Source organism: Micromonospora sp. LZ34, assembly GCF_052981855.1.
The window spans coordinates 1-57671 of sequence record NZ_JBRIQN010000034.1; the positions used below are offsets into that span (position 1 = coordinate 1).

The following is a 57671-nucleotide window of genomic DNA, read 5'->3' on the forward strand; positions in this document are numbered from 1 at the left end:
CTGGACTCGCTCTCACTGCTGATGAAGGGCGAACACCTCACCCCCGGGACCCGATGGCGCGGGATCCCCGCCCAAGGCGTGCTCACCCGCGACCCCGTCGACCAACAGGCGGCCTGATACCGCACGCACGGCCGGGGCTCGCACTGAACTCTTCACGGCTGACCGGAGCGGGCCGCCCGCTGCGCTCCAGCAAGATCCCGTCCATTCTCCACTCACCGAGAGGAAAAACCGCTCAATGAACAAGGCACTGCTGGTTTCCGACGCCGCTCACTTCCGGGTCGACTACGAAATCAACCCCTACATGCACACCGACGTGCAGCCCGACCAGGCAGCAGCGGTGGCCGAGCACGAGACAATCATCGTCGCGCACCTCACGGCGGGCCGCCGCATCGAGTACCTGCCGTCCGCACCCGAGTGCCCGGACATGGTCTTCACCGCGAACGCCGCAGTGGTACGGGGCGACCGGGCCGTCCTCGGCGCACCCCCGCCGGAGCGCAAGGCCGAAATGCCGTACTTCCAGGAGTGGCTGATCAACCACGACTACGAGGTCCTGGAAGCGCCCTACCCCTTCAGCGGCCAAGGCGACGCCCTGGCCTGCGGCGACCTGCTCCTCGCCGGCTACGGACAGCGGACCGACCGGCGGATCCACGCCGTACTCGCCCGGGAGTTGGACTACCAGGTGGTGCCGCTGCGGACGGTCAGCCCGCGGTGGTACGACCTCGACCTGGCAGTCGGGGTCGTCCAGCCCGGGCGGACCCTCGCCTACTGCCCCGAAGCCCTCGACGACCCCAGCCGCCACCGGCTGCGCGGACTCGGCATGGACCTCATCGAGGTCGACGTCGAGGAGGCCGCCCGCTTCGCGCTCAACCTCATCAGCGACGGCACCACCGTGACCATGACCAAAGGCGCCCCCCGGCTGGCCGCCGTGCTGCGCGCCCGCGGCCTGCAGGTCGTCGAACTCGACACCACCGAACTCGCCAAGGGCGGGGGCGGGGTGCGCTGCACCGCGCTGACCCTCGACAACCCACTGCCGGCCGCGGCCTGACGGTCCGCTCGCCACTAACCCAGTCGGTGACGCTGGTCTACCGGGGGCCGCGGCTCTACCGGGGGCCGCGGCGCTGCCCGCCCGCCCCGCCCGCCGCCGAACGGCTAGGCACCGATCTCCGCTCCAACCTTTCTTGATTGACACTGCGATGAGGCCATGACATCGACCATTTACCGCAGCCGTAAAGCCCTCGAAGGGGCCGGCGACCCTCCCGCCGCGACGACGACGAGCCTGCCGGCACAGCGATCCCGGCTGCTCGGCGTGGACGCAGCCCGGGGAGTCGCGCTGTTCGGCATGATCGCCGTGCACTCGCTGTACGTAGCTGACGAGGCGGGACGACCGACCTGGTCGTTCACGATCTTCCAGGGCCGGGCGGCTGCCCTGTTCGCGGTGCTGGCCGGGGTCGGTATCGCGTTCATCACCGGTCGACGCCGGGTCCGCCGGACCGATGGGTTGGGCCCCATTGCTGGGCTCGTCGTCCGGGCCCTGGTCATCGGCGCGATCGGCTTGGCACTGGGTTACACCGACGCGTCCATGGCGTCGGTGATCCTGCCCTACTACGCGGTGATGTTCCTGATGGCGGTCCCGCTGGTGTTCCTGCCAACCTGGCTGGTGGCGTTCACCGGCCTGGCCGTGGCCGCCGGCGCTCCCGCGCTCCGCCAGATCCTGCTGCCGCATTTGCCGGAACCGACCTACCAGAACCCGGCATTCCCACATCTCATCCAAGACCCCGGCTCGCTCATCATCGAGCTCTCGATGACGGGGATATACCCGGCGGTGGCGTGGCTGGCGTACCTGTGTGCCGGCTTGGTGATCGGACGACTGGCCCTCACCAGGATCAAAGTGGTCCTCTCGCTGCTGGTGACCGGAGTGGCATTCGCCGTCGCGGCGCCGGTGGCGTCGTGGGTCCTGCTCAACCGGTACGAGGGCCTGCGGCAGATTTGGTTCACCCAGCCGAAGAGCGGGCTCAACGCGGCCGAGACAACGGCACTCCTCACGTTCGGTGGGGACGGCAGCACGCCCACCTCGACGTGGTGGTGGCTCGCGGTCGACGCGCCGCACACCAGCACGCCACTCGACCTACTCGGCACCACCGGAAGCGCCATGGCCCTGCTCGCCGTCCTGCTGCTCACCGGCCACGTCGCACGGCCCTTCCCGCGACGGGCCATCTCCGTGCTGCTGGTGCCCCTGGCCGCGGCCGGCAGCATGACGCTGACGCTCTACACCGCGCACATCATGTTCATCAACTCCGAACTCGACACCTTCGAGGCCATGACCGGATACCTCTGGCAGATCCTGGCCATCCTGCTGGTCGCGATCCCATGGTGGGCCTACGCGGGTCGTGGCCCGCTGGAAGCGCTCGTGGCGATGCTGTCCCGCGGCGCCCGCCGACTGGCCACCGGACAGGCCCGGACAACGCATGTCGGTCTATCGATGTATCCCCGAGCGGCACCGCGCTCACGCGGCTACTCGGCTCACCCGCATACCACCAACTGGCGTGGCTGGCGGGCGGAGGAGTGACGCTGTGACGGTCATGTCTAGCAGCCGCCCCACCTGTGTCGCCACCGCTGCCCGCCTTCAGGGCGCGGACCTGCTGATCCGCGCCAAGGCCAACCGCCGGCTGCCGATACTGCGCCGCCTGAGCGACGGCTCATGGCTGACCCGAATCGGCGCCCTGACGATCAGGGTCGTCGAAGCCCGGATCAGCATCACCACCACCGCCGGCACCCGCACCGGCGACTACCGGCTGCTGACCACATTGCTCGACCCACACGCTCACCCGACCGCCGACCTGATCCGGCTCTACCACGAACGCTGGGAAATCGAGACCGCCCTACCTCGAACTCAAATCCTCAATCCTGGCCGGACGGGTGCTGCGCGCCCGAACCCCCGACGGCGTCGACCAGGAAATCCACGCCCTGCTCATCGTCTACCAACTGCTGCTCACCGCCATGGTCGACGCCACCGACAGCCAGCCCGACATCGATCCCGACCAGGCCAGCTTCACCACCGCCCTGACCACCGCCCGTGACCAGGTCGTCCACGCCGCCGGCGTCATCGCCGACACCGACATCGACCTGGTCGGCGTCATCGGCAGCCACGTCCTGAACAACCTCCTACCCGAACGCAGGGTCCGAGTAAAAGCCCGCATGATCAAACGCTCGAAAGCAAGTACCAGGCCCGCGGCCCAAACATCGACCGGCGCAGCTACAAAGCCACCACCAGCATCGACATATCAGCGCTCACCCTTGACAACCACCACCCGCGCCTAACGCGACACGCCAGCCGCACCGTCGCGCTGCCAAAGGATCTGACAAACCCCATCCACGGGAGGCGTGGTGGTCGTAGCCGGCGCTCGCCGGGTACGAGTGTGGTTACACGTCACGTGGTTGGACTCGACGCCACCGCCGGTCACCCAATGGTCTGGGCCATCGTCGGAGTAGCACAGGGTGCTGTCGGAGGCACGGCCGTCACCGCCGTCCCAAAACTGCCCAGCCCGGCCGCCTGAATCTCAGGTCACCTGGCGGCGTGTGCGGGCGTGGGTCGGTGCTGGTGTGTCTGGTGGTCGCCTCGGTCGGGCTGATCTGCGTGGTCGGCGTGGAACAGCGCCTCGGCGAGCAGTGCCCGTACGTGGGGGTCGGCCGCCGAGTAGTGAACGAAGGTGCCTTCCCGTCGCCCCTTGACGAGACCGGCGAGGCGCAGCTTGGCCAAGTGCTGACTCACGGCGGTCGGGGCGGCTCCGACCAGTTCCGCCAGGCAGGCAACCGATGACTCACCCTGGAGCAGGGCCCAGAGGATCTTGATCCGCGTCGGGTCGGCGAGCAGCCGGAACCCTTCGGCGGCCAAATGGACCTGCTCCTCGTTGGGCATCTGGAAGTCGGACAGTGAGGTGTGCACGGAGCCCACCATAACGCTGAACCACAGCAGTCGTCTGCCTAGCTGATTGCTTACCTTCGCGACTACGCAGGTATGGTGGTTCCTCGTGACCACCTCGACGCTGTCCTCGGCCCCTGCCATCGCCGGACGCGCTCCCCCGCCGGGTCTCGTGGCCCGGTTCCGGGCGCTTGCCGAGGTGCGGTGGGCCCTCATCGCCACCGTGTTGTTCGCAGTCGGCGGTGTCGCCCAGCTGCTGGGTGCGCCCGCCCTGGTGTGGTGGGCGCTGTACCTGGCCTGCTACGCCGCCGGCGGCTGGGAACCGGCGCTCACCGCCCTGCGGGCGCTGCGCGAACGCACCCTGGACGTCGATCTGCTGATGATCGTGGCAGCGATCGGCGCGGCGAGCATCGGGCAGGTGTTCGACGGGGCGCTGCTGATCGTCATCTTCGCCACCTCCGGCGCGTTGGAAGCGGTCGCAACCGCCCGTACCGCCGACTCGGTCCGGGCCCTGCTCGACCTGGCTCCCGAACGCGCGACCAGGCTGCTGCCCGAGGGCGGTGAGGAGATCGTCGACACGGCGGACTTGGCCGTGGACGACCTGATCCGCGTCCGGCCCGGGGAACGGATCGGCGCTGACGCGCTCGTGCTGGACGGAGCCAGCGACGTCGACCAGGCCACCATCACCGGCGAGCCGCTGCCGGTGGCGAAGACGGCCGGAGATGAAGTGTTCGCCGGCACCCTCAACGGGACCGGATCACTCGTCGCCCGCGTGCACCGGCCCGCCGGCGAGTCGGTGATCGCCCGCATCGTCGCGCTGGTCGAGGAAGCCTCGGCCACCAAGGCGAAGACGCAACTGTTCATCGAGAAGGTCGAGCAGCGCTACTCCGTGGCGGTGGTGGTGGCGACGCTGGCCCTGTTCGGTATCCCGCTCGCCTTCGGCGCCGAATTGCAGCCAACCCTGCTGCGCGCCATGACCTTCATGATCGTCGCCTCGCCCAGCGCGGTGGTACTAGCGACGATGCCGCCGCTGTTGTCCGCCATCGCGCTCGCCGGTCGTCGCGGGGTGTTGGTCAAGTCCGCCGTGGTCATGGAACAACTGGCCGACACGAACCTGGTGGCCTTCGACAAGACCGGCACCCTCACCAAGGGAACCCCACGTGTCATCGAGATCCACACCGCCGCCGGCGTCGACGCCACGCAGCTGCTTCGGCTCGCTGCCGGGGCGGAGAACCCCAGCGAACATCCCCTCGCGGCCGCCGTCGTGACCGCCGCACGAGATCGGGGACTGTTGATCCCGGAAGCCCACGACTTCAGCTCCGCCCCGGGCCACGGCGTGTCCGCCCTCGTCGATGGCAAGCGGGTCACCGTCGGCAGCCCCACCCTGCTCGACCAGCTCCGCGAGTATGAGCACGCTGCCGAGGTTCGACGGGCTGTGGCCCAGGCCCAGGCCGACGGCTGCACCGCCGTGGTCGTAGCCGTCGACAACCGCCCGTGCGGCGTCCTTGCCCTCGCTGACGACATCCGCCCCCGGGCCGCCGCCACCGTCGAATCCCTCACGGCCCTCACCAGCAGACGACCCGTCCTACTCACCGGCGACAACGCTGGAGCAGCACAACGACTCGCGGCCGAAGCAGGCATCACCGACACCCACGCGGGCCTGCTGCCGGCCGGCAAGGTCGACCTGGTCCGCGACCTCCAAGCCCAAGGACATCGGGTACTGCTCGTCGGCGACGGGGTCAACGACGCCCCTGCCCTGGCCACCGCCGACCTGGGCGTTGCAATGGGCCGGCACGGCTCCGACCTCGCCCTGCAAACCGCTGACGCTGTCCTCGTCCGCGACGACCTCGCCACCCTGCCCGCCGTTATCGCCCTATCCCGGCGAGCCCGCCGCGTGGTCAAGGCCAACCTCGCGATCGCAGCCACCTTCATCGTCGTACTGGTGACCTGGGACCTCGTGGGCCACCTGCCCCTACCCCTGGGCGTCGCCGGCCACGAGGGCTCCACCATCATCGTGGCCCTCAACGGCCTGCGACTCCTGCGGCAATCCACGTGGCAGCAAGGAACAACTGCGACGACCGCGCACCCCTTGCCAGTCCTCGACAACGGCACCGCCCCGAGGGACTGACGATGGCCTGGCTTGCGCTGCTGCTCTAGCTGCTGGGACTGCTGCTCGCTTTCGGCTGGCGTACCGTCACCCAATGGATCGCGCAGGCGAACCGGCCTACGCCTCGACGCAGGCCGGCCCGGCACCTTGCCCGGTGGGCCAGCTGCTGTTCATCGCGGCCGTTGTGCTCGGCTTCGCGAGGCCGGCCGCTGCCCCCGCCGGCCTGCCACCACTGCACCGGCCTCAACCACGACACCCTGCACATGGTCGGCCTGATCCTCACCGCCGTCGGCATCCCCGCCACGCTCGCCGCCCAGCTGGCCATGGGCACCTCCTGGCGCGTCGGCGTAGACCCGGGCGAACACACCGCCCTGATAACCAACGGCCCATTCGCACTCGCCCGCAACCCCATCTTCACCGCCATGGCGGCAACCACCCTCGGCCTGACCCTCATGGTGCCCAGCACTGTGGCACTGGCGGGGTGGCTCATCCTGGCCCTGGCGCTGCAACTGCAAGTCCGAGCCGTAGAGGAGCCATACCTGATCGCTGCCCAGGTGACGCCTACCGGCGCTCTGCGGCCAACATCAGACGCTTCCTCCCCGAGCTGAGCCGGCCACCCCGCCAGACTCAGACGGTCAGACGTTACGACACCGGCTCTCTCCTACCGGCAACCCGCAGATCAACCGGGTGCTACAAATCATGGCCACAGTCCAGCTACGCAACCCCACGGAGGGACGCGCCTCCTGCGACCCGGCTGGTGTCCCTGGGGGTGTTCCACCCGAGTTCGGTCGGCTGGGCGTCGGTGGCGCGCCCATCGCCCGAGGCAGAGGAACCGTTCCACCAGGCCGCGGTCGTCAAGTCGTCGCACCACTTGCGAAAGCCGTGGGAGAGTGGCGTTGGCGCACGGGGGGCAGCGCGGTCATCCCCAGCGTCCGCTCGGGCGCTTTGGACAGCATCGCGAGTACGCAGTATTACTCGACATGGGTCAGGTCCGCGTCGCGGGGCAGCTGGGAGTCCAGCACGCCCTGTCAACCACTGCGTGCTCAGCTTCTTACTTGAAGCGTCAAACAATCGTGAAAGGAAGAGCCTCATGGCACGCATCTCGATCATCGGCACCGGGAACATGGGCCAGGCCATCTCCGCCGTTGTCACCAAGGGCGACAACACCGTCGAGTTGTTCGGCAAGAACGACACCGACAAGCCGGTCACCGGCGACATCGTCGTGCTCGCCGTGCCTTACCCCGCCGTGGACCAGGTGCTGGCCCAGCGCGCCGGCCAGCTCGACAACAAGATTGTCATCGACATCACCAACCCACTGAACTTCGAGACCTTCGACTCCCTGACCGTTCCCGCCGACTCCTCGGCCGCCGCGGAGATCGCCGCGAAGCTCCCAACCTCGCGGGTACTCAAGGCGTTCAACACCACCTTCGCCGGCACCCTCGCCGCAGGAACCGTCGGCCCGCTCACCACCACCGTGCTGATCGCCGGCGACGACGCCGACGCCAAGGCCAGCCTCGCCGGCGTGGTCACAGCCGGCGGGCTGAAGGCGATCGACGTTGGCTCCCTCAAGCGCGCCCGGGAGATGGAGGCCCTCGGCTTTCTGCAAATCAGCCTCGCCGCGAACGAGAAGGTCACCTGGACCGGGGGCTTCGGCATCGTCAACTGACCCTCCCCCTACACACCGTAGTGCCGAGCCTGCTGGTTGGCGCTCGTGTTGGAATGACCATTATGGCTACGACCAGCCCGCCCATAGTGACAATTATTGGTACACCCGTGACGACCGTTGGCTCCGCCAACGGCGAAGGCCCCCCGGCAGGTCTGGGCCATCGCGTCCTTCGTACTGGGGGTACTGCGTCTTCTTGTGGCACCACAACCACTCGGGCATGTCACATGCATCAACCGGCGACACCGGCTACGGAGCATCAGACGCCCTTGCGCTGAATAGCTACTCAGTCACCAGCACGTTTCTGAAGGCAGCGGCCGCGGGCAGCTTGCGCTGGTCAATGCGTCCGGCGAGTTCCTCGGAGCGGGGTGCCCACAGGTTGGCATGAACGCGCATGTTCAGGTGGGGGATCGGGGTTGGGTCCCAGCCGACGCGCTCATGGACCACCCTGCCGTCTACCAGCCACGTCACCCGGTCTGCGCGCCAGTCGATAGCGTATCGATGGAAGTCCTCGGTGGCGTCGAAGCCGAGATCGATTCGGCAGGGCGAGCCGCGGTAGCCGAAGTCCATGGCGGTACCGTCGTCGCCCGGATTGAAGTACACGTTGACCAGCATTCGCCGGGGATCGGCGCCCACGAACTCGATGTCGATCTCCTGCCGTGGTGTGTCGCGATGCAGGAAGAATCCGGTGATGAGGCCCGCGCCTGGTGCCGCCCTTATTTCTGCCTCAAAGCGCCCATGCAGGAACGAGCGTACGGATGCGAACGCCCCAGAGCGGTACCGTCGCGGTCCACTTTCGATAGCGTCAATCACTAGATGCGCGCCCTCGTCGCTGTGCTGGAGACCTTCCCGCGCGAACGACGCTAGGTTGCCCGGGAAAGTCTCAGTGAGACCAGGGAACGATGTCGACGCCTCTGTCATGGAGGCCTCCGCAATGGAGGGGCCTGCCGTGGGAACGGAACGGCGCGGGACCTGCGTCGGCCGCCATCCGCTCGACGCTGGAAGGACCCAGGGCGAATCGTCCATCGCGAGGTTGTCCTGCCGTAGCCGCGCCCTGGGCACGAGTCGCGCGGTCGGGCGTTGGTCTCGGAACAGGCGGAAGGCTCTTGGAGTTCCGGTGGGGAAGGGTTCGACGGGCTCGACAAGGCCCAGCACGCCACAGAGGGCCGCCCACGATCCGCCTGAGGAATCACGAGGTGCCAGAACCGCCGAGCGGGACGGGGGCAGCCGGTCTAGCTCCAAACCCGCTGGTATCGGCGCGTTCGCCTCAAGGAGAATGACTGAACGCTCGTTCGCTACGGTAGCGGCAAGCGCGCTAGGAACGAGCGGAACGTTGACAAGAGCGTCGAAGATTTTCCATGCGTCGGCCAGTTCTCGCTCGTGCATCGGTTGCTCGTCGCCGTCGAACGCGCGAACGCGCAACCCGAGTATCGACAGCGCCATGGCGAGGCTTTCCCGCTCCCCGCCCCCGGTCCACGCCAGCACTGGGCCGAGGCTCGATGGGGCGGGAGGCTTGGCTGCGTGACCCGAATCGACGATCCCAGCGCGGGCCAGGTACGGCAGGACCGAGTAGGCATTGTCCGACGCTCCGTCATGCCTCTGCGCTATCGCGGGCGAAGAGAGTGCCAGCGCACCGATTTCTGCAAACCGATAGTTCATCCATAGGTCGACGGGTCCGACCACGGGCATTGCGCGAAGGAGGGCTGTCGCTCCCTCGCGCGAAAGCACGTAACCCGAGAGGAACCAGAGTCCGCGCGCAGGTCGAAAGAGGATGTCGCAAGCATCGTCGCGTGCCGCGGTTCCGCCGGCGTCTGAGTAGGATAGGTAGAGCAGCTTCGGTCCGCCTTCGGCTGTGCACCGCTCGAGGGCGGCGCGCCAGCCGCGATCAATAGCGGCTGGGGCACCAGGTTTGAACCAAACGTCGTCCTCTAGGACGAGCACGTAGTCCTCGTTCCCCGTCGCGACGGCTTTCCAGACCTCCACGTGCGACCGCGCCACCGCAACTTCCTGCCGCGACATCCGCACCGGCTCGTCCTCGCCGAAGCACTCTGCAAGTCGGGCGTCGGGTTGCACGTACAACTGATCGCCGATTCGGTACATCGCGTCCACGTCAACGGTCGCCGCTACGGCGCGTCCGTCCCGCGCATCGACTGCTGCGAGCCGCCGTGTGATCGATGTCAAGGGAACGCCTTCGGATGTCCGGAACCGGCCTAGCTCTTTGGTCACGCGCCGCCATCGTCCCGGCTGCCTGTCCAGGTTGACGACGATGATGGCCTTAATTTGGTCTGTGTTCCCACCAAAAGCCCGAACTCTGCCACCCGGTACAAGCGCGGCCACAGAGCGCCACGTGCGGAACGCTAGCTTTCGCATTGGACTGGTGAATTTGTTGATGTTCATTGAGGGGCCTTCAGCACTCCATGTTGCGCCAGTTGCGGGTGTCGCCGCGGTATGCGAGGTCCCAGCGCGGCTCCGCGACTTCCTCCCAGTGCAGGAGCAACTCGAAGTCCGGCGTGGCGCCCCTGATCTGTGATTCGCGGGCGTGCGCGGCTAGGACAGCGGTGAGGTTCCCGGGGCCAGTCGTCGCCTGGATCTCCGGCGTTGGCTCGTCTCCAAGCAGCGAATCGGTCGCACGCGCGAGCGCACGCCGGAGGACCGGATGACCGGCGGGTGCGGCGATCGGGTTGTTGTTGACATAAAAGATGCGGCCGGCGGTCGGCATGTCGGTTCGTCGCAGTTCAGACCCCGACACCATTCCGCCGGCAGTTATGTCATAGCACAGTGGGTGGACCTTTAGCGTGCCATCGCGGAAGAGGTCGTTCCAGCCATCGCCAAGCAGTACGTCGTCGGCATCGACGTAAAGGCCGCCCTCCGCGAGCACGAAACACATGCGTAGGTAGTCGCTGCGCATTGCGGGATGCCTGCATCGTGCAAACGCGGCAAGCTCCCGGGGGCCATACCACTCCTCGATGTAGGCCGCTGCCGAGGCGTCGTCGAACATTCGAAACGAGAAACCTTCGTCGCGCAGCGCGTCCCAACTCTTCAAGCACTCACGGACGTCCGGTGGCACGTCACACGGATCGTGCCAAAACCGCACCAGAGTTCTGGGTATCCACCCCGCGCGATTGGGACGTCCGCATCTCGATGGGTCTCGAACGCTTCGTAGTTGACGCAACGTCAATTGTCGAATGAAGTCAGAACGCAGACCGTCGTCCTCTTCGAAGCCTGGCGGGTAGGAATCCGTTGCCGAGGCTTCTAGCCGAGGGCGGTCTGCCGCGGGAGCGTCATCGGGTGCTGGCGAGTTCAAAGGCTTCGCTGGATCGCGCCTCGTCGGTTTCACCTACCGCCATCTTTCCGATATGCCATGTAACGCTCGGAACTCCGGAGGAGATACGCACGCCCCTCGACTACAAACCCGTCCAGTCCGTGATCCGCGGTGTAGGTATCGAGGTCCGACAGATTGTTGATGAATCCCTTCCCGTTGAAGTTGAGAGACGTGTTGCACAGGACTCCGTATCCGGTACGCGCCTTGAAGGCATGGAGCAGCTCGTAGAGTTCTGGGTTCGTGCTCGGGCTTACAGTTTGGAGTCGGGCCGTGCCGTTCACGTGCGTTACTGCGGCAAGCGCATCCGTGTTGGCTCGGAAGGTGTATAGCATGAACGGGCTTTCGCGATCACAGCCGAACCATCTCGCCGCATCATCTTCTAGACAGACAGGGGCAATTGGCCGGAACTGCTCGCGTTGCTTGATCTCGTTCAGGCGCACCCTCGTGCTGTCTTCGAAAGGCGCGGCGAGAATGGACCTGTTGCCGAGGGCACGAGGTCCGATCTCGTACCTGCCGTTGACCCAACCGAGGATCAGGCCGCTACTGAGCATGTGGGCGACCTCCTCGTGACTCGCGTCTCGGACGTCGTAGCGACCGGGGATGACGGACGAATCCATCCTGAAAGGCAGCCCGGAATATACGTCCCATTTGATCTTTGCGTTCCCGGTGAAGTGGAGTTGAGCGTCGATCGCGGTCCCGATTGCCGAGCCGGAGTCGTTGGCAACGGGTGGCACGAAGACCTCAGGGAAAATGTCCGCCTCCCTCCACTTCGAGTTCCAGTCACAGTTCAGGCCGCAACCTCCAGCGATGACCAAAGGCAGATTCCTGCGCAAGTTCACCTTCGCGAAGCGGTAGAAGGTGTCGAAGATTCTGTCGCTAAAAATGCCCGCAAAGTTGCGGAACTCTATGTCATCCGTGCCTACGTTGTAGTACGCGGAAGACTCCAGCCGGTCATAGAGATCAAGCTGAACGTGCTCCGAAGATAGGAGGAAGGCCATCAGGTCTTCCTCCTCAGCGGTGGGCGTGTCCCTTCTTGAAAAAGAGGCGAGCGCCATCAGCTTTCCCGCATCGGAGAAGCGGGAGAAAGACGCGTTCTTTGGAAAGGTTGGATCTGCCAATCCGTAGATCGAGGCGTATCGGTCCCCCGGTTCGCTCATCACGTCGGCGATCAACGTTATGTTCATCTCTGAATCGATCTCATAGAATGCGCCGATCGTCCCCTCCCACACCAGGGCATAGCAAGGTGAGCCCTGGGGGAAGGGTGACATGCCAAATCCGCAGAGCAGGTGCGACCTTTCATGAGAAGAGGAGAAGAACGGAACCGTTTTCCCGAGTAAGCGGCGATGTTCCACGGTGATTCCGTCTTTAACGATGCCGCGATATCCAACATGCGACATTGACCCGGTCGGGCGCGCCTCGCGCGGCCACCAACCTCCAGTGCACACCACGTCGGGCGCTTGCTCCAGTCGTCCGAAAGCGTCGAGCATGTCGCGACTCGAGACTGGCGTGTACCGGTAGTTGGAGTCCTTCTCTGCTTCGACAGAAGAGACGAGGTAGCCGTCGCGAAGGTGGACGACGGCTCCGTCATGACCCGGGTTGTACGACATGATCTCCACGCTTACGTGGCCCTTCTCGTTCGGCATGCCTGACGACGCCCGGGACGAGGTCCGCCGCTGGCGCATCCCAACTTCTCGCGCGGCGGTGGCTACGCAATCTGTCAGTGACTCTCTCCCGAAGCAGCCTCGTGCTCGTGATCAAATGCAACTTACCCGGTTCTCCGCCCCGCAGCAGACCCGCGTTCCAGCGAGGCGAAGCCGACGACCCGACGGAGTCGCTACCGCCTTCGAAACCCTGCTCACCGATCGGTTGCGGATGCTTGATTCCAACGACCCTCACATCTAAGGCGGCCCGCAGAGATCAACTTGCTAGCGCGTCCTGCGTCGACGACGACTGTCACATGCACGGCCGAGTTGCTGGCCCGCGGCCACGGGTCATTGGGCGGGCACTGCACCATGCCGAGATCAGCGGACTGGAGGTCGCCGTCACGATCGCTCACCTGTCCGCCGCGCGAATCCCACCCGATGCGGTGGTAATCGATATCGGCTGCTCAATCCTGAGGCCGAGGAGAGGGCGTACCAGCAGGCAGGGCAGTTATTCAAGACGCTGCATGCCGCCGGACCGCCCCGCATCGAACCGGATGCGCCGACCTGCGCTGCACACACGAGGCGTACCCATGCCCGCCAGCACGCGACGCCCACCGCGCCCGCGAGACCGCCACCCGACCGGCCCTGCCCGCTCACCGCCGAGCTCAGGTCACCGCACCGGCCACCGCCGCACCGTCCTCCGGCTGGTTTCGGACCTCCCGGTCAGCGATATCGCCGCAGCAGCCCCTGCCATCACCGCAAGCCGCCTGCGTCCGACCAGCCACCCAGCCAACCGGCGGCCAGTCTTTCACTGCCACCTACCTGCGGCGAGAACGGCTGGGCAAGCGCCGAGCTCACCACCCACAACCCGACGTGTCACAGGGGGCGGCGGCGCCCGATGGCGACGCTCCCTGCCGCTTTCCGAAGGCAGACATCATGAGCCCTGTCATCGACCCCTGTGACGAACCCGTCGAAGCAGGTCCTGGCCACGCTCTCAGCGTCGGGGACCCGGTCCTACATGAACAACCCACCCACGACCACCACCAGCAGGACGAGGCCCACCCTTGCACTTCGAGATGGGGTCCCTGAGGGCACGGCTGGTACCAGTGAGGGCTCTACGGCCGACAATCCATCGGGTCCAGGCGACTGTTGCGCTGAGGGCTCAGGCGGACCGGGCATCTGCGGCACGGCATCTCCAGTGAGAGGGCGTACCGCGATTGTCGCCGCCGCTGCGGCCCCGCGCGCTCCGTCGAACAGCGGAACCATCAGCCCCACAACGGCACGCGCGTCCGTCGAACGCCTACTGCGGCGGGCCAGCCGAGTCCATGAACTCGATATGGCTATTGATCCACCTCAGCGGTAAGGGTTGGATCGCCGTCCTGCCATGCCACTGGCGCCGGTGACCGGTCGTGCTGTGCCGGCATTCGCCCGGGCTGGCTCAACCCAGGGCGAAACAGCTCAGGCGACCAGGAATCGGGTCGGCTCGCCCAGCACCATGGCGGCCCGGTCCAGGTCCGCCAGTCGGGCCGCCAGGGTCGCCGTGGCAAGCCGTGTCGGCACGGCGGCGTTGAATTTGAGGCCGACCAGCGCCTTCTCGTCGACCTCCGGCAGGCACAGCCGATCAGCGGCGTCCGCCGTCAGCGACCGCCAGGCTCGTCGGGTCACGTCTTCCCGGAGTCGGATGCTGCAGTCGTCGAACCTCTCCACCGGGTCGACGACCTCGCCGAGGGTCGCGGTCAGGGTGGCGTTCGCCCGGAAGCCGGCCCAGGTCCACCAGCGCAGGTCGCCGTCCTTCTCCCGCACGATGATCGTTCCGCCCGGATGCACGAGGTGCGCTTTGTCGGCACGTACCTCGGCGAGTCGGGCCGCCGCCCGGCGGGTGATGGCGACGGGCGGGTCCGTACCGAGCAGGACATCCCGCATGGCACGGTTCAGCTCGAAGCCCAGGTAGGCCCAGCCGCTGCCCCGCCAGCGGGCTCGTCCGCCCCCGTCCGCGGGCTCCACGAAGCACCGCCGCCGACGCCAGTCGATGTAGGTGACGCGCCAGCTACGGCCGCCCAGGAGCAGCCGGCGGTCACCTCGGACCTCCTCGGTGAGCAGGCTCGGGTCGATCCGGCCGAGCTCGTTCCGGCCGGTCATCACGGTGAATTCCGGGGGCCCGGTGAAGACCGCGGTCAGGTCCATGAAGTGCCGGCGACCGAAGCGCTGCTCTGCGGCGGGGCCGATGAACAGCATCCCGCCGTCCTGGTCGAGGTAGCCGTGCTCCACGAGGTGACGGACGATCGGACGGGCACTCTCCCCAAAGGGCGGCAGCCCGTTCCACGCCTGCGTCCACAGTTGGTCGCCGACCCGATGCTCTTGCAAACAGAGCGCGAGCACCTGCTGAGCCACGATGTGCCGCGGCTCGGGCGGCGCGCTCACCGGCTCCACCCAGCCCCGGCTCCAGAGCAGCAGAAGCGCCGCCGCCTCCGTCAGCGCTTCGCCGTCGAGGGTCAGGAAGAGGCAGTTGCGGCTGCCCCCCGGGCGCCGGCCGGTGCGGCCGAGGCGTTGGAGGAACGACGCCACCGTGGCCGGCGCGTCAATCTGGATCACCCGGTCCAGGTCGCCCACGTCGATGCCCAGCTCGAGGGTGCTGGTGGAGACGATGACGCAGTCCCGGGCTTCGCTGAATGCCTGCTCGGCGCGGCGGCGCTCGTCGGCGGAGAGCGACGCGTGGGAGAGGAAGGTGGTGACTCCTTTCTCCCGCAGCAGTTGACCGAGTTCTTCGACGGTCTGCCGGGACTCGCAAAAGACAAGGCGCTTCTCGCCGCCGTGTAACCCGGCGATCACCGTCGCGGCATTCGCCAACGAGCCGACGTAGTCCAGCTCGATGTCGCCGGGCGGCGGGCGATCGACCACCGCGACCGCATCGGGGGCCACCACCTGCGCCAGCCGGCTGCCCGCGCCCGATCCCTGCAGCCACGTGAGCAGTTGCCCGGGGTTGCCGACGGTGGCGGACAGTCCGATCCGCTGTAGGGGTCGGCCCGCCACCCGGGTCAGCCTTTCCAGCACGGCCAGCAGATGCCAGCCTCGATCGTCACCGGCGAAGGCGTGCACCTCGTCAACGACGACGGCCTGCAGGTCCGCGAAGAACAGCCGGTGGTCGACCTTCGTGCTGACCAGCATGGATTCCAACGACTCGGGGGTGGTGAGCAGGATGTCGGGCCGTTCGAAGAGCACCGCCCGGCGGCGGGAGGCGCTGACGTCGCCGTGCCAGACGGCGGCGCGTCGTCCGAGCCAGCCGGCGTACCGCTCGATCCGGGGCTGGAGGTTGTTGAGCAACGCCTTCAGCGGGGCGAGGTAGAGCACCGAGGCACCCGTCCACCGCTGTTCCGCCATCCGGCTCAGCAGCGGAAAGAGCGCCGCCTCCGTCTTGCCCCCGGCGGTCGGGGCGAGGAGCAGGGCATCCAGACCGCCGCGTACCGGCGCGACAGCGGCTCGCTGCATCGGGCGCAGATCGCGCCAGCCCAGGGTGTTGACCACGTGATACAGCACGACCGGGTCGAGGTCGGGCGGCATGTCAGATCGGCAGTTCGATGTCGTCGGCCGAGGCGGCGGCATTGCGTTCGAGCTCGGTCAACTCGTCGGCCCGCAGGGTCAGCTCGTAATGCTGCCGTGGGTCCCAGTCCGCGAACTGATCGACCCGGTCGAACACGTCCGCGACCAGCTTCTTCAGGTAGATGCGGGGGGCGACGCCGACCTGACCGCCGAGCGCGCCGGTGACGGCTCGGGCCAGCGTTGCGAGGTAGTCGTCGTCCACCCGGGACTCGACCGCGGGGCTCGCGTAGATCGCGCGCACCCGCTGACCGAGTTCGACGAGCGCGTCCGTCGTGAAGCCCGGCAGCCGCAGCTGCGTGGCGCGTGGGTTGTCCCAGCGGGTCTCCGGTCCGAAGTCGGTGGCGAGCCGCTGGGCGAGCGGCGCGAGCCGTTGCACTCCCTGCGGCCCGTCGAAGAAGGCCGGTGTGCCAGTGATCAGAACCATGAGCCCCGGGAAGCGGTCCGCGTGCACCTCGTCGATGAGTTGACGCAGCGAGTTGAGCGCCTTGTCCCGCGCGTCGGAGCGCACCCGTTGCAGCGTCTCGACCTCGTCGAGCACGAGCAGCAGCCCCTGGTGCCCGCTGTCGCGCAGGACGGTCAGCAGTCCGCGCACGAAGCTCAGCGCCGCGTAGTGGTCGAGGTCCCCCTTCACCCCGGCGACCCGACGCGCGGAGGCGGCGACGTGTGGCTGACCGCCCAGCCAGGCGGCGAGGCCGTCGGCGGTGCGGTGGTCCCCGCCGGCGGTGGCGGCCCGGTAGCCGCGGAGCGCCGCCGCGAAGCCGGGAGTGCTGCGGGAAATCTCGCCGAGCCGGCGCTCCAGCAGGTCGCCGACCGCCCGGTCGAGCGCCTCCGCGTCGTCCTCGGCGATCGCACCGTCGGCGAGGGCGTCCTCTTCCAAGGCGAAGATCCAGCCGTCGAGTACGGGCCGGAACGCGCTGGGCGCGAACTGCTCGGTGCTGAGGTGCTCGACCAGCCGTCGGTAGACGCTCTCCATCCGGTGCAGGGGGGTCTCCAGCTCGGAGATTTGCACCTCGGCGGCGGCGAACCCGCGTCGCTTGGCCCGCTCGGCCAGCCAGCGGGTGAAGAAGGTCTTGCCGGCGCCGTACTCGCCGCGGACGGCCTTGAACACGCTGCCTCCGCCAGCGACCCGGTCGAGGTCGTCGTCGAGAGCGACGGCGAACCGGTCCAGCCCGACCGCGAGCGCGTCGAGCCCGTTGCTCGGGACGACGCCACGGCGCAGCGCGTCGACGATGTCTCGTCGGCGGCGGGCGGAAATCTCGACGGTCACCGCGGCTCCAGCTCGAACTGCTCGATCAGCAACGCCCGGTTGAGGTGGACGGTACGCCCGTCGGGGTCGAGGGTGATGACGGGATAGCCCTCGACCTGGAGCAGTCGACGCAGCGCGGCGACCGTGCCGGTGATGCGGTGCGCCGGTACCCCGGCCCGGGCGGCGAGGGTGTCGAGGGTCGCCCGGTTGCCGCCGGCGAGCAGGGTGCCCAACAGTGCGGCGACCCGCTCGTCGGCCAGCGGCACCCGGGGGTCACGCCTTTGGGCGTAGCGTTCGCTGGCGAGCAGGGCCGTCACCAGGTCCGGGACAGCCGGGGCGGGCGGCGGTGCCGCCGACGGCACAGCGGTCACCGGCGCAAGGTCGAACAGGCTCTCGGCCTGCGGCTCGGCCGGGCGCCGGGGTCGGTGGCGCGTCGGCGGAGCCGAGTCGGACGGCGCTGCTGGAGTCTCCGTCAGCGGCTCCCGCCACCAGTCCGGGCTGGCCACCGGCGCGCCCGTCCATCCTGGTACGGCCTGGTCGTCACCGGCGGTCAAAACGAGTAGCGGGATGACGGCCTCCGCCGGTGCGGCGCCGCCGTGGTAGCCGGCCTTGCGCGGCCCGTACCGCACCTCTTCCCGCCAGGGCAGGATGACGGAGCCGCCGCCGAGCGCCACCCGGCTGCCGCTCACCGCGATCTCGGCGTCACCGGCCGGGCCGCTGGCCGGCCGCCAGCGGTTCTCACTGCTGTCGCTGGGCAGGACAAGGGAATCCGGCCCCCGATCGACGACGTGGCCATGGTCGGAGACCAGGATGACGATCCGGTCGGCTGCCGAGCCCAACAGGTCACCGACGGCGGTGATGGTGTCCTCGCCCCAGACCGTGGTGCCCGGGTCGCTCCGGTCGAGGGCGTCGTCGATCGTGTTGACCACGGCGGCGACCACGGGGATCGAAGGGTCGCCGAGCGCGGCCAGCACCTCGGGGTCCAGCGAAGCGCCGGCGCCGGCTCGCAGCGCCTTCTTGTGCAGCAGCCGCGCGGTGGGCCACCGCTTCGTGAACGCCTTCAGTTCGGGCTGCTGGCCCCCGGTGGTGATCCGTCCGCTGAGCAGGCTGCACCGGCTGGCCTCGGTGACCGTGGGCAGGGCGGCCAGTACGCCGGTGCGAGGTCCGCCGTTGGGAGTGACTTCCAGCCAGGTGCCGTTTCGGGTGACCGATTCGGCCAGTTCGGTGGCCGCGGCAACACCCATCCCGTCGAGCACGAGCAGCAGCACCCGGCGACCGTGGTCGAGGATCGGCTGGACCACCCGGTCGAGCACGTCCTCGACCCGCAGCAGCGCACCCGGCTCGGCCTCGGCGCTGGTCGCGGCGGCGAGCAGGCTGGCGAACTGCTGGTCGTGCCGGGACCGGCGGACGTCCACGGCCCGGTGCAGCAGCTGGTACGCCTCGGCGACCTGCGGATCGGGATCGCCGGTGAAGACGTCGAGCCGGGCGCGGTCGACCCACCCGTCCTGTCGGACCTGCCAGTGCAGCGCGTCGAGCAGGGTCGCCGGTGCGGGGCCGTCAGTGGTGTGCAGCCAGCGCAGCAGCCGGACGGCCATCCGCGCGGTCTCCACCCGGCGCGGTTCGGCGGCCCGGTGCGCTTCCACGGTGGCGAGCGCCGACTGCGCCCGGGTCACCGCGGCCGGCGGCACCGACCCGCCGGCCGGCACGGCGAGCCGCACGGCGTCGGCGAAGGTTCGCAGCCGCTGGACGAATCCGCTGGGCAGGACGGTGGAGGCAACGAGCAGGCCGGTGATGCCGATTTCGGCGGCGATCGCCTCGGCCCGCCGCAGCATCCGCATCGCCTCGGCCCGGCCGTCGTGGCCGGAGTCAACGGTCCGGTAGACCCACGCTTCGGCGGCCTGGTGCAGCGCCTCCGCCTGTTGGGGGGAGATCCGCAGCCCACCGAACCTGGGCTCCAGCCGCGTACGGCCCACGACGGCCTCCACCTCGGCCGCGCCGCCGGTGGGCCAAAGTAGCCCGGCCAGCAGCCCGAGCGGGATGACGTCCACCCCGTGCCCGGCCCGGACGGCTGCCATGATCGGGACAGCGGCCGGGCCTGCGGTGCTCGTCAGGTATGCCGTGATCCCCTCGGCCTCAGCGTCGGGCAGGGTGGTGAACCGGAGTTGGCGGCGGGCTTCGGTGCTCCACTGCACCAGGCCGCTGTCGTCCAGCTCGGCCGGTGGCAGGCCGAGCAGCTCCGCGGCGAGGCTGCGCAGCGCATGGTCCCGGGTGAGGATTGCGCCCGGCGGTGCCGGCCAGCCATCCGACGGAGCGTGATCGGTCAGCGCGTTCGCGACCCAACGCCCGACCCGGACCAGCGTGGGATCGAGGTCCCTCACCCCGCCGAACACCTGCCGGACCAGGTCCCACGGGTCGATCTTGCGGACTCTCTGCATGCTGAGGTGGGCGAGGAGCCCGTCACCCAGCTCGCTGTCGGTCAGCTCGGTCAGCAGCACCAGCCGTTCGCCGTCGGCCCGGTCGTGCAGGGCGGCGCGGGCGGCGAGCGGCGTGGGGCACGGCACCACTCGGACTTGGGTGCCGTCGACGGTGAGCACCGGCTCGGCCGGCCACTCGGGGCGGGCCGTCAACGCGATCGCGTCGGCCCGGTCGCCCTCGGCCAGCCACGCCTCGACCTTGCGGCGGACCGCGTCGGGCTGCGCGGCGCTGACCGGCGCGCTCACGATTCCACCCGAGAAGGCACGGTCTTGTCACGGAAGAGGGTCGGGTCAGTCACCGGATCTCCCAGGTGACGGTGACATGCCGACCGGCGGCCACCGCCGACCCGATCTCGGCGGCGATCTTCTGCCAGCTCGCGGCATCGACAACCTCGTGGTTCCGCGTGACGACCGTCCCGTCGCCCGCGGGCACCCTGGCCGGCACTTCGCCCGGTCGAGGTTCGGTGTGGTCGCCCGAGGGCAGCTCGGCCGGATCGTCGTCGGCCGGTGTCCTGACCGGCGGTACGACCGGGGGATCCGTCGCGACAGGTTTGTCCGAGGGCAGCGCAACGACCGGGGGCGTCACGGGCGGATCGACCGGCTCGGGCTTGGGCTGTTCGGCGGCGAGCAGCGCCGCCGAGGCCGCGACCGCCGTCCGGAGTGCGTCGATGAGGTCCTGCCCGTGCTGTTCACGCCGGGCGACGTCCCGGAGCTGCCCGATGACTGCTCGGGCTTGCTCGTCGTGGCCGGCTCGCGCCGAGACGGCCTGGAGCAGCGGCCACTGGTGGTCTCGGGCCAACTCATCGCTGATCTTGCCTGCCTGGCTGAGCACCTCACCGACGGCTTGGTCGTCGACGTCGCCCAGGTCGGCACGGGCCACCGTCTCGACCAGCACCACGTCGTCCCGCTCGGCGGCCAGTTCGGTCACGAACTGGTACGCCCGCCGGGCGGTGGCGAGCCGGCCGGTCGACGCCCTGATGTCCAGGCCCAGCACGTCGGCGTGCGCAGTCAGCGCGTCAACCAGGCTGCCGGCGCCCTTCTTCCGGTCACGCGCTCCGTCGCGAAGGTTGCCTGCGAGTTCGCCGAGGTTGGCCGGCGTACGCCAGGCGGGCAGCACCCCGCCGAAGATCGCCAGCCCCCGGCTGACCGCGTCCGACCAGGACTGCTCATCGGGCATCGGTGGGTGCCGCAGCTCCAACTCGTCCCGCACGGCGACGAGGCTGGTCATGTCGACCTTGACGCCGTGCTGGTACCAGGCGAGCTGCTGGTCCAGCCCGAAGACCATGATGATCAGGTTCTGCAGTTCGCGGTCGAAGCCGAAGGCGGCGGGCTCGTCGATGAGCCGGCGCAGCACATGGACCGGGAAGTGGTCGGTGTAGCCCTCGTTGGCGGCGGCTTGGAGCAGGTGCTGGCTCCACCGGGAAGTGGAAGTGGTAAGCACGTACCGGCCGTCGACAAGCTCGCCGAGGCGCAGGTTGTTGCAGACCCGCCGGAGGGTGCGCTGGTCGGCCGGGTTGGGGACGGTCACGCCGCGGGTGGGTTCAGCGGCGGCCTGCTTGGCGTACTCCAGGATCTTGTTGAGTTCGCTGCGGGTGACGGGCTTCTCGTCGTCGGGCATGGCCGGCCGGCCCGGGTAGGACCAGGCGAGGAGTTCCCCGGTGAGGTTGTTGAATGCCTCGGCAAGGGTGCCGCCGCGTGGGTCGCCGATGTGCAGGCCGTCGGCGAGGGTGTGGAACACCGCGATGCTGTCGTCCTGCACGTCCGACCCGTGGGAGGTGGTCGACCCGTACGCCTGCATGAGCGCACCGAGCAGGGTGCTCCGGAGCTGCGACTGGCGCTGCTGGAGGTATACCTTGCCCTGCTGCCGGTCGGCGAGCGGCCAGTCGGCCGCCAACGAGTTCAGCCGCTCGCCCGTTCCGCTGAGGAGATAGTTGATCTTCGCGAGCTGGCCGACCTTGCCCATCATCTCGTCGGTCAGGAAGTAGGGCAGCCAGAAGACGGTGCGCGAGCCGCGTTCCAGCCGCTCGATCCGGGCGCGGTCGGCGCTGCGCTCGTAGCCGGGCAGGTCGAACGGGTAGTCGATGACCACCCGCCACGCCTCCCCGCTGGCGAGCAACGCGGAGGCGGGCATGGTGTCGGGGTCACGGACGTTGCCGAACTTGACCTGGATGGTGTGCGAGCGGCCCCGCCACGGCCGGGCGACCAGCAGCTCGCCAAGCTGGCCGCTAGCCCCGGTGATGTTCAGCTCTGCGGTGACCAGGTCGCGGATGAGCTGCTGCCGGACACCGGTGGTGGTGGCCTCGTCCTCGGGGACCAGGTCGAGCAGCTTGTCGTAGTCGACGGTGTGCAGCTTGAGGCTGACCACGGGGTCGGGTGTCTTGGTCAGGTGCAGTTCGCCGGCGCCGTCGGCGACCCGGTTGAGCCGGTTGAGCACGATCTGACGCTCGTAGCCGGGGATCGGCGAGGTGATCGAGCCGAAGTTGAGCGCGTGCAGCTTGGCGGCGGTGAGGTTGTGCAGGGCCGGCACCTCGGGCACCAGCGCACCGAGCAGCACCGTCTTGATCAGCTTGTCGTCGAGCTGGAACTGCTGGTGCCCGGCCGCCTGCTCCTCGGTGATGCCGTTGAGGTTGAGCAGGATCGGCCGCAGCTTCTGGGTGTACAAACTCCGGGCGGACTGGAAGAGCTGCTTGAGCTTAGGCCGGTCGGGCAGCTCGCCGTGCAGTACGAGCGGGTCGAAGAGCGCGGCCACCCCGATCAGGTCGTTGACCCGGAGGGTGTCCCGGCGGTCGACGAGCAGCTCGGTCATCACCTTCAGCGCGGTGCGCTCGCGCTGCAACGCCTGGGACAGCGCCACCAGGGTGGCGACCAGCGCCGGGGAGAACGGGTAGAGCTTGCGGAAGGCGGCGGCGTCGGAGCCGATGCCGGCGTCGCCGTACTGGGCGCCGAGCAGCAGCGCGTCCCACACCTCGCGGTTACCCCGCACCGCGGCGAAGGCGTTGTCGATGATCGCGCGGCCCTCGTCGGTTAGCGGCTTGAGCAGCCGCTTCTCGGTGATCTCCGGCAGGTTGGTGTCGGCGAGGGCGATCTCCCCGAACCTGCCCTGGACGCTGCGCATGACGTGCGCCAGGGCCTCCCGCTCGGTGCCACCGACCTGGGGGCCGAGGAAGTCCTCCAAGTTGCGCTGCCGGGCGACGAACGAGATCAGCGGCAGCGGCCGGGTGGCGTCGGCCGACTCGACGAGCTTGTTGAGCTTGGCGCCCTCCGTGTTGACGAAGGTGTGGTCGCTGATCTTCGTGGAGAGCCAGAGGATCAGCTCGTCGAGGAAAAGCACCAGCGCGTCGTACCCGAGCGACTTGGCGTGCCGGGTGATCACGGCGAGGCCGGTGTCCAGGTCGAGGTATTCCCCGCTGCGGACCGCGCCGGTAAAGAACGTGCTGGTCAACGCGCTGACCAGCCCATCCCGCTGTTCGCTGCCGGGCGGTGCTGCCGCCGCGGCGGCGTAACTGTTCGGGGTGAAGCCGGCGGCTCGGGTGACCAGCGAGGCAAGCCCGGCGCCGGTTGCAGCGGGGGCGCGGCCGCCGTCGTGCAGCGCGGCGAAGAAGGCCTCGTCGCCCATCCGCTCTCGCAGCCGCGCGGCGTCGTCGAGCAGCGCGTCCGACCGGTGCACGGCGGGGACGGGCGCCTCCGGGTGAAGCCGGGTGATCTGATTGAGGTAGCCCTCCAGGACCGCCTGCTCGACCGACCGCGCGTCGAGCATGTGGAAGGTCAGGGTGAGCAGATTCCGGCCGCGCAGCCAGGAGTCGGCGGCGAGGACGGGCTCGGCCAGGCCGCGCACCTCCCGGGCCTCCGGGTTGTGCTGGAGGACCTCCCGCAGCACGGCCATGAAGTGCGACTTACCGGAGCCGAACGAGCCGTGCAGGAACACCGCCTGGGAGCGGCCAGTGGTCACGGCGTGACCGATCCGGCGCAGCGCGTCCGCGAAGTTGTCCCGGAGCTGGTCGGTGACGACGTACCGGCGCAGGTCCGCGCCCTCGGCGGCACGGACGACGAAGTCGCCGTCCCCGACCGAGGTCGGAATCTCGATCACGTCCCGCAACAGCGTCATCGCCGCTCCTCGCCCCCACTGCGCCCCGTGACGCCGGCAGCACCGGCGACCCGACGATCCTAAGGGCTGGTCGCCGCACGTCCCAGCCCGCCGGTCCGGCGTCGCGTCACCGCGGCCGGAACCGCCGGGAGCATTCTCCGTCGTGGTCGGGCCGGAGCAGGCACCGCTGCCCGCCGGGTAGCAGCCGGTCGCAGAAGACCCAGTGGCGTACGTTCTGCTCGTCCTCGGGCGAGACGGTGGTGCCGCCCGGTTCGGTCTGCGGCAGGACATGCGTCCAGTGCGCCACCACCCGGGCTAGCCGCTGCGCGGAGAGCAGGTCGGTGACGACCACGGGCAGGTGGATGACCCAGCGCTCGCTCACCGGTGGTGTCCCCCTTCGTTGCGGGCCCGGACCTGCTCGGGCTGCCAGCGGCGCAGCGCGTTCTTGATTCGGTCGGTCTCCCGCCGGCTCTCGGCGAGCGCGTCGTAGACGGTGGCCAGGTCACCGGCGACCCGGTCGAGGAACTCCCGCACCTCCTGCGGGTCGAGCCCGCGCTGGCCCAGCGATGTGGGCCGGAACCACCGCTCGCGCACCTGCCAGGGGCGCAGCGGATGGTAGGCAGCCGAGCGGTAGCAGGTCGACCCGAGGACCGACCGTTGGGGACGCCCGGCACGCCGGAGGAACACGCGCATGACAGGACCTGCCTCTCACCGTCGAGATCGAACCGTGGATGGGGCGAGCCCACCGGCCCGCCGCGCACCGGCGGACCCACCCCGGCACCTGCCACCGCAGCCTCCGATCAGCAGTACGCCAGCAGGGCACATGGCCGCTGAGCAGCAGGATCTCCACAGTGGCCGCAGAGGCAGTGAAGCATTGAGCAAACACAATTGCAACATCGCAACAGCGTGGTTATTCGGGCGACCTTGCTATAGAGAAACACCGGCTGTGACATGTCTATTGATTGTGAGACAACCCGGCGCTTCAATTGGACGGGCGCTTGTTGAGGAACCACCACAGTCGGAGGCAGAGGGTGTCACAGGGAGTGACGGGCTCGACCATGCTGCGGCGTCAGATCGGCCGCAAGTTCGAGGCGCTGCGCAAGGCAGCAGGCTTGACGATGGAACAGGCCGCCGAGCGCCTGGACCGAGCACGTGCCACGCTACATCGGATCGAGAACGGCGCCGAACACGTCCGCTTCCGACAGGCAGACGTGCAACAGATGCTCGATCTCTACGAAGCATCCGCCGATGACCGCGAGCTGCTCCTCGCCCTGACCGCCGCAACCAGAGAGAACAAGAACTGGTGGCATGACTACGTCGGCTCGGGTCTGCCGCGCTGGTTCCAGCTCTACATCGGGCTCGAAGCTGCTGCGTCTGGCGTCCGTCAGTACGAGGCCGAACTGGTTCCCGGACTGCTTCAGACCCGCGCTTACGCAGAGCAGGTCTTCAAGATGCCCGGTGGATCGATCGACGCCAGGGACAACGGTGAGCAACAGCGCGCCATCCAGCTCCGGGTCGAGCGTCAGGGCCTCCTTAATCGGTTCTCCCCTCCGCAACTGAGCGTGATAATCAACGAGGCTGTGTTGCGTCGTCCGGTCGGCAGCGCCACGATCATGGTCGAGCAACTACAGCAGATCTTGAAAGCAGCAAAGCTACCCAACGTAACCGTGCAGGTGCTGCCTTTTTCTGCCGGCCTGCATGCTGGAGCGATGGCCGGGGCCTTCTCGATCCTGGAGTTCCCGCGGGACAGCAGCGGCAAGGAGGTGGAACCGCCGGTGACCTACATGGAAGCGGCTACGGGCGCAATCTACCTCGACAAGCCGCACGAGACAGCCGCCTACAACATCATCTGGGCCGACATGACGGCCCGGGCCCTGAACGAGTCCCACTCGAAGGGCCTGATCCAGGAAGTCGCAGAGGAGTACGCCCGTGCCTGACCTGACCGGTGCCGTATGGCGCAAGTCAAGCCGTAGCAACAACGGCGGCAACTGCGTCGAGGTCGCCGACAACGTTCCCGACATTGTCGGACTACGCGATAGCAAAGACCCCACGGGTCCCGTCCTCCGGTTCGCACCAAGGGCGTGGTCCTCGTTTGTGGCGAGCGTCAAAGGCGGGAGCCGCGGCCGTTAAGGGCACCGCAAGATTCCTGACATGAGCCTCGACGACGGCCGCCCGTAAGCCGAGAATGTCTCGGGACTCTGGCTCACCCTCGACCCCTCCTTGGAGTTGCCATGGGCAAGAAGCAGCAGATCCATGAGGCGGGCCGACACCTTGCAGTGGGTCACGCTCTACTCAGCGGGCGCAGCGCGAGCATAGTGGGGCGCCGAACCCACATTGAGGTGAACGGCCAGCGCGCCGCCGTCATGGTGGCCAGCAAGGGCGCTTGGATGATCAACAACATCGAGAGATTCATGGCCAGTTCGCCCGCCGCGTACGTCCTCGTCAATGTCACAGGGCCCGTGTACAAGTTCTTCGTCGTGCCAGGCGACGAGTTGCGACGTGACGTTCGACAGCGACACGAACGTTTCATGGCGCGGGTCGTCACCCGGCCGCGCAACAGCAAGAGCCTTCACAGCAAGATCAAGCCGCAGGACGTGACCCGGTGGGCCGACAACTGGTCGCTCTTTGACCGCGTGCAACTCGACTCGAACCCCGGCTGAAGGATGGCGTCCATACGGCCGACAGCCAAGCGAGCGCGAAAGCGAGCAGGAGTGCTTGACATCGATGGCCTGATCAGGCAGATGGACGAGCTGGCCGAACTCACATGGGAACGGGTTGCATTTGCGGACCAGGGCTTTTCGTTCCGTGAGGATTCCATCACCGAGCACAACCTCTTCGAACTCGCTCGCCGCCATCCGCAGCTGCTGGTGCAACGCTTCAACGGCACTGAGGAAGCCGCGAACGGTGCGGACTGGGAGTGGTGGGTCGGTGGGCCAGGGCAAGGTTGGGTCGGCCTCCGCGTCCAGGCGAAAAAGCTGGCGATCGACGGCACCTACCACGAGATCGCCCACACCACGGCGCGTCGCCAGCGGCAGTACGATCTGCTTATCGAAGCCTGCCTCGATGACGAGGCAAAGTTCGCAGCACCCATCTTGCCCCTGTACTGCTTCTACAACGGTTGGAACGTGCCAGGCGGTAAGGCCCCGGTGTGGCCGGAGGACACGAAGAACGCGGCGTGCCCGAACGAGATTCTTCCGCCCGAGTGCAGCCACCTGCTGAACATCCGCCACATCGGATGCGCCATTACTACTGCGCTCGATGTTGCGGCAGTTCACCAAGGGCCGCACGGCCGACGTACCACCTTGAACGGCCACTTGTCCAGAAGCCGCCCGTGGTCTCATCTTTTCCACCAAGGCAGACCGCTGGCCGCCCCGACCGCCGCCAGCTCGCGGCCGGCGACCGTTGCAGCGCAAGTGTTGTGGCGGGCATCGGAGTGGTTCCGCGAGGGATACCAAGATGCCAGCACGACCGGAAATCCGAATTATGGTCGGCTCTTTGAAACTGTCCTACGACCACCCGCGCGCGAGCTGCCTCCCTACGCCAACGCACTACTCAGCGGGCAGCTGCCGCGAGCCGCCGAGTGGCCGCAGGCGACATTCGTCGCGGTCCTCAATGTCGAGGCCGCCGGGTAGCACCCGCTAGCCCAGCGGCCTCGCCTCGTCACCGCTACGGCCGCTCTGGCACCCCTCGCAACAACGCCAACGCCGACCGATCGGAGCTGAGCTGGGACAGCTCGGCGTTGATGAAGTCGGTGAAGAACTCGGCGGGCGACCCGGGGAATCTGGGTTCCTCGCCGGAGTGCCACTGGTGCAGCCACGGCTCGATCTCCACCAGCCCGGCGAGCAGCGGCAGCAGCCGTTCCGCCGGCCACGCCTCCTGTGTCTTCCGATCGAGATAGACGGTGGCGAGCGCCTGCGCCTGCTTCAGGTGATCCCATCCGGCCCAGCCGAGCAGTTCACTGCCATCGCTGTCCCGCCCCGCCTGCGGGTACGAGATGAACCGCTCCTTCGGCACGTCGAGCTTGCCGCGCGCCCGCCAGTACGACGGCCGGGCGAAGTCCGCCGAGGTGTACTTCGGCGGCACCTCGATCTCGACCTTCTCCCCCGCGTCCTCCCGGCGCTGCAACGTCCAGGTCCGCTCCCACTGCGCCCGCTTGCGCAGCCCGGACGGCTTGTACCGCTGCGCCGGCAGGTACGGCACATGCTCGTCGGCGATCAGCAGGCCCAGTGTCCTGGTCAGGTCGTAGTTGTCGTGCCCGACCCACAGGTCCAGCACCGCCCGGAAGTCCTGGTCGCCGCCGACCCGGTCGGCGAGCTGCGCCACCGACAGCGGCGTCGGCTGCACGCGCCACAGCTCCGGCGCCTCCAATCGGTCGAGCAGCCAGTCCCGCAACGCGGCCGACTGCATCTTGTCCCACCCGTCGGTGGACCAGCGCCGCTTGCACTCCGGCCGCTCGATCAACCCGATGTGCCGGTTGGCAGTGATAGTCGCGATCCGCCGCTCGACCAGGGATCGGTACTCCGCCGGCCAGTGTGGCTGCGGCCGGTCGATTGGCTTGGACCCGTGCCGGTTGAACCACTCAGTCTGCGCCCCGCTGGCGTGCAGCACGATCTCGAAGGCCCGCTCCCCCAACGCCAACTCAGGCGGGTTGGCGCAGGTCAGGTCCTCGTCGATCAGCCCGTAGAGCCGGTAGACCTCCCAGTCCAACTCCTCCTGAAGCGCGATCATCCGCGCCCGCACCGAGTGGTACTCCGCCTCGGCCTCCACAAGCCGCTGCCGGGTAGGCACCCCCGAGTCAGCAACCGCCGCCGGGGTCAAACTCGACAGCCGCTGCGCCAGCCCGTCCAACTCCCGCGCTCTCTCCAACGGGTACGCCGAAGGCAGCGGAAACTCCTGGAGCTTGGTTCCGGTGAACTCGAAGAACCGTTCCCAGTCGTCACTGGTGAATCCGCCGCCCTCACCACGAATACCCTTGTCGTGGCTAACCTGCTTCAGCCAGAAGCAGGCGGTAGAACTGTTCAGAAGCCCGACCAGCCGCAGGTGATCGTCCTCCGTCGCCCCCTCCGGCAACTTGATCACCGGCGCCGACTGCTTGAAGACCTTCCCGCCCCGATCCAACACAAAGTGGTTATGCGTCGCCACAAACGCAAACGAAATTGACAGCGGCACCCGATACCGCTTGGCGAAAAACATGGAGTATTCGAACCACGTAAGGCCACGCTCGATCTGCGTTTCCCCGTAGGCAACCCGTTGAGCAAGCGTTGACTTCATCGGCCAAAGCAGCTTCCGCACCGATGGGACACCAAACGAGTCAAGGGTTTCTTCGTGATAGGGCCACAGAGACATCACAGGTGCTGTGATCGCCCAGTCTCGGCTCACCTCGCCCTCCACGAGCGGGCGCTGCTGAGCTACGGGCACCCCGGCGCGCCGTAGCGTTCCGGCACCGACCATGTACGCGCCATCCTCGCGGGTCACCGCGCCGAAGCCGATCTCGTTGATCACCTCCGACATGCGACTAGAGACACGCATTAGGTACTGCATCAACCCCACCGCACCTCCACCGGAAAGACTCCACGGGTGGGCGGTGAGCTGGGACCGGTCGAGATCAGCAGCGGTGATCCATTCCGACTCCGACTCCGGGAGATCGATCTGGCGGAGAATGGCCTGCCACACTTTGCCGTTGGCAGGAATCTCAGGTGCTGCGGGCTCGCCTCTGACACCGAGAACTGTGCGCAGCGTCGCCGCTCGGCGGCGCTTGTTTGTACGGCCGACCAAGATCACGGTGGGCGTCCCGTGTCCGGGGATGAAGGCACCGGACGTGTCGATGACCTCGCTCAACTCCACCTCGTGAGCAAAGTAGTCCTCGATGAGCTTCTTTCCGAACTCGCGTTTCATGAAGGCGTTGCCGGTGATCTGACCGACGTACCCGGCCCCCTCACCGTGCTCGTCGGACCGCTTAGCCAGGTCGAAGAAGCGCTTCGCGAACGGCACGGTGAGCGCGTACTGCCGGTGGCAGACAGTCGGATAGATGCTGCGGTAGAGCTTGTTGCGGGCGCTGTCGGAGACGTTGATATAGGGCGGGTTGCCGACCACCACTGTGTACTGGTTCTCGGCCAGGTAGTCCTTGAGCAGGTCGGCGTCTTCGCTCTCGTACGCGAAGACCTCCTTGCCCTCGATGGCGGCCAGCAGGTCGCCCTGGGCGCGCGACCGGAACCCGTCCCACGGCAGCAGCGAGTCGCCGGTCGCCACCCGAGCCGGGAAGCCCGGCGTGCGTTCGAGCTTGGTCAGCCCGCAGACCTTCATGGCGGCGATCAGCAGCCGGAAGCGGGCGATCGCCACCGCGAACGGGTTGATGTCGACGCCGGTCACCTGGCCGAGCGCGCGCTCGGCAAGCACCTTGACGTCGGTGGCCGGCTCGCGGTCCCGCCACTGGCGCACGAGCCGGTGGAACGCGCCGAGCAGGAAGTGGCCGGAGCCGCAGGTGGGGTCGATGACGCTGGTCGCGGCGAGGCCGAACTCCTTGACCGCCGGTTCGAACGTGCGGTCGAGGATGAACTCCTCAACGAACTCCGGCGTCTGCAACAGCGCATACGTCTTCTTCGCGTGCGTCGACAGGTCCTGGTAAAGGTCGCCCAGGAAGCGGGTGTTCAGGTCGTCGCGGCGCAGCGACTCTCGGCCCGGCCCGCGCCGGAAGAACTCGCTCAGCTCCTCCGCGGCCAAGCCGGAGACGTCGAACCGCCAGGCCGGGTTGTGCTCGTCGAAGATCTTGCCGGTGGCCTTGAGGCCGCGCAGGTAGCCGAACGCCTCCCGCAGCCAGTGCCGGTCGTTGTGCCGGGGGTTGGCGATCAGGTACGCCTGCCGGTGCTGCACCGCCCGCTCGGCCGGCGCGGTCGGGTCGGCGCCGCCGATCCACAGCCTGTCGACCAGCCCGTTGTCCTCGCAGAACCGGACGAACACGCAGCCGAGCACCCAGGCCACCGCCGCCTGGTCGAGCACATCTTCCAGCCAGGTTTCGAAGCTCGCGCCGACCCGCTCGGCGGCCTTCGCCCGGTTGTGCTCCTGGCGCAGCTCCGCGCGGAGCGCCGGCGCCTCCGCAACCTGCCGGCGCAGATCGTCCACCAGGGTCTTGACCTGCGCCTGCAATGCCTTCAGCTCGATCACCGGGAGAGTCTACGGCCGGCCTGCTCATCCTCGCGGACCGGTGACGCCTGGCGTGGTAGGGGCTGCCGCGCCGGCTCGGCCAGCGTTCGCCACAGGAACTCACACGTCAGCGCCCAGTTGAAGGCGCACTGTTCGTTGTTCGCCGCCGCGCCGTGCCCGCCTTCGACGTTCTCGTAATACGCCACCTCATGGCCGTGCTCGCGCAGCCGGGCGGCCATCTTCCGGGCGTGCCCCGGATGGACCCGGTCGTCCCGCGTCGAGGTGATCAACAGGACCGGCGGGTACCGCCGGTCGCCGCGAACATTGTGGTACGGCGAGTACTCGCGCAAGTAGGCCCAGTCCTCCGTCCGGTCCGGGTCGCCGTACTCGGCCATCCACGAGGCGCCGGCCAGCAGCCGGTGGTAGCGCCGCATGTCCAGTACCGGCACCTGCGCGATGACCGCTCCGAACAGCTCCGGGTAACGGGTCAGCATCACCCCCGCCAGCAGCCCACCGTTGCTGCCGCCCTCGACGCCCAACTGCTCGGGCGTGGTGGTCCTGCGCGTCACCAGGTCGGCGGCCACCGCCGCGAAGTCCTCGTACGCCCGGGGCCGCTTCTCCTGGATCGCCGCGCGGTGCCACTCCGGGCCGTACTCGCCGCCGCCGCGGATGTTCGCCACCACGTAGGTGCCGCCCCGGGCCAACCAGCCGCGACCGATAGCCCCGTCGTAGCCCGGGGTCATCGAGTGCTCGTAGCCGCCGTACCCGGTGAGCAGCGCCGGCCCGGCAGGCGCGTCCGGATCCCCGACCAGGAAGTACGGCACCCGGGTGCCGTCGGCCGAGGTGGCGAAGAACTGGCGGACCGTCAGGCCGGCCGCGTCGAAGTACGCCGGCTCCCGCTTGAGCGTCTCCGTCGTGCCGCCAACCTGCCCGAGCCGCAGCGTCGCCGGCTGCAGGAACCCCTCCGCGGCGAGCAGATAGTCGTCGCCGTGGTCCGGGTCGGTCTCCACGATCCGACTGTGCTCGGACTCCGGCACCCCGGCGAGCGGCTCGCGCCGCCAACCCGTGCCGTCGGGCGTGAGCACTTCCAGCCGGCTCCGCACGTCGACGAGCGTGGCCAGGATCAGATGGTGCCGCGTCCAGACGTGGTAGCTCAGCGTCGTCCGGGTGTCCGGCCGGAACAGCACCGTCAGCTCCCGCCCGCCAGCGAGGAACGCGTCGAACCGGGTCGCCAGCAATGCACCCGCCGGGTGCGTCATCCCGTCGACCGTCCACGGCGAGCACAGCCTCACCAGCAGCCACTCCCGGTGCACGTCCCACCGGGCGTCCTCGGGCACGTCGATCCGGGTTCGCCCGCCGGCGCCGGTGAGCAGGTAATTCTCGGTACGGTAGAAGTCCAGGCTGCGGCCCACGAAGTCGCGCTCGAACCCGGGGGTCGGGTCGTGCGAGGCGTAGACGCCGATGTCGCCCGGGTGCCCCTCGTGAACGACGGCGGCCTTGGTCAGCGGGGTTCCTCGCCGCCAGCGCTTGACGATGCGCGGATACCCGGAGGTGGTGAGCGACCCGGGCCCGAAGTCGGTGGCGACGTAGATGTGGTCGAGGCCGATCCAGCAAACGTGGCTCTTCGCCTCGGGCAGGGTGAACCCGTCTTCGACGAAGGCGCGGCGGGCCAGGTCGAACTCCCGCACCACGACCGCGTCGGCGCCTCCGCGGGACAGGCTGATCAGGCAGCGCTGGTAGCCGGGGCGCAGCACCGTCACCTGCTGCCAGACCCAGTTCTCGCCCTCCTCGGCGGCCACCGCGTCCAGGTCGAGCAGCACGTCCCACTCCGGCTCCGGCCGGCGGTACTGGTCGAGAGTGGTGCGCCGCCACAGCCCACGCGGATGGGCCGCGTCGGTCCAAAAGTCGTAGTAGAAATGGTCGCCGCGCCAGCGGGGGTAGGGAATGCGATCGTCGGCATCCAGCACCTGCCGGATCTCCGTCCGCAGGGCGGCGAACCGCTCGCTCCCGGTCAGCGCGGCGAGGGTCTCCGCGTTGCAGTCCCGCACCCACCCGACGGAGTCCGCACCATCGAGGTCCTCCAGCCAGAGGTACGGATCATCACCCTCGTCGACAAGCCTCGCCACCCTCGCAACTATCCCGACGAGCGGCCCACACTCACATCCAGGTGTCGGCTTGGCGACTGAGCCGGAGAGACAGTGCGCTACTCGCCCTCGTTCTGGTCGCTTGCCGGACCGGTGTAGCCCAGCGCCAGAAGATGGCCTTCGAGGACCGTGAGCACTACTCTCGTCCACGTAGAGGCGTGCCTCTCCACCACCGGCTTTGGGCGCCCATGTAGTGAATGCGCCCGGGTTTCGCCGCGCTGCCGCCAGGCACGCAGAATGACGCGATCCGTGATGGGTGGCATGGCAGTCCTCCCACCTCGGTAGCTCGGCTCAATGTGAAAATGCTTTAGTCGTCGGGCGGATCCGGGAGAGCGAGCTTCAACAGCCCTGCCGCCTCGAGTGCCTTCATCGTCACCAGCACCGGATTATTCCGGTACTGCTTCTTGGCGGCTGCTTGGACGACCTTGGCGACGACATCACTGACGCCAAGCACTTGGATGGGCCCCGCGCCGACGTGCTGCGTCGCGCACCAGTCCCGGATCTTCGCCTCGTGGGTCCCGGTGGTCGGTGCCGCAAACCGGCCGACGTACAGGCGAAGCTCGACGTGATCGACGCGGTAACCGAAGCGCTGAGCTGCGCCCAGGACGACGGCATCCCGTACGGTCTGGTTGTTCAACAGGGCGTAGAGCTTCTTCGCCCGGATGTTCTCCGTTGTACCACTGACATGCTCGGCGACGACGCCCCGCGAACCGAAAGCCGATTTGACGGTAGCGAGAACGAGGCGATCACCGCGGGCGGCGACGAGATCGACCTCAAAGCCATGTGTCTGTGTCTCCACGTACGCGGACTTGGCGGTCGGCTGTGTCACTGGGAACTTCACCGCTTCGGAGACCACGAAGCCCTCGTCCTCTAAGGCGATGGCGACGAAGGACTCGAAGGCTTCCACGCTCGCAGACTACTGCGGCCATTCCACAGTGGCAGCACGACCATGCGCGAGGCTGCGACGGCGGTGTCGGGCTAGACCCCGCTGGCGCTTCGGGTGCCGGCCTGGTCGATCCAATCGTTGGCGAGCCAGAGCGACTGGCTGGCCGGCGAGGTCAGCGGCAACTGCACCGCGTCCAGCACGGCCAGCTCGGGTCGCCGGGCCGGCACCAGCAGCAGCCGGGCCGCCGGCCGGGGCCGGGTCGGGTCGGCCAACTCCTGCAGCAGCCCGAGCTGCCCGTAGCGGGCCAGCGGCGCCGCCTCGGTGATCAGCACCGGCCCGTCGGCGGCGGCGATGGCCCCACCGATCGCCGGTACTACCTGGTGTCGCACCAGGTCCACCAGGCTGCGGAAGTCGGCGTCCAGCGCCGAGCCGTTGTCGGCCGCCACGATCGCCTCCCACGGGAAGCCCAGGGCACGCAGCCGCTCCAGCAGAATCGCCGTGATGTCCACCTCCGCCAGCGGCAGCCGGGCCAACAGTGCCCGCCGGGCCGGCCCGAGCCGGCGCAGCGGGGCCAGCACCGCGAGGAAAGCCCGGCGCTCGACCGCCGAGGCGAGCTTGTCGCCCACCTCGTCCGCGGCGGAGAGCCCGAGCAGCGGCGCGTGGGTGGTGGCCAGCCGGGTGCCGGTCACCGACGCCTGCATGGTCGCCGGTCCGTACACGCCGTCGCGTGCATGCCACGTCAGCGGCACCTCGGCGGTTACGAGCAGATCGTTGAGGTCGGTGCGCCCCGGCAGCCGCTCGGCCCGCGGAAAGCGGCTGTGCACCCGGTCCCGGATCTGCTGCTCGCCGAGCCGCTGGCCGATCAGGCTGCCCACCGACAGCCGCAGCGCCCGCTCCGCCGGCATCCCCACCGGGTAGAGCTGCCCCTGCGCGTTGACGTCAACCCGGTCATTGCTCCCCACCGCCGCGAGCTGCAGCAGCCGCAGGTCGGTCACCGCCGGCATCCCGACGGGCGCGGGCAGCCGGCGCAGCTCCTCGACCGCGCGTTGCCGGGTCGGCAGCAAATCGGCGCTCGCCAGCTCGGCCGCCCGACCGCCCAGCTCCACCACGTACTCGAGGAAGTCGGCGGCGGTGACGTCGGAGGCCGGGTCGTCCGGCTCCCGTCCGACCACGACGAGGCCGGAGGTGCGGAACCGGTGGATGTCCACCCGGGCGTTCCCGCCGGTGCTCAGCTCGGCCTCGACGGCGGCGCGGACCAGGCCGATCGCCTGGGGCAGCCGCTTCGGTTCGGCGGTGTAGGAGCCGCGCGCGGCGATCAGCGCTTGGGCCAGTTCCTCGGCGGACATCACCGCACCGCGGGCGTCGAGCAGTGCCACGATCTCGTTGCGCACCGCCTCCAGCGCCGGTTCCCCCAGCCAGACCCTGGCCTGGCTGTTGAGCAGTTTGGAGATCTGCGGCTGGCTGCGATCGGTGGCCCGGGCCGCCTCACTCTGCGCCGGCCAGCGCAGGAACGTGCCGTCGTCGGTGGGGGTCTGCCCGAGCAGCACGGCCAGGGTGCGGTGGTTGCGGGACGTCCTGGGCGGCAGCAGGGCCGCACAGAGCGCCTCGACGCCCTGCGCCACCGGCCGGTCATCGGTGTCGGCCGGCTCGCTGCCGGCCGGCAGCACGGCGCGCAGGGCACGACCTTGGGCGAGGATCTCCTTGCGGGTGGCGTCCGGCACACCCTTGGCCCGGGTGAGTGCCGACGGTTCCGCATCCAGCAGTTCGCCGACGGTGTGCATGCCGAGCCGTTCCAGCGCCGAGCGGGCCCGGGCGGACAGGTCCGTGGCTTCCAGCGGCGACTCCCGGGTTAGCCCCACCACCGCGGGCACCGGACCGACCGGGGTAACCGCCGGCTGCGGGACCTGCTGGAAGATGGCCCGCCACGCGTCGGTCATCTCGTCGACCGTGTCGAACCGGGCTGCCGCTTCGCGGGCCAGCGCCCGGGCGAAGAACTCCACAAGCCGGTCGGCGATTGCGGGGTCGAACACCGCCGGATCGATGGTCACCTCGTCGCTGACCGCCGCTGGGTTGGCGTTGTCGCCCCATCGGGGCAGCCGGCCCGTCGCCATCTCGTAGAGCACGACGGCCGCCGCGAACCGCTCCGCCGCCGCGTCGTAGCGCAGCCGACGCGGCGGACCGAGGAAGGGATCGAGGTAGCCGACCGTGCCCGCCCCGATCTGGTCCGCCGGCGTCGACGATAGCGAGAAGTCGAAGACGCACAGGTGCGGCTGCTTGTCCTTGGGCCGGGGCCGGGCCGCCAGGTTGGCCGGCTTCAGGTCACGGTGCCAGACGCCCTGCCCGTCCAGGTAGTTGACGATGTCGAGCAGGTCACGCCCGTACCGCTCCAGCAGGTCGAGCGCGAGCCGCCCGCCGCGCAGCTCCTCGGCGAGGGTCCGCGAGCCGGCGCTCTCCATCAGCAGGGCGGTCCGGCCGCCGACCCGCACCGGGCCCTCGACCAGCGCGGCCACCTGGGGATGCTTCAGCCGGGCGAGGGTACGCGCCTCCGCGGTCAGCCGTTCCTCGTGCTGCTCGTCGCGGGCGACCTTCAGCACCAGGTCTCGCGAGTCCTCGTCGACCCGCTTCACGAGCAGGGCGACGGCGGTGGCCCCGGAACCCAGCCGCTCCTTCACCTCCAGGCCCCCGTCGAGGAGATCACCCCGATGGGCCGAGAGCGGATCGGCAACCGGCTCCGGCTCGGGCGCGGTCAGCTCCTCCCAGACCTTCTCGAGGCGGTCCCGGATCGCCGGCACGCCGCTGAGCCGCTGGGCGGGATCGCCCCGGGTTGCGTCGTAGACCAGGGTGACCAGCGTGTGCGGCATGCCGTCGACCGCGGCGTCCAGGTGCAGGCCGCTGTCGCGCACCGCGGCGACCAGTTCCTCGGGCGTGGCCGCCGGTGCCGTGCCGGCAAAGATCCGGTACGCCAGCGCGCCGAGGGAGAACACGTCGAGCTGGTGGCCGGGCAGCCGGGTGGCGTTCTCCGCCTCCGGCGCCTGATAGCGGCGAACCTCGTCGTCGAAGAACAACTCCAGGCTGGCCGGATCGCTCGACGGGCCGAGCCGGGTGAGCTGGGTGGTGCCGGCCAGCCGGCCGCCGGTCTGCCAGTCGGTCACCACCAGCGTCGGGCGCGACCCTTCGGCGTCGCCGACGTAGATCGCTCGGGGTGAGAGCGCCCGGTGTGCCAGCCGGCGGGAGTGCGCGTAGTCGATGATCTCGGCGAGGTCCTGCACCAGTTGCAGGCGCTGGGCCAGGGTCAGCGAGTCGCCGCGCCGCACCAGCCACTGGTCGAGGCGTACCCAGTCCTGCTGGTGGTCGAAGACGACCGCAGGCCCCCAGGCGTGTTCGACCAGGTCGTGCGCCCGGGCCACGCCGGGGTGGTGGATGCCCTGCAGCAGGCGGAACTCCCGCTCCGCCGCCCTGCGGATCGCCGGCACCTCGTGCTCGGCCGCCCGGCTGGCCAGGTAGAACCGCACCCGGCGCACCAGCGAGGTGTCTAGCGCGTGCCCGGCGAGGAAGTCCTGCCAGCCCAGCCCTTCGGCGAACGGCCGCGGGTGCAGCAGCAGTTGGCCGATCTTGCGGTCGGCGACAGAGGGCCGGATCTTGGCGCCGCGGACCAGCTCGACGATCTGCCTCGCTCGCGCCTCGTCCACCCGATGGGCCGCGTTGCGGGGCGGGGTGAGCAGCAGCTCCTTGAGACCGGGCAGCCCGGAGTCGTGGCCCTCCAGGCCGTAGATTTGCTGTCCGCCGATCGCGTCGAGGCTCGCTCGCATGCCCCTGGCGTGCAGGAACACCGCCGCCCCTACGTAGGGCGCTTGCCCTTCCCGACCCTGCTGTCGTGCGTAGTAGCGAATCAGACTGGCCAGCCGCTTCGCCTTGCGATTGGCCAGGATGTAGGGGTTGTCCTCGGGGATGAGCCGCGAGTTGGGCGCCCGGCGCACCCACTGGGTCCCGTCGCCGCGGATTTCCCCCAGCCAGTGCTTTAGCTCCAGCACAATGAGGCCGCTCGGGGTGAGCACCAAAGCATCGACCTCGTTGATCGAGCCGTCGGCACCCACGAACTCGACGTTGGCCCAGACGTGGTACGGCTCGGCATCCGGGAGGTAGCTGGCCAGCTCGCGCAGCCCGTCCTGCTCCCAGGCGTAGGAGCTGGCGTTGATCTGCTCCCAGCGCGGCGAATCCTCACGCATGCACTGGCTCCCTCAACCCTCGGACGAACTCTGGCACCTTACCTGTTCAGGAGCAACTCCCCGCCGGGGAACATTCCGGCTTTCCTGGGGAACGCCGACCAGGATAGGAGGCAATCCATGGGCGGCCCGCGAAGCCAGCATGCACAGTGGCAGCCCCCGTGCGAGCGCCTCGTGAGGCCTCACGGTGGCCAAGCCTTGCCGCCCTGACCGGATAGCTCGTCGAGCCGCTGGCGACCGGGGCCGCACGGTCCTCAACGCGGCCGTCCGATGAGGACTGCGTTCTGGCGCATCGGCAAAGCGATGAGGCTTCGCCGGTCGGCTAGGTGGTGCGGGGGCAGTGCCGTGCACCGGCTCTGGGGCTCCTCAGAACCTGGCGGCGCTGCCCTTCGCATGCTGTTAGGCACCGACGGCGTTCGCCGAGGCCGCGACTGCTACATGCCCGCGCCTCTCTACCAGTGCCATCGCCTTACTGCTCCGAGGTAGGACCCGGTGAGCCGGCACGACATCCTGCTCCCAATCTGCTCCCAATTTAAGGGGTGAGACGGCAGAAGCCCGTTACCGGCGGTTCCGGTGACGGGCTTCTTACCTGCATATATCGATGGTGGGCGATACTGGGATCGAACCAGTGACCTCTTCGGTGTGAACGAAGCGCTCTCCCGCTGAGCTAATCGCCCTCAGCGCGGATGACTGTACCTGATCCTCTCCCCCTGCCGCGAATCCGGGGTCAGTGCGTCGCGAGGTAGTGCAGCGCCCGGGCGACGAGGTCGATGCCGAGGCTGTACTTGAGCGACAGCCAGACCACCGTGGCGACGAAGACCAGGCCCACCGAGCCGAGCACGAAGCGTACGCCGAGTGACCGATCCTTCACCCACTGCGTCCAGTTGTGCACGTGCCGGCGGGTGAAGCCGAGCAGCCGGCGGGCCCAGTGGAACTCCACGGCCCAGATGCCCAACCCGGCGATCACCAGCAGCCAGCCGGGCCCGGGCAACGGGATGAGGGCGATGCCGATGGTCACCACGAGGGCGCCGGCGATGGCGATGAAGATCTTGAGGGCCACCCGGCCGGTCGGGTTGGCGCGGATCAGCTCCAGCGTCATGCTCACCCGCCGCCGCCAGCGCGGCCGGGGCCGCCGGTCGGCCACGGCGGTGCCGCCGGCCCGCTCGGGCGCCCCGCGCCCAGCTCCCGGCCGACCGTGCCGGTCGTGCTGCTCCATCGGCACCCCGTACCCCCGCTTTTCGGCTGCTCGGACCGCGACGTTCGGCGGCCGCGACGCGGCCATCGGATCCACTGAGGATCGTTTCGTGACCATTTCCACCCCCAGTGTCGCGCGGAACCGTCACCCCTTCCGACGACTGGACGTTACCGGAGTAAGTCGACGACTGAACCACCCGATGCCGGGCGGGATCACGCACTGGGCAGAACCGGAAATCCTACATGAATTCTCACATTCTGACGGCCTTTCCGACCCCCTTCCCACCACTGGGTGAAGTCAGCGTATGGCGGAGCGTAGCCAGGAGTAGCACCTGAGTATGGGAAAAGCGGGACACGCGCGTTCCGCAGCGGTGCCGGGGGGAGAACGTCCATGAGTGTCATCCGACCGACGACCGTAGAGGTCGAGACGTCGCTAAGGCTCGTCGCGCCTGACGCCACCGCCTTGCCGGTGCGTGCCAGCCTGCGCTACGACCCTGCTGACCCGTATGCGGTCCATGTCCTGTTCCACGCCGAATCGGCCGGCGGCGAGGCGGTGAGCTGGTCCTTCGCCCGCGAACTGCTGGTCACCGGCCTCGACGAGCCGGCCGGCATCGGCGACGTGCGGGTCTGGCCCTGGGCCACCCCGCGCGGGGACTTCGTCGCGCTGGCGCTGTCGTCGCCCGACGGCAACGCCCTCTTCGAGGTGCCGCGCAGCGTCCTGGTGCGCTTCCTGCGGCGGACCTACGTCGTCGTCCCGCGCGGCCGGGAGGCCGAGCACCTGGACGTCGACACGGCGGTGAACCGGCTGCTCGCCGGTCGCTGACAAACCGGGACAAACCGGCCAGACGGGGCCGCGCGGATCTGCCGAGTCCGCGCGGCTCCGGCTCACCCGGGCGTACGCGGGCAGCCTCCCGCCCGGGCCGGGTTCAGCCGTGGGTGGTGATGCCGCCGTCGACCGGGATCACCGCGCCGGTCAGGTACGCGCCGGCCCGCGACGACAGGTAGATCGCGGTGCCCGCCATGTCCTCCGGCCGGCCGATGCGACCCAGCGGCACCTGCGCCTCGATGGCGGCCCGGGACCCCGGGTCCTCCAGCGCGAACGCCATCATCTTGCTCTCGAACGGCCCCGGCGCGATCGCGTTGACGGTGATCTGCTCGCCGGCCAGCTGGTGGGCCAGGCTGCGGGTGAGCATGTGCACGGCCGCCTTGGTGGCGGAGTACGCGTACACCTCCATCCAGGGCACCCGGATGCCGTCGATCGAGCCGATGTTGATCACCCGGGCCGGGTCGTCGGCGCTGGCCGACGCGCGCAGCGCGGGCAGCAGCGCGGTGGTGAGCCGGAAGACGGCCTTCACGTTGACCGCCCAGAGCTTGTCGAACGCGCTCTCCGGGTACGACTCCAGCGGCGCGCCCCAGGTCGCGCCGGCATTGTTGACCAGCACGTCGAGCCGGTCGACCCGTTCCCGGACGGCCGCGGCGAGGCCCTCGGCGCCGGCGTCGTGGCTCAGGTCGGCGGGGATCGCCTCGCAGCGCCCCTCGGCGGAGAGCTCCTTGGCCACCTGCTCGCAGACGTCGGCCTTGCGGGACGAGATGATCACCCGTGCGCCGGCCCGGACGAAGCCCTGGGCGATCATCAGGCCGATCCCCCGCGAGCCACCGGTGACCAGGACCGTCTTGCCTTCGACCGAGAACAGATCCGTCATGCCCATCCCATCGCGAGTCGGCCCTACCGCCCGGTAACGTAGCCCGCCCCCGGGATCCGGGACAACCCCCGCCCCTCCCCCGCGGCCTCGCACCGCGGGCGGCCCGGCACGGACCGCACGCGGGAATGTCGGGGACCCGACAGGTGGGAGGGCACGCGACGCTGTCGAGGTGCGCCGGCCGGCGCCTCGGGCTACCGTCGCAGGCGATGGTCCCTTCCGGTCAGCTCTCCCCGGCGTCGTACCCCACCGGCGCGTCCGATCCCGCCGAGATCGACACCCTCACACTGGGTGACCTCGCCCCGGGCCCCGGCTGGCGGCGCCCGGTGCTGCTCGAGCAGGAGCTGCTCGTGCTGACCACAGGCGGACACGGCACCGCGGAGGTGGACTTCCGGGCCCTGCCCTGCCGGCCCGGCACCCTGCTGCGGGTGCACGCCGGGCAGGTGCTGCGCTGCGCCGGCCCGCACCTGGACGCCACGGTGGTGCGCTGGGAGACCGACGCGCTGCGCGGGCTGGACATCGACCCGGACGCGGTGCCGACCTGGCTGCAACTGGCCGGCGAGGACGAGGACGCGGTGATCACCGAGGTCAGCCAACTCGTGGTGGACTGCCAGCGGCACTGCGGGGTGCCGGCCGCCCGCGCCCTGCTCCGCCACGAGCTCGCCGTACTGCTGCTCCGGCTGGCGCTGCTGCCCACCGGCGGCCGACCGGCGCCGCGCGCCGAGACCGCCACCTTCCACCGGCTCTGCCGGGAGATCGAGCGCGGCTACCAGCACACCCGCCGGGTGGAGGACTACGCCGCCCGGGTGGGCTGCTCGGTGCGCACGCTCACCCGGGCCTGCCTCGCGGTCACCGGGCGCAGCGCCAAGCAGGTGGTCGACGAGCGGGTGGCCCTGCAGGCCAGCCGGCTGCTGGCCGCCACCAACGAGCCGATCGCCCGGATCGGCCGCCGCCTCGGCTTCTCCGAGCCGACGAACTTCGGCCGCTTCTTCACCCGGGAGGTCGGGGTGAGCCCGGGCGCCTTCCGGGCCGCCCGCGAGCAGCCCGTCCCCGGGCCGGTTGTGCGGCCCCGCCCGCCCGCCGATCCGCTCACCGACACCCGCCGGGCATGATGGCCGGGTGCAGATCTCCGCACGCGGTGACTACGCGGTCCGGGCGGCGTTGAGCCTCGCCGCCGCGTACCCCCGGTTGCTCTCCACCCAGGCCGTCGCCGCCGAGCAGGACATGCCCCGCAAGTTCCTCGAGGCCATCCTGGCCGATTTGCGGCGGGCCGGGGTCGTCCGGGCGCAGCGCGGCGCGGAGGGCGGCTACACACTCGCCCGGCCGCCACGCGAGGTGACCGTCGGCGCGGTGCTGCGGGCGGTGGACGGACCGCTGGCCGGCGTGCGCGGCGTGCGCCCCGAGGAGACCAGTTACGACGGCGCGGCGGAGAACCTGCCCGGGCTCTGGGTCGCGGTGCGCGCCGCGGTGCGCCGGGTGGTCGACGAGGTCAGCCTGGCCGAGATAATCAGTGGCCGCTTCCCCTCCCACGTGCGTAGGTTGACCGGCCTGCCCGACGCCTGGGAGCCACGCTGATGCCCACCGCCACCCTGCACACCGACCGGCTGCTGCTGGAGCGTTACCGGCCCGACGATGCCGAGGCCTTCGTCGCCCTGTTCACCGACCCGGAGGCGGCCCGGTACATGGGCGACGGCCCGCTCACCGCCGACGAGGCCGGCGCGCTCTTCGGCCGGGTGTTCACGAAGGTGTACGCCGCGGACCTGTTCGACGTCTGGGCGGTGCGCCGCGACGGCCGCTACGTCGGGCACGCCGAGATCAAGCGGACCGACCAGGTGGCCGGGCACGAGATCATCTACGCGTTGGCCAAGCCGGCCTGGGGCGCGGGCCTCGGCACCGAGGTGGCCCGCGCCCTGGTCGGGTACGGCTTCGACACCCTCGGCCTGTCCCGGGTGTACGTGACGGTCGCCGACGCCAACCACCCCTCGCTGGCGCTTCTGGCCAGGCTCGGCTTCACCCACGAACGGGACATCGCCGAGGACGACGGCGGCGTCACCCGGGTCCTGGTGCTCGACCGCCCCGCCGGCTGACCCACCGGCGGCCGTCACAACGTGCGGATCACCTCCGCCGCGCTGAGCCGGTGCAGCCGGTCCTGCCACGCGTCCGGGCCGGGGCGGCCGATGTTCATCAGCAGCAGCACCTCGTGCCGGCCGTCCGGATAGAACTCCCGGGCCACGCCGGCGGCGTCGAAGCCGGCCATCGGACCGGCGGCCAGCCCCGCCGCCCGGACGCCCACCAGCAGGTAGCCGATCTGGAGGGTGGCGTTGAGCCGGGCCTGCGCGACCCGGTCCGTCGGGTCGGCGAGCCAGTCCCGCGCCCGGGGCCGGTGCGGGAACAGCTCGGGCAGCCGCTGGTGGAAGTCGAGGTCGGCGGCGAGCACCGCGACCAGCGGCGCGGCCGCCGTCTTCGCCCGGTTACCGCTGGACAGGTACGGCAGCAGGCGGGACCGGGCCGCAGCCGAGCGGAGCAGCAGGATCCGCAGCGGCTGGCCGTTGAACGCGGTCGGGCCGTACCGGATCAGGTCGTGGATCGCGGCGACCTGGGCGTCGGTGACCGGCTCGTCGGTGAAGGTGTTCGCCGTCCGGGCCGCCCGGAAGAGCAGGTCCTGGGCGGCCCGGTCCAGGGCGAGCAGCCCCCCGGGCGGTGCCGGCGCGACCGCGGTCACGCCGGCACCGCCGCACCCGGGGTCGTGTAGCCGCCGCGGTGGTAGACCAGCGGATCGCCGTCCTCGCCGCCGCCGAGGGCGAGCGGTTCGGCGATCGCCACGACGTGGTCGCCGGCGGGCACCCGCTCCACCACCCGGCAGAGCAGCCGAGCCAGCACCCCGTCCAGCAGCGGCACCCCGAACGGCCCCGGCGTCCACCGCGGGTACGCGGCGAACCGGTCGATCCCGCTGGTGGCGAAGACCCGGGCCGCCTCCCGCTGCCCGGCGCCGAGCAGGTGCACGGCGACATGGTCGGCGCGCGCCAGCACCGGCCAGCTGGACGACGCCAGGCCCAGGCAGAACGAGACCAGCGGCGGTTCCAGGGACACCGAGGTGAACGAGGTGGCGGTGAACCCGGCGCGCAGTGGCGCCCCGATCCCGCCCAGGCAGGCCGGGTCGCTGGCCCGGGTCACGGCGGTGACCACGGTGACCGTGGCGGCCTGCTGGCGCAGCAGGGCCCGGAACAGCTCCCGGTCCACCGGCAGCAGCTCGGCGCTCTCCGTCCGGTCGCGTTCCACCGTGGTCACGCCGGCACCAGGGTGGGCGGGGCGTACGTGCTGGCCGGGCGGGGCAGCCCATAGTGCTCGCGCAGCGTGCGGCCGCTGTACTCGCGGCGGAACAGGCCGCGCTCGCGCAGCAGCGGCACCACCTGGTCGACGAAGTCGGTCAGGCCGCTGGGCAGCAGCGGCGGCATGACGTTGAAGCCGTCGGCGGCGCCCTCGGTGAACCAGAGCTCGATCTGGTCGGCGATCTGCTCGGGGGTGCCGGCGACCACGCGGTGGCCCCGGCCGCCGCCGAGGCGACCGATCAGCTGGCGCAGGGTGAGCCGTTCCCGCCGGGCCAGCTCGACGACGAGCTGGTAGCGGCTCTGGTGGGCCTGGACGCTGGTCACGTCGGGCAGGTCGGGCAGCGGGCCGTCCAGCGGGTGGCCGCTGAGGTCGATCCCGGTCATGCCGGACAGCTGGGCCAGCGCGTGCTCGGGGACGATCAGCGCCTCCAGTTCGGCGGCGAGCGCCTGCGCCTCGGCCTCCGTACCGCCGATCACCGGGGCGATGCCGGGCAGCACCTTGACCAGGTCGGGGTCGCGGCCGGCGGCGGCGGTGGCCCGCTTGAGCGCGGCGTAGAAGCTCTGCCCGTCGGCGAGGGTCTGCTGGGCGGTGAAGACCGCCTCGGCGTACCGGGCGGCGAAGGCGATGCCGTCCGGTGAGGAACCCGCCTGGACCAGCAGCGGCCGGCCCTGCGGCGGGCGGGGCGTGTTCAGCGGGCCACGGACCTTGAACGCCTCGCCGGCGTGGGCGACCTCGTGCACCCGGTCGGTGTCGGCGTAGATCCCGGCCGCGGTGTCCAGGACGAGGGCGTCGTCCTCCCAGCTGTCCCAGAGCTTGATCGCCACGTCGACGAACTCGGCGGCCCGCCGGTAGCGGTCGGCGTGGGCCGGGTGCTCGTCGAGGTTGAAGTTCCACGCCTCCCGCGCCTGGGCGGAGGTGACGATGTTCCAGCCGGCCCGGCCGCCGCTGAGGTGGTCGAGCGAGGCGAACTTGCGGGCCAGGTTGAACGGCTCGTTGTAGGTGGTGGACACGGTGGCGATCAGGCCGATGTGCTCGGTGGCGGTGGCCAGGGCGGCGAGCAGGGTGAGCGGTTCGAAGACGGCCTGGATGTTGTGCCGCACGGCCGGCCCGACGGCCAGCCCGTCGGCGAGGAAGACGGAGTCGAGGGTGCCGCGCTCGGCGATGCGGGCCAGCTCCTGAAAGTGCCGGACGTCGCCGATCCGGCGGGCGTCGGTGCGGGGGTGGCGCCAGGCGGCCTCGTGGTGGCCGACGCCCATCAGGAACGCGTTCAGGTGCAGGGTGCGGGACATGGGGATTCCTCTCAGGCGGTGACGTCGACGCGCCAGGTGGAGAAGCGGCGTTCGACGGCGACGAGGAGCTGGTTGACGACGAGGCCGATGGCGGAGATGGTGATGATCCCGGCGTACATGTCGGGGATCGCGAAGTTGTACTGCGCGTAGTTGATGAGGTAGCCGAGCCCGGCCTTGGCGCCCACCATCTCGGCGGCGACCAGCACCAGGATCGAGTACGCCCCGGCCAGCCGGACGCCGGTGAAGATGGTCGGCACCGCCGCGGGCAGGATCACCTTCTGGAACAGCCGCAGGTGGTTCAGCCCCATCGACCGGGCGGAGCGCACCAGCAGCGGGTCCACCCCCTTCACCCCGGCGACGGTGTTCAGCAGGATCGGCCAGGAGCAGGCGTAGAGCACCAGGGCGATCTTCGACGTCTCACCCAGGCCGAGGATCAGCACGAAGACCGGCAGCAGGGCCAGCGCGGCGGTGTTGCGGAACACCTCCAGCAGGGGGCTGAGCAGCTCCGCCAGGGGCCGGTACCAGCCGATCAGCAGCCCCAGCGGGATGGCGGTGAGCACGGCCAGGCCGAGCCCGGTCAGCGACCGGGTCAGGCTTGCCCCGAGGTGGTCGGCGAGCTGGCCGCTGCGCAGCAGTTCCCACCAGGCTCGCAGCACCTCGGAGAGCGGCGGCAGGAAGACCCGGTCGACCAGGCCGGCGCGGGGCACGGTCTCCCAGACCGCGGCGAGCGCGAGCAGCGTGGCGGTGCGGTGCAGCACCCGCCCGCCGAGGCCGAGCAGCCGGCCGGGCAGCGCGGGCGCGTCGACCGCCGGCGGCGGGGCGGCGGGGGCCGCCAGCCGGGCGGGTCGTTCGGCGATGTCAACCAACGCGGGCCTCCTCGGCTCGGGCCGCCGCGGACGCCACGCGCTCGGCGCCGGCGGGGACCTCTTCGGTTTGCGGGGTGCGGATCGACGCCGCGGGCCGTTCGGCGGCCTGGGCGGCCCGTACCTCGTCGCGCAGCAGGGCCCAGATCTGGTGCCGGTGGTGCCGGAAGGCGTCGGTGGAGCGGACGTCCTCCACGACCGCCCGGTCGCCGAGGTCGATCTCGATGACCTGCTTGATCCGGCCGGGGCGCGACGTCATCACCGCGACCCGCTGGCCGAGGTGGACGGCCTCGTCGATGCCGTGCGTGATGAAGACGACGGTCTTGCCGGTCCGCTCCCAGATGCGCACCAGTTCGTCCTGCAACGAGTCGCGGGTCTGCGCATCCAGCGCGGCGAACGGCTCGTCCATGAGCAGGATGTCCGGGTCGTACGCGAGGCTGCGGGCGATCGCCACCCGCTGCTTCATGCCACCGGAGAGCTCGTGCGGGTAGCGCTCGGCGAAGCCGCGCAAGCCGACCAGGTCGAGGTGGTGGGCGACCAGTTCGGCCCGGTCCGCCCGGGGCACCCCCTTGGCCTCCAGCCCGAACGCGACGTTGCCGGCGGCGGTGCGCCAGGGCAGCAGCGCGTACTGCTGGAAGACGATGCCCCGGTCCAGGCCAGGTCCGGTGACCGGCCGACCGTCGACCAGGATCTGCCCGGCGGTGGGCTTCGACAGCCCGCCGAGCAGGTCGAGCAGGGTGGACTTGCCGCAGCCGCTGGGGCCGACGACGACCAGGAACTCGCCGGGTCGTACGCCGAGGGTGAGCCGGTCCACGGCGGTGACCGCGCCGCCGGTGGCCCGCCGGGCCGCGCCGGCCGGGAAGGTCTTCGTCACCGCGTCGAAGAGGATCTTGTCGGTGCTCATGCGCCACCCCCGGCGAACGCGTTGTACCGGTTGCTGTAGAGGTCGCCGGGCTCGGGCTTGTCGCCCTTGAGTTCGCCCTCGGCGGCCAGCCAGTCGATCCAGGTGGCGAACTCCTGGTCGCTGATCACGCCGCCCCGGCCGGCCACCCCGCTGCTCTTCCAGTACCGCACCAGCGACGGGTCCTCGTTGCGGCCGCGCTTGGCGATGATCGCCTCGAACCGCGCCACCACCGTCTCCCGGGGCTGGGTGCGGGCCCACTCGATGGCCCTGCCGACGCCGGTGACGAAGGTCTTCATCGTCTCCGGGTTGCGCCGGATGAAGTCGTCGCGGAACACGTAGGCGCCGGCGCTGAACGCGCCGAGCAGTTCGTAGTCGGTGAAGACGGTCCGGATCCCGCCGTTCGCGACGGCCTTGTCGCGGATCACCCCGCCGAGCACCGCGACGTCGATCTGCCGCTGACGCAGCGACTGTTCGATGTTGACCGGCGGCAGCACGACCAGTTCGACCTGCCGGATCTCGGCGGGGCTGAGCCCGCCGCGGGCGAGCCAGGTCTTGAGCACCGCCTCGGCGTGCGCGCCGAGGGTGTTCATGCCGATCTTCCTGCCGATCAGGTCCCGCGGACTGCGGATCGGGCTGTCGTCGAGCACGTAGTAGCCCTGGAAGCTCTGCGCGTCGGAGCCGTAGTAGACGACCACGGCGGTGATCGGCGCGCCGGCCGAGGCGAGTTTGACGATCGCGCCGTTGAACGCTCCGCCGAAGTCGCTCTGCCCGGTGGCGGTGGCCTGGACGTCCTGCGGGCCGCCGGTGACGTTGCCGATCCAGTTGAGTGTGACGCCGCCGAGGTAGCCGAGGTCGGCGGCGAGTTCGGGCAGGGTGACCTGGCCGACCGATCCCTGGTAGCGCAGTTCGGTCGCCTGCTCGGCGGCGGTGGCACGGCCCCCGCAGCCGGTGGCGGCGAGGACGACCAGGGCGGTGGCGGCGGCGAGGGTACGCGTGAGGGCACGACGGGGTGGGGACATGAGGGTCTCCTGATCTGTCCACAGTGCGGTGGGATGGGCCCTGACGAGGGCGCGACGGCACGCCGCTCCGCGGTGAGCGGTCGAGCGGTGGGAGTGCGGCGATGGAACCGGGCTCAGGCGCCGGTCAGCTCAACAGAGCGCGCTCGCGTGCCGGACCAGGTCGACGTGCACGCGAGCGGTGAGGAGAAGCTCGTCCCGCTGCGACATGGGTTCATGCTGCCGGCGCCCGAACGGCCCGGTCAACGCTCTTCCGAAAGATGGGATTTGTATCGCTCACTTTGTTACGATCCGTCACCACCAGCATTTTTCCATCCGCAACACCTATCTGTTGAATAGGGATTGCGGCTCCACTCGCGACCCTGCGACCCGTGACCCGACCGGGTTTCGCGAATCGCCCTTGCGGGCATGTTCGGTTTCGACACGGCAGGGAATGGTGACGAAGGGAGCCCCGCGATGGGTCTAATGTTCCGCAAGCGCAAGAAGTACGGGCCGATCATCCTCAACTTCACCGAGAACGGCTTCTCGTCCTGGAGCATCAAGATCGGTCGCTGGTCCTGGAACTCGCGGGCCAGGGCGCACCGCGTCGACCTGCCGGGCCCGCTGTCTTGGAAGCAGGACAAGTCCCGGACCTGACGTCCGGGCGTCGCGCGGGGTGCCGGTGGGACCACCGGCACCCCGCTCGGCGTCCGGGGCCGGTCAGGCCGGCGGTTCGACGGCGGTGACGACCACGTCGCCGCCGAGCCGGCCGTGTTCCGGATCGCGGCGGACCGCTCCGGAGTGGAGCAGGCCGGTCAGCGCCCGGACGGCGTCGGCGGAGCGGTAGACGGTCGAGGTGAGCGCGTGCCGGCGCAGTTCGGTGACCGTACGGGGCCCGGCGCGGTGCAGCTCGGCCAGCAGTTCCCGGCGCAGCGGGCCGGGCTCGGGGTCCAGCGCGATGTCCAGCAGCCGCCCGGCCGGGTCGGCCGGGTCGCGGTAGCGGACCCCGGCATACTCGTCGACCGCCCAGAGCGCCTCCTTGAACGCCTCCAGGCTCTTGTCCGAACCGGTGGCGAAGGCCAGCCGCCGCGCCGGTGAGCCGTCGGCGGGGACCAGGTCCACCTCGGTCACGAGCGGGAACCCGGCGGCGCCGAGCGCGGCCCGGGTCGGCGCGTCGGCGGCGGTACGCAGCAGCAGCTCGGCCGGGCGCCCGAGCGCCGCGGCGGCCAGCACGGCCGGATCCGGCGGGGTGGGGTCGTCCACGAACGACAGCGTCGGCGCGCCGGCCGCGCCGGCCGCCTTCAGCGCCACCGGCAGCCGGTCGGGTGCGCCGGGCACCAGGTGCACGGCCACCTCGGCCGGCAGCTCCGCCTCGACGGCGCCGAGCCGGGCCGGCAGGTCCCCGCTCCCCGGGGCCAGCACCAGCACGGTGAGCCGGCGGCCGCGCAGCCGGTCGGCGTACTCGGCGACCACCCGCAGGGCGGCCTCGGCGCCCCCCGCGTCGTCCCCCGCGTACGCGCAGGCGACGGTGGCCCGGCGGGCGCGGTGCAGCGCTCCCGGCAACCAGTGCTCCAGGTGTCGGACGAGCAACTCGCGCAGGACGGCGTCGGTCGGCATGCTGCCGTTCTACCGCACCGGGGCGGGCCGGCGCGGCCGGCGGGCCACCGGGTGACCTCAGGCGGGGACGGAGATGCCCACTCCGCCGCGGGTCTGGCCGCCGTAGCGCTGCCGCTCGGCGTCCAGGTCGAGCCGGCCGATCCGCTTCCGGGCGGCCAGCGCGGCGTCGTCGAGCCGGTCGGCCGGCACCAGCCAGACGATCTCGAACTCCAGGCCGTCCGGGTCCTGCCCGTAGAGGCTCTTCGTGGTGCCGTGATCGGAGGTGCCGACCAGGGCGCCGGCGGCGGCGAGCCGCTGCGCGGTGGCGGCCAGCTCGTCGAGCGTGTCCACCTCCCAGGCGAGGTGGTAGAGGCCGACGGTGCTGCGGCCCGCGGCGGAGCGGCCGGCGCTGGCGCCGATCTCGAACAGGCCGAGGTCGTGGTCGTTGGTGGAGTCGGGCGCCTGGAGGAAGGTGGCGCCCCGGAAGCCGTCCGGGGTCATCGCCACCGGGCGGAAGCCCAGCACGTCGCGGTAGAAGGCGACGCTGCGGGCGAGGTCACTGACGTAGAGGACGGCGTGGTTGAGCCGGTGGATTCCCATGCCCTCGACGCTAGCGCGATTTAGTTGAATGTTCAACTAAGTGGGGTATGATGGCCGTCATGACCCGCTGGCTGGACCCGGACGAGCAGCGCACCTGGCGTGCCTTCCTGACCTCCTCCCGGGCGCTGATGGAGACGCTCGACCGCGAGCTGCAACGCGACGCCGGGATGCCGCACGCGTACTACGAGATCCTGGTCCGGCTCTCCGAGGCGCCCCACCGGCGGCTGCGGATGAGCGAGCTGGCCGAGGCCAGCGGCTCGTCGCGCAGCCGGCTCTCGCACGCGGTCTCCCGGATGGAGGCCGCCGGGTGGGTCCGCCGCGAGGAGTGCCCGACGGACCGGCGCGGGCAGATCGCGCTGCTCACCGAGGAGGGCTTCGCCACCCTCGCCGCCGCCGCGCCCGGGCACGTCGAGGGGGTACGCCAGCACCTGTTCGACGCGCTGACCCCGGCCCAGGTCGACCAGCTGCGCCGGATCAGCGAGACGCTGGTCGACCACCTGACCGGATCCTGACCGAACCGCTCCGGCGCGGGACTTGTACTTACCGTCGTCGGTTGAGCACGATGGGGCGTGCCCTCCGGCTTCGGTGAACTGACTGATCAGGCGCACCACCTGGCGTCCGCCGGCGACCTCGCCGGCGCCCAGCGGCTGCTCGCCGACGCGCTGACCGACGCCGACCCGCGACCGGCCAACGCGACGCCCGAGCTGGCCGAGGCGGCCAGCCTGCAGGCCCGCGTGCTGGTCGCCCTCGGCGAGCCACACTCCGCCCGGGGCTGGGCCGCCTTCGCGTACGCCGCCACCACCCGGCTGCACGGCCGCTCCGACCAGCGCACGGTGGCCGCGGCGGCGACCCTGGCGGCGGTGCTGCACCGGGTCGGCAGCTGGTCCCGGGCCGCCCGGCTCTACCAGGAGGTCATCATCGAGCTGACCGCCCTGGACGGGCCGGAGTCGCTGCGGGTGCTCGCCGCGCACGCCGACCTGGCCACCGTGGAGTACGCCCGCGGCCAGTGCCAGGTGGCCTGGGACCGGCTCCAGGACGCCTGGGAGCTGCACCGCGAGGTGTACGGCGACGGGCACCCCAGCGGCATCAAGATGCTCGCCCGGCTCGGCGCCATGCAGCGCGACTGCGGGCAGTTCGCCGAGGCGCACGACAACCTGGCGCTGGCCCGCGAGCTGTGCCGGCAGCACCTGCCCGCGGACGATCCGCTGGCCGCGCAGGTGGCGGCGCTGGCCCGGGCGGCGGCGAACCCCGACCACGTCTGCGCCGAAGCCGCCCCGGTGAGCCGGGAAGGGCCGGTGGTGCCGTCGGCGCGCACCCCGCCGCCGGGCGACGGGCCGGCCGAGCGGCACCCGCCGGAGGACTGGCACCCCTCGACCGGCTACCACCCGCCCGAGGGCTACCACCCCTCCACCGGCTACCACCCGTCGACGGGCCACCACCCGGCTGAGGGGTCCACCCCGCCGGCGGACGCCGCCGACCCACCGGTACCGACGCCCCGACAGCCGGTGGACGGCCCGACCACCACGGCGGACCAGGGTTGGTGGCCGCCCGAGCAGACCCTGGACGACGGGCCGGGCAGCGCGGTGCCCCCGACGGTGGTCTCGCTGGCCGACGGTCCGGTCGACGAGGCGGACGGGGTGTACCGGGTGCCCCGGCACACCGGGCCCGACCCGGCGGACCCGCCGTCACGGTTGCTGCCCGTGCCGGTGCACCGGCAACCCGGCCGGCGCACCAACCGGCTGCTGCTGCTCGTCGTCGCGGGCGTGGTCGTGGTGCTGATCGGCACGGCGGCGGTCATCGCCGGGGTGTCCCGGGTGGACGGCGGCGACCCCGCTCCCCCGGCCGTCACCGGCGGGTCGACCGCCACGGCCACCACCGGAGCCGCGCCGACCACCACCGGACCAGCCGCCACCGCGCCGTCCACGGTCGCGGCGGCCCCGCCGGGCACCCCGCCCGGCGGGGTGACCCTGCGGGACAACCGGGACAACGTCGCGTTGAGCTGGACCTACCCGGCCGGCGGGGAGGGACCGGTGGTGATCTCCGGTGGCCGGGTCGGCCAGGCCCAGACCGCCTTCGCCGACCTGCCGGCCGGCACCACCAGCTTCGTCGTCTACGGCCTGAACCGCAGCACCGACTACTGCTTCACCGTCGCGGTGGTCTGGTCCACCGACACGGTGGCCCGGGCCGAGCAGGTCTGCACCCGCCGCCGCTGACCGCGCACCGGCTCAGGCCGGCTCGTCGGGCAGAGCGGGCAGCCGCAGCCGCACGCACAGCCCGGGCCCCGGCTCGGCGTCGGCCAGCTCGACCGTGCCGCCGGCCCGGCGGACCAGTTCGCGGACGATGGCCAGCCCCAGCCCGGTGCCGCCGGCGTCGCGGGCCCGTGCGTCGTCGAGCCGGGTGAACCGGCCGAAGACCCGCTCCCGGTCCGCGACCGGGATGCCCGGCCCGTCGTCGGTCACCGTCACCTGGTGGTACGCGCCCGACACCGGACCGGCCCGGTCGGGCCCCCGGGTCGCCACCGGCCGGGCCGGCGCGGACCGGTCGGCCGGCGGCGCGGGGGCGGCGGCGAGCACCACCTCGCCGCGGGCGTGCCGGACGGCGTTGTCGACCAGGTTGGCCAGGATCCGGTGCAACTCGTCCGGGTCACCGACCGTCCAGACCGGCGCCGCCGGCGCGACCACCCGCACCGGCGGGGACGGGTACCGGGCGGCCACCGCGGCCAGCAGCGCACCCAGCTCCACCGGCCCGGTGGCCCGCGCCGGTGGCGCCTCGTCCAGCCGGGCCAGCAGCAGCAGGTCGTCGACGAGCCGGCTGAGCCGCTCGGTGTCGGCGAGCAGGTTCGCCGACACCGCCGTCCAGTCGGTCCGCCCGGCCAGCCGTTGCGCCACCTCCAGTTCGGTGCGGATGTTGGTCAGCGGGCTGCGCAGCTCGTGCGCCGCGTCCGCGACGAAGGCGCGCTGCCGGTTCCGGGCCGACTCCAGCCGGCCGAGCATGCCGTTGAGGGTGACCGCGAGCCGGTGGATCTCGTCGCGGGACGCCGGCACGGGCAGCCGGCCGCCACCGTCGCGTCCGGTGATCTCCTCGGCACCTCGGCGCAGCGCCTCCACCGGCCGCAGGGTCGCGCCGACCACCCGCCAGGCGACCACGGCGAGCCCGCCCACCAGCAGCGGGAAGCCGATCAGCAGGATGGTGCGGACCACGTGCGTGCTGTGCCGCACGTCCGCCATCGACCGGGCGACCAGCACGGTGCGCGGGTCGGCGGCGGTGCCGGCCGGTACGGCCACCACCCGGACCGGCCCGGGCAGCCCGACCCGGTCCCCCGACACCGTCAGCCGCTGGCGGGCGTCCCGGTCGATCCGCTCCGGCCGCAGCATCGGGACCAGCCGGTCGGCGTCGATCGAGGCGGCCCGGACCCGGCCGTCGGCGTCGACCACCTGCACCCGGGTCTGGCCCGCGGCCACCGGCAGCGGGTCGGGCAGCGCGTCCTCCGCGGCGAGCAGCGCGACCGCGTCGGCGGTGCGGAACGCCTCGGCGTCGACGGAGCGTTGCAGGACGAAGCGGAGCACCCCGAGCAGGACCAGCCCGCCGATCGCCAGCCCGATCGAGAGGCCGAGCACGCCGATCACCATGAGCCGGCCGCGCAGCCCGAACGCCGCCCGCAGCCGGCCCCATCGCCGTCCGGAGTCGCTCACGTGGCGAGCCGGTAGCCGGCGCCGCGGACGGTCTCCAGCCGCTCCCGCCCGATCTTGCGCCGCAGGTAGCCGACGTAGACCTCGACCACGTTCGGCGCGGTCTCCATGCCGGCGTCCCAGACGTGGTCGAGCAGTTCGGTCTTGGAGACCACCTCGCCGGGGCGGCGCATCAGGTAGGCGAGCAGCGCGAACTCCCGGGCGGTCAGCTCCACCTCGGCGTCGGCCCGGGTCACCCGGCGGCGGGCCGGGTCGAGGGTGAGGTCGGCCACCGCGAGCACCGCCGGGCGTTCCGGGGCGCCGCGGCGCAGCAGCGCCCGCAGCCGGGCCAGCAGGACGACGTACGAGAACGGCTTGGTGAGGTAGTCGTCGGCGCCGCAGTCCAGCCCGTCGGCCTGGTCGTACTCGCCGTCCTTCGCCGAGAGCATGAGCACCGGCAGCCACCGCTCCTCGGCGCGCAGCCGGCGGACCACCTCGTAACCGGAGAGGCCGGGCAGCATGACGTCGAGGATCATCGCGTCGTAGCCGCCGTGCCGCGCCGCGTCCAGCCCCGCCGGGCCGGTCGCCGCCACGTCCACCACGAACCCCTCGGCCTGCAACCCCCGTTGCAGCGCGGACGCCAGCCGCGACTCGTCCTCCACCACCAGCAACCGCACGGGGTCAAGGGTGCCACCCCAGCACGAGGGGCCGTACCGTCGTCCTCAGCGCCCTCTCAGCGTCGACCGGGCAGGATGTGCCCAGGAGGTGCCACACATGTCCGTTCTGAAGAGCCGTCCCGTCCTGCGCTGGCTGGTCCCGGTGACCGCGGCCGCCACCGTCATCGGCGGCGGTGCCGCGATCGGCACGTTCGCCGCCCAGGCCGAGCCGAGCCTGCCGCCGCGCACGGCCGCCCAACTCCTGGTCGACCTGCAGACCTCCCGCCTGGAGGGGCTATCCGGCACGGTGGTGCAGCGCGCCGACCTGGGCCTGCCCGCGCTGGCCGGCCTGGCCGGCGGCGAGCTGGGCGGCCTGCTGACCGGCACGCACACGCTCCGGGTCTGGCACTCCGGGCCGGACCGGCAGCGGGTCGCGCTGCTGGACACCCTCGGCGAGCAGGACATCATCCGCAACGGCCGGGACGTCTGGACCTGGAACAGCCGGAGCAACACCGCCACCCACCGCACCCTGCCCGAGGGCACCGACGAGCCGGGCGCGCCCGAGCTGCCGGCCACCCCGCAGGAGGCGGCCGACCAGGCTCTCGCCGCGATCGACCCGAGCACCGAGGTGAGCGTCGGCCGCTCCGCCACGGTGGCCGGCCGGGACGCGTACGAGCTGGTGCTCGCGCCGCGGGACGCGGCGTCGCTGGTGCACCAGGTGCGGATCGCCATCGACGCCCGGGAGCACGTGCCGCTGCGCTTCGAGGTCTTCGCCGACGGCAGCGACCAGCCGGCGTTCGAGATGGCGTTCACCCAGGTGGACTACGCCCGGCCCGACCCGGACCAGTTCACGTTCAACCCGCCGCCCGGGGTGAGGGTCACCGAGGAGTCGGCGGAGCGGTCGAAGGGCGCGCACCGGGACGAGCGGCCCGCGGGCGAGCGGCCGCAGGTGCGTACGGTCGGCGAGGGCTGGACCACCGTGGTGGTCGCCCGGCTCGACGGCCCGGCCAAGGACGGCGCCGGCGAGCCGGCCGGGGCCCCGGCGGGCGAGGTCGCCGGCGTGCTGGACGCGCTGGAGAAGGTCAGCGGCGACTGGGGCAGCGGGCGGCTGCTGACCGGGAAGCTGTTCAGCGTGCTGCTCACCGACGACGGCCGGCTGCTCGCCGGCGCGGTCACCCCGGAGCGGCTCTACCAGGCGGCGAAGGGCTGAACCGGCGACGGTCGGGGGGCTCGCGGACGCGGGCCCCCGATCGGCGTTACCGGAAGGGCGGCGCGGGCCCGAAGCGCTTGGTCCGGCGGACCGGCGCGCGGTATCTTTCTCAGTTCAAACACAAAAAGAACGGCTCAGAAAGCCGTTCCGGGGAAGATACTAACCAATTGGGAGACGGCTTGTCAAGGCACTCCGGCGATTCCGGTGAATTGCAGCCCGACGACGAGATCGGTCGCGAGCAGGAGTACGTCTCGATGCTCTACGGCCGGCTGGACGGGCTGCGTGAGCAGGCCTCCCGGCGGCTGACCGAGGAACTGCGCGCGACCGGCGGCACGTTGCAGGCCCGTTCCCAGCGCGACGGCGCGGTGCGGATGTACGCCGAACAGGTGGAGCAGTTCGCCGCGGTCGAGAACGGCCTCTGCTTCGGCCGGCTGGACACCGACGACGATGCACGGCACTACATCGGCCGGATCGGCATCTTCGACACCAGCGGTGACTACGACCCGCTGCTGATGGACTGGCGGGCGCCGGCCGCCCGCGCCTTCTACCTCGCCACCGCCGCCAACCCGCAGGGCGTACGGCGGCGCCGGCACCTGCGTACCCGGGAGCGCAAGGTGACCGCGCTCAACGACGAGGTGCTCGACCTGGCCACCGCCTCCCCCACCGCGCACGAGGAGCTGACCGGGGAGGCCTCGCTGCTCGCCGCGCTCAACGCCGGCCGCACCGGGCGGATGCGCGACATCGTGGAGACCATCCAGGCCGAGCAGGACCGGATCATCCGGGCCGACCTGCCCGGCGTGCTGGTGGTCCAGGGCGGGCCTGGCACCGGCAAGACCGCGGTCGCGCTGCACCGGGCCGCGTACCTGCTCTACACCCACCGCCGGGAACTGTCCACCCGCGGCGTGCTGCTGGTCGGCCCGAACGCGACGTTCCTGCGCTACATCTCCCAGGTGCTGCCCGCGCTGGCCGAGACCGGCGTGCTGCTGCGCACCCAGGGCGACCTCTTCCCCGGAGTGAGCGCCCGGCGCGCCGAGAGCGCCGAGGCGGCCGCGCTCAAGGGCCGGCTGGTGATGACCGAGGTGCTCGCCGCCGCGGTGCGGGACCGGCAGTGGGTGCCCGACGAGCCGCTGGAGATCGAGCTTCCGCAGCAGGAGATCCTCCGCCTCGACCCGGAGACCGTCCGCGCCGCCCGGGACCGGGCCCGCCGTTCCGGCCGCC

46 protein-coding genes and 1 tRNA gene (1 of these 47 running past the window's edge) are annotated in these 57671 nt (G+C 70.5%); 18 read left to right on the forward strand and 29 right to left on the reverse strand.

All coding sequences use genetic code 11. The features are described 5' to 3' along the window. The first annotated feature begins 235 nt into the window (after positions 1–235). Both ACVCAH_RS27625 and ACVCAH_RS27630 read left to right on the forward strand, forming a co-directional pair. Positions 236–1045 (forward strand): dimethylarginine dimethylaminohydrolase family protein, encoded by an 810-nt coding sequence (locus tag ACVCAH_RS27625; protein ID WP_447139145.1) that lies wholly within the window; start codon positions 236–238, stop codon positions 1043–1045. A 156-nt stretch (positions 1046–1201) separates the two neighbouring features. Beyond that, on the forward strand, positions 1202–2566 hold the full coding sequence (locus ACVCAH_RS27630) for a heparan-alpha-glucosaminide N-acetyltransferase domain-containing protein (RefSeq protein WP_447139146.1): 1365 nt from the start codon (positions 1202–1204) through the stop codon (positions 2564–2566). 332 nt (positions 2567–2898) lie between these two features. Here the strand turns inward: ACVCAH_RS27630 and ACVCAH_RS27635 are convergent, their stop codons facing one another. Together ACVCAH_RS27635 and ACVCAH_RS27640 are read right to left on the reverse strand one after the other, a co-directional pair. Then, complete coding sequence (locus ACVCAH_RS27635) at positions 2899–3147, reverse strand: hypothetical protein (protein ID WP_447139147.1); 249 nt, start codon at positions 3145–3147, stop codon at positions 2899–2901. Positions 3148–3562: 415 nt separating this feature from the next. Then, positions 3563–3943, reverse strand: a complete 381-nt coding sequence (locus ACVCAH_RS27640) for an ArsR/SmtB family transcription factor (protein ID WP_447139148.1) — start codon at positions 3941–3943, stop codon at positions 3563–3565. 85 nt (positions 3944–4028) lie between these two features. Here ACVCAH_RS27640 and ACVCAH_RS27645 point away from each other — a divergent pair, with 85 nt between their 5' ends. The 3 genes from ACVCAH_RS27645 to ACVCAH_RS27655 all read left to right on the forward strand — a co-directional run bounded on the left by ACVCAH_RS27645 (position 4029) and on the right by ACVCAH_RS27655 (position 7692). Beyond that, positions 4029–6047: a heavy metal translocating P-type ATPase gene (locus ACVCAH_RS27645; protein WP_447139149.1), complete on the forward strand. Its 2019-nt coding sequence runs from the start codon at positions 4029–4031 to the stop codon at positions 6045–6047. Between the two features lie 242 nt (positions 6048–6289). Continuing rightward, the gene (locus tag ACVCAH_RS27650; protein ID WP_447139150.1) at positions 6290–6634 is read left to right on the forward strand and encodes a methyltransferase family protein; all 345 of its coding nucleotides are present in this window, start codon (positions 6290–6292) and stop codon (positions 6632–6634) included. Between the two features lie 431 nt (positions 6635–7065). Then, entirely contained in the window at positions 7066–7692 is a 627-nt protein-coding gene (locus tag ACVCAH_RS27655; RefSeq protein WP_447139151.1) for an NADPH-dependent F420 reductase, read from the forward strand. Between the two features lie 279 nt (positions 7693–7971). On the opposite strand, the gene ACVCAH_RS27660 is transcribed toward ACVCAH_RS27655, so the two are convergent. From ACVCAH_RS27660 to ACVCAH_RS27700, 9 genes are all read right to left on the reverse strand, one after another. Beyond that, the gene (locus tag ACVCAH_RS27660; RefSeq protein WP_447139152.1) at positions 7972–9915 is read right to left on the reverse strand and encodes a family 16 glycosylhydrolase; all 1944 of its coding nucleotides are present in this window, start codon (positions 9913–9915) and stop codon (positions 7972–7974) included. A gap of 181 nt (positions 9916–10096) precedes the next feature. Next, positions 10097–10687, reverse strand: a complete 591-nt coding sequence (locus ACVCAH_RS27665; protein ID WP_447139153.1) for a glycosyltransferase — start codon at positions 10685–10687, stop codon at positions 10097–10099. A gap of 335 nt (positions 10688–11022) precedes the next feature. Continuing rightward, the gene (locus ACVCAH_RS27670; protein ID WP_447139154.1) at positions 11023–12654 is read right to left on the reverse strand and encodes a carbamoyltransferase C-terminal domain-containing protein; all 1632 of its coding nucleotides are present in this window, start codon (positions 12652–12654) and stop codon (positions 11023–11025) included. 1458 nt (positions 12655–14112) lie between these two features. Continuing rightward, entirely contained in the window at positions 14113–16212 is a 2100-nt protein-coding gene (locus ACVCAH_RS27675) for a DEAD/DEAH box helicase (RefSeq protein ID WP_447139155.1), read from the reverse strand. A gap of 1 nt (position 16213) precedes the next feature. Further along, entirely contained in the window at positions 16214–17518 is a 1305-nt protein-coding gene (gene brxD / locus ACVCAH_RS27680) for a BREX system ATP-binding protein BrxD (RefSeq protein ID WP_447139156.1), read from the reverse strand. Then, complete coding sequence (gene pglZ, locus ACVCAH_RS27685; RefSeq protein WP_447139157.1) at positions 17515–20217, reverse strand: BREX-2 system phosphatase PglZ; 2703 nt, start codon at positions 20215–20217, stop codon at positions 17515–17517. The genes brxD and pglZ overlap by 4 nt, the downstream gene beginning before the upstream one ends. 49 nt (positions 20218–20266) lie before the next feature. Further along, complete coding sequence (locus tag ACVCAH_RS27690) at positions 20267–24076, reverse strand: phage resistance protein (RefSeq protein ID WP_447139158.1); 3810 nt, start codon at positions 24074–24076, stop codon at positions 20267–20269. Positions 24077–24182: 106 nt separating this feature from the next. Continuing rightward, entirely contained in the window at positions 24183–24437 is a 255-nt protein-coding gene (locus tag ACVCAH_RS27695; RefSeq protein ID WP_355060568.1) for a hypothetical protein, read from the reverse strand. Beyond that, a complete protein-coding gene (locus ACVCAH_RS27700) occupies positions 24434–24748 on the reverse strand; it encodes a DivIVA domain-containing protein (protein ID WP_447139159.1) in 315 nt (104 codons plus the stop codon). The genes ACVCAH_RS27695 and ACVCAH_RS27700 overlap by 4 nt, the downstream gene beginning before the upstream one ends. 365 nt (positions 24749–25113) lie before the next feature. On the opposite strand from ACVCAH_RS27700, the gene ACVCAH_RS27705 reads away from it, so the two are divergent. The 4 genes from ACVCAH_RS27705 to ACVCAH_RS27720 all read left to right on the forward strand — a co-directional run bounded on the left by ACVCAH_RS27705 (position 25114) and on the right by ACVCAH_RS27720 (position 27687). Further along, complete coding sequence (locus ACVCAH_RS27705; protein WP_447139198.1) at positions 25114–25992, forward strand: helix-turn-helix domain-containing protein; 879 nt, start codon at positions 25114–25116, stop codon at positions 25990–25992. Continuing rightward, complete coding sequence (locus tag ACVCAH_RS27710) at positions 25985–26185, forward strand: DUF397 domain-containing protein (protein WP_447139160.1); 201 nt, start codon at positions 25985–25987, stop codon at positions 26183–26185. Before ACVCAH_RS27705 ends, ACVCAH_RS27710 begins: the two co-directional genes overlap by 8 nt. Positions 26186–26286: 101 nt before the next feature. Next, positions 26287–26715: a hypothetical protein gene (locus ACVCAH_RS27715; RefSeq protein WP_447139161.1), complete on the forward strand. Its 429-nt coding sequence runs from the start codon at positions 26287–26289 to the stop codon at positions 26713–26715. A 51-nt stretch (positions 26716–26766) separates the two neighbouring features. After that, positions 26767–27687 (forward strand): DUF6615 family protein, encoded by a 921-nt coding sequence (locus ACVCAH_RS27720; protein ID WP_447139162.1) that lies wholly within the window; start codon positions 26767–26769, stop codon positions 27685–27687. Between the two features lie 34 nt (positions 27688–27721). Here ACVCAH_RS27720 and pglX read toward each other — a convergent pair whose 3' ends face one another. The 6 genes from pglX to ACVCAH_RS27750 all read right to left on the reverse strand — a co-directional run bounded on the left by pglX (position 27722) and on the right by ACVCAH_RS27750 (position 39730). Beyond that, complete coding sequence (pglX, locus tag ACVCAH_RS27725; RefSeq protein ID WP_447139163.1) at positions 27722–31216, reverse strand: BREX-2 system adenine-specific DNA-methyltransferase PglX; 3495 nt, start codon at positions 31214–31216, stop codon at positions 27722–27724. Next, on the reverse strand, positions 31213–33321 hold the full coding sequence (locus ACVCAH_RS27730) for a prolyl oligopeptidase family serine peptidase (protein WP_447139164.1): 2109 nt from the start codon (positions 33319–33321) through the stop codon (positions 31213–31215). The genes pglX and ACVCAH_RS27730 overlap by 4 nt, the downstream gene beginning before the upstream one ends. Before the next feature lie 325 nt (positions 33322–33646). Further along, the gene (locus tag ACVCAH_RS27735) at positions 33647–34246 is read right to left on the reverse strand and encodes a hypothetical protein (protein WP_447139165.1); all 600 of its coding nucleotides are present in this window, start codon (positions 34244–34246) and stop codon (positions 33647–33649) included. A gap of 71 nt (positions 34247–34317) precedes the next feature. After that, positions 34318–38451, reverse strand: coding sequence for a BREX system serine/threonine kinase PglW (gene pglW / locus ACVCAH_RS27740; protein ID WP_447139166.1), 4134 nt, complete (start codon positions 38449–38451; stop codon positions 34318–34320). 599 nt (positions 38452–39050) lie between these two features. Next, positions 39051–39125 (reverse strand) — tRNA-Val (locus tag ACVCAH_RS27745). A gap of 50 nt (positions 39126–39175) precedes the next feature. Next, on the reverse strand, positions 39176–39730 hold the full coding sequence (locus tag ACVCAH_RS27750; RefSeq protein ID WP_447139167.1) for a TIGR02611 family protein: 555 nt from the start codon (positions 39728–39730) through the stop codon (positions 39176–39178). A 303-nt stretch (positions 39731–40033) separates the two neighbouring features. Between ACVCAH_RS27750 and ACVCAH_RS27755 the strand changes: the two genes are divergently transcribed. Continuing rightward, complete coding sequence (locus ACVCAH_RS27755) at positions 40034–40465, forward strand: SsgA family sporulation/cell division regulator (protein WP_007457244.1); 432 nt, start codon at positions 40034–40036, stop codon at positions 40463–40465. 103 nt (positions 40466–40568) lie between these two features. Here ACVCAH_RS27755 and ACVCAH_RS27760 read toward each other — a convergent pair whose 3' ends face one another. Further along, positions 40569–41345 (reverse strand): RhlG family 3-oxoacyl-ACP reductase, encoded by a 777-nt coding sequence (locus tag ACVCAH_RS27760; protein WP_447139168.1) that lies wholly within the window; start codon positions 41343–41345, stop codon positions 40569–40571. A 206-nt stretch (positions 41346–41551) separates the two neighbouring features. Here ACVCAH_RS27760 and ACVCAH_RS27765 point away from each other — a divergent pair, with 206 nt between their 5' ends. From ACVCAH_RS27765 to ACVCAH_RS27775, 3 genes are read left to right on the forward strand one after another with little or no spacing between them, the layout of a single operon-like run. Then, complete coding sequence (locus ACVCAH_RS27765; RefSeq protein ID WP_447139169.1) at positions 41552–42454, forward strand: helix-turn-helix transcriptional regulator; 903 nt, start codon at positions 41552–41554, stop codon at positions 42452–42454. A gap of 7 nt (positions 42455–42461) precedes the next feature. Next, on the forward strand, positions 42462–42917 hold the full coding sequence (locus ACVCAH_RS27770) for an RrF2 family transcriptional regulator (protein ID WP_447139170.1): 456 nt from the start codon (positions 42462–42464) through the stop codon (positions 42915–42917). After that, positions 42917–43429: a GNAT family N-acetyltransferase gene (locus ACVCAH_RS27775; protein WP_447139171.1), complete on the forward strand. Its 513-nt coding sequence runs from the start codon at positions 42917–42919 to the stop codon at positions 43427–43429. The genes ACVCAH_RS27770 and ACVCAH_RS27775 overlap by 1 nt, the downstream gene beginning before the upstream one ends. Before the next feature lie 14 nt (positions 43430–43443). Here the strand turns inward: ACVCAH_RS27775 and ACVCAH_RS27780 are convergent, their stop codons facing one another. From ACVCAH_RS27780 to ACVCAH_RS27810, 7 genes are all read right to left on the reverse strand, one after another. Continuing rightward, complete coding sequence (locus tag ACVCAH_RS27780; RefSeq protein WP_447139172.1) at positions 43444–44064, reverse strand: malonic semialdehyde reductase; 621 nt, start codon at positions 44062–44064, stop codon at positions 43444–43446. After that, positions 44061–44630 carry a flavin reductase family protein gene (locus tag ACVCAH_RS27785; protein WP_447139173.1) on the reverse strand — a complete coding sequence of 190 codons (570 nt, stop codon included), beginning with the start codon at positions 44628–44630 and terminating at the stop codon, positions 44061–44063. The genes ACVCAH_RS27780 and ACVCAH_RS27785 overlap by 4 nt, the downstream gene beginning before the upstream one ends. Further along, positions 44627–45961, reverse strand: a complete 1335-nt coding sequence (locus ACVCAH_RS27790) for an LLM class flavin-dependent oxidoreductase (protein WP_447139174.1) — start codon at positions 45959–45961, stop codon at positions 44627–44629. The genes ACVCAH_RS27785 and ACVCAH_RS27790 overlap by 4 nt, the downstream gene beginning before the upstream one ends. 11 nt (positions 45962–45972) lie before the next feature. After that, positions 45973–46827 (reverse strand): ABC transporter permease, encoded by an 855-nt coding sequence (locus tag ACVCAH_RS27795; RefSeq protein ID WP_447139175.1) that lies wholly within the window; start codon positions 46825–46827, stop codon positions 45973–45975. Next, positions 46820–47728 carry an ABC transporter ATP-binding protein gene (locus tag ACVCAH_RS27800; RefSeq protein WP_447139176.1) on the reverse strand — a complete coding sequence of 303 codons (909 nt, stop codon included), beginning with the start codon at positions 47726–47728 and terminating at the stop codon, positions 46820–46822. The genes ACVCAH_RS27795 and ACVCAH_RS27800 overlap by 8 nt, the downstream gene beginning before the upstream one ends. Continuing rightward, positions 47725–48747 carry an ABC transporter substrate-binding protein gene (locus ACVCAH_RS27805; protein WP_447139177.1) on the reverse strand — a complete coding sequence of 341 codons (1023 nt, stop codon included), beginning with the start codon at positions 48745–48747 and terminating at the stop codon, positions 47725–47727. Before ACVCAH_RS27805 ends, ACVCAH_RS27800 begins: the two co-directional genes overlap by 4 nt. Before the next feature lie 129 nt (positions 48748–48876). Continuing rightward, the gene (locus ACVCAH_RS27810; protein ID WP_349881247.1) at positions 48877–48954 is read right to left on the reverse strand and encodes a putative leader peptide; all 78 of its coding nucleotides are present in this window, start codon (positions 48952–48954) and stop codon (positions 48877–48879) included. Positions 48955–49200: 246 nt separating this feature from the next. On the opposite strand from ACVCAH_RS27810, the gene ACVCAH_RS27815 reads away from it, so the two are divergent. After that, positions 49201–49380 (forward strand): DUF4236 domain-containing protein, encoded by a 180-nt coding sequence (locus ACVCAH_RS27815; RefSeq protein ID WP_155333237.1) that lies wholly within the window; start codon positions 49201–49203, stop codon positions 49378–49380. Between the two features lie 63 nt (positions 49381–49443). On the opposite strand, the gene ACVCAH_RS27820 is transcribed toward ACVCAH_RS27815, so the two are convergent. Together ACVCAH_RS27820 and ACVCAH_RS27825 are read right to left on the reverse strand one after the other, a co-directional pair. Further along, positions 49444–50340: a hypothetical protein gene (locus tag ACVCAH_RS27820; RefSeq protein ID WP_447139178.1), complete on the reverse strand. Its 897-nt coding sequence runs from the start codon at positions 50338–50340 to the stop codon at positions 49444–49446. A gap of 57 nt (positions 50341–50397) precedes the next feature. Next, on the reverse strand, positions 50398–50919 hold the full coding sequence (locus ACVCAH_RS27825) for a VOC family protein (RefSeq protein WP_447139179.1): 522 nt from the start codon (positions 50917–50919) through the stop codon (positions 50398–50400). 50 nt (positions 50920–50969) lie between these two features. On the opposite strand from ACVCAH_RS27825, the gene ACVCAH_RS27830 reads away from it, so the two are divergent. Together ACVCAH_RS27830 and ACVCAH_RS27835 are read left to right on the forward strand one after the other, a co-directional pair. After that, positions 50970–51431: a MarR family winged helix-turn-helix transcriptional regulator gene (locus ACVCAH_RS27830; RefSeq protein WP_447139180.1), complete on the forward strand. Its 462-nt coding sequence runs from the start codon at positions 50970–50972 to the stop codon at positions 51429–51431. Positions 51432–51488: 57 nt separating this feature from the next. After that, positions 51489–53132 (forward strand): tetratricopeptide repeat protein, encoded by a 1644-nt coding sequence (locus ACVCAH_RS27835; RefSeq protein ID WP_447139181.1) that lies wholly within the window; start codon positions 51489–51491, stop codon positions 53130–53132. A 12-nt stretch (positions 53133–53144) separates the two neighbouring features. Here ACVCAH_RS27835 and ACVCAH_RS27840 read toward each other — a convergent pair whose 3' ends face one another. Both ACVCAH_RS27840 and ACVCAH_RS27845 read right to left on the reverse strand, forming a co-directional pair. Then, a complete protein-coding gene (locus ACVCAH_RS27840) occupies positions 53145–54548 on the reverse strand; it encodes a sensor histidine kinase (RefSeq protein WP_447139199.1) in 1404 nt (467 codons plus the stop codon). Between the two features lie 59 nt (positions 54549–54607). Continuing rightward, on the reverse strand, positions 54608–55264 hold the full coding sequence (locus tag ACVCAH_RS27845; protein ID WP_447139182.1) for a response regulator transcription factor: 657 nt from the start codon (positions 55262–55264) through the stop codon (positions 54608–54610). A 97-nt stretch (positions 55265–55361) separates the two neighbouring features. Here ACVCAH_RS27845 and ACVCAH_RS27850 point away from each other — a divergent pair, with 97 nt between their 5' ends. Next, the gene (locus ACVCAH_RS27850) at positions 55362–56453 is read left to right on the forward strand and encodes a LolA family protein (RefSeq protein WP_447139183.1); all 1092 of its coding nucleotides are present in this window, start codon (positions 55362–55364) and stop codon (positions 56451–56453) included. Positions 56454–56707: 254 nt separating this feature from the next. Beyond that, on the forward strand, positions 56708–57671 hold the 5' end (the start) of the coding sequence (locus ACVCAH_RS27855; protein ID WP_447139200.1) for a HelD family protein. Its footprint extends 1259 nt past the window's final position; only the first 964 of its 2223 coding nucleotides appear in the window; its start codon is at positions 56708–56710; the stop codon falls past the right edge of the window.

Excerpts from the sequence above, each read along its gene's own strand:
- ACVCAH_RS27820 (WP_447139178.1), bottom strand. The coding sequence starts at position 50,340 with ATGCCGACCGACGCCGTCCTGCGCGAGTTGCTCGTCCGACACCTGGAG.
- ACVCAH_RS27700 (WP_447139159.1), bottom strand. The coding sequence starts at position 24,748 with ATGCGCGTGTTCCTCCGGCGTGCCGGGCGTCCCCAACGGTCGGTCCTC.
- pglW (WP_447139166.1), bottom strand. The coding sequence starts at position 38,451 with ATGCGTGAGGATTCGCCGCGCTGGGAGCAGATCAACGCCAGCTCCTAC.
- ACVCAH_RS27630 (WP_447139146.1), top strand. The coding sequence starts at position 1,202 with ATGACATCGACCATTTACCGCAGCCGTAAAGCCCTCGAAGGGGCCGGC.
- ACVCAH_RS27765 (WP_447139169.1), top strand. The coding sequence starts at position 41,552 with ATGGTCCCTTCCGGTCAGCTCTCCCCGGCGTCGTACCCCACCGGCGCG.
- ACVCAH_RS27800 (WP_447139176.1), bottom strand. The coding sequence starts at position 47,728 with ATGAGCACCGACAAGATCCTCTTCGACGCGGTGACGAAGACCTTCCCG.
- ACVCAH_RS27840 (WP_447139199.1), bottom strand. The coding sequence starts at position 54,548 with ATGGTGATCGGCGTGCTCGGCCTCTCGATCGGGCTGGCGATCGGCGGG.
- ACVCAH_RS27760 (WP_447139168.1), bottom strand. The coding sequence starts at position 41,345 with ATGACGGATCTGTTCTCGGTCGAAGGCAAGACGGTCCTGGTCACCGGT.
- ACVCAH_RS27670 (WP_447139154.1), bottom strand. The coding sequence starts at position 12,654 with ATGCCGAACGAGAAGGGCCACGTAAGCGTGGAGATCATGTCGTACAAC.
- ACVCAH_RS27750 (WP_447139167.1), bottom strand. The coding sequence starts at position 39,730 with ATGGCCGCGTCGCGGCCGCCGAACGTCGCGGTCCGAGCAGCCGAAAAG.
- ACVCAH_RS27790 (WP_447139174.1), bottom strand. The coding sequence starts at position 45,961 with ATGTCCCGCACCCTGCACCTGAACGCGTTCCTGATGGGCGTCGGCCAC.
- ACVCAH_RS27805 (WP_447139177.1), bottom strand. The coding sequence starts at position 48,747 with ATGTCCCCACCCCGTCGTGCCCTCACGCGTACCCTCGCCGCCGCCACC.
- ACVCAH_RS27715 (WP_447139161.1), top strand. The coding sequence starts at position 26,287 with ATGGGCAAGAAGCAGCAGATCCATGAGGCGGGCCGACACCTTGCAGTG.
- ACVCAH_RS27825 (WP_447139179.1), bottom strand. The coding sequence starts at position 50,919 with ATGGGAATCCACCGGCTCAACCACGCCGTCCTCTACGTCAGTGACCTC.
- ACVCAH_RS27665 (WP_447139153.1), bottom strand. The coding sequence starts at position 10,687 with ATGTTCGACGACGCCTCGGCAGCGGCCTACATCGAGGAGTGGTATGGC.
- ACVCAH_RS27625 (WP_447139145.1), top strand. The coding sequence starts at position 236 with ATGAACAAGGCACTGCTGGTTTCCGACGCCGCTCACTTCCGGGTCGAC.
- ACVCAH_RS27705 (WP_447139198.1), top strand. The coding sequence starts at position 25,114 with ATGCTGCGGCGTCAGATCGGCCGCAAGTTCGAGGCGCTGCGCAAGGCA.
- ACVCAH_RS27690 (WP_447139158.1), bottom strand. The coding sequence starts at position 24,076 with ATGACGCTGTTGCGGGACGTGATCGAGATTCCGACCTCGGTCGGGGAC.
- ACVCAH_RS27830 (WP_447139180.1), top strand. The coding sequence starts at position 50,970 with ATGGCCGTCATGACCCGCTGGCTGGACCCGGACGAGCAGCGCACCTGG.
- ACVCAH_RS27775 (WP_447139171.1), top strand. The coding sequence starts at position 42,917 with ATGCCCACCGCCACCCTGCACACCGACCGGCTGCTGCTGGAGCGTTAC.
- ACVCAH_RS27810 (WP_349881247.1), bottom strand. The coding sequence starts at position 48,954 with ATGTCGCAGCGGGACGAGCTTCTCCTCACCGCTCGCGTGCACGTCGAC.
- ACVCAH_RS27755 (WP_007457244.1), top strand. The coding sequence starts at position 40,034 with ATGAGTGTCATCCGACCGACGACCGTAGAGGTCGAGACGTCGCTAAGG.
- ACVCAH_RS27650 (WP_447139150.1), top strand. The coding sequence starts at position 6,290 with ATGGTCGGCCTGATCCTCACCGCCGTCGGCATCCCCGCCACGCTCGCC.
- ACVCAH_RS27815 (WP_155333237.1), top strand. The coding sequence starts at position 49,201 with ATGGGTCTAATGTTCCGCAAGCGCAAGAAGTACGGGCCGATCATCCTC.
- ACVCAH_RS27850 (WP_447139183.1), top strand. The coding sequence starts at position 55,362 with ATGTCCGTTCTGAAGAGCCGTCCCGTCCTGCGCTGGCTGGTCCCGGTG.
- ACVCAH_RS27675 (WP_447139155.1), bottom strand. The coding sequence starts at position 16,212 with ATGCCGCCCGACCTCGACCCGGTCGTGCTGTATCACGTGGTCAACACC.